At 72.1% G+C, this 57,195-nt stretch carries 55 protein-coding genes (1 of these 55 only partly in view); 44 read left to right on the top strand and 11 right to left on the bottom strand.

The features are described from left to right. The 3 genes from ABZ805_RS08500 to ABZ805_RS08490 form a co-directional block, all read left to right on the top strand. A protein-coding gene (locus ABZ805_RS08500) for an EAL domain-containing protein (RefSeq protein ID WP_358436326.1) crosses the window boundary here: on the top strand, nt 1-612 show its end. The gene continues 1,539 nt to the left of window position 1, outside the view; only the last 612 of its 2,151 coding nucleotides appear in the window; the start codon falls outside the window, past its left edge; it ends in the stop codon at nt 610-612. 163 nt (nt 613-775) lie between these two features. Then, nucleotides 776-2,818, top strand: coding sequence for a threonine--tRNA ligase (thrS, locus tag ABZ805_RS08495; RefSeq protein ID WP_358436444.1), 2,043 nt, complete (start codon nt 776-778; stop codon nt 2,816-2,818). Between the two features lie 86 nt (nt 2,819-2,904). Next, the gene (locus ABZ805_RS08490) at nt 2,905-3,378 is read left to right on the top strand and encodes an HIT domain-containing protein (protein ID WP_358436442.1); all 474 of its coding nucleotides are present in this window, start codon (nt 2,905-2,907) and stop codon (nt 3,376-3,378) included. Between the two features lie 54 nt (nt 3,379-3,432). Here ABZ805_RS08490 and ABZ805_RS08485 read toward each other — a convergent pair whose 3' ends face one another. Both ABZ805_RS08485 and ABZ805_RS08480 read right to left on the bottom strand, forming a co-directional pair. Next, complete coding sequence (locus ABZ805_RS08485; RefSeq protein WP_358436324.1) at nt 3,433-4,158, bottom strand: PASTA domain-containing protein; 726 nt, start codon at nt 4,156-4,158, stop codon at nt 3,433-3,435. A gap of 273 nt (nt 4,159-4,431) precedes the next feature. Further along, nucleotides 4,432-4,974, bottom strand: coding sequence for a YceI family protein (locus ABZ805_RS08480; RefSeq protein ID WP_224956204.1), 543 nt, complete (start codon nt 4,972-4,974; stop codon nt 4,432-4,434). A gap of 203 nt (nt 4,975-5,177) precedes the next feature. On the opposite strand from ABZ805_RS08480, the gene pgsA reads away from it, so the two are divergent. Then, the gene (gene pgsA, locus ABZ805_RS08475; protein WP_358436322.1) at nt 5,178-5,795 is read left to right on the top strand and encodes a phosphatidylinositol phosphate synthase; all 618 of its coding nucleotides are present in this window, start codon (nt 5,178-5,180) and stop codon (nt 5,793-5,795) included. Here pgsA and ABZ805_RS08470 read toward each other — a convergent pair. Then, nucleotides 5,771-6,082: a hypothetical protein gene (locus tag ABZ805_RS08470; RefSeq protein WP_358436319.1), complete on the bottom strand. Its 312-nt coding sequence runs from the start codon at nt 6,080-6,082 to the stop codon at nt 5,771-5,773. The genes pgsA and ABZ805_RS08470 overlap by 25 nt on opposite strands. 171 nt (nt 6,083-6,253) lie before the next feature. On the opposite strand from ABZ805_RS08470, the gene ABZ805_RS08465 reads away from it, so the two are divergent. The 3 genes from ABZ805_RS08465 (at nt 6,254) to ABZ805_RS08455 (ending at nt 7,880) form a co-directional block, all read left to right on the top strand. Then, nucleotides 6,254-7,138 carry a helix-turn-helix transcriptional regulator gene (locus ABZ805_RS08465; protein ID WP_358436316.1) on the top strand — a complete coding sequence of 295 codons (885 nt, stop codon included), beginning with the start codon at nt 6,254-6,256 and terminating at the stop codon, nt 7,136-7,138. A gap of 38 nt (nt 7,139-7,176) precedes the next feature. Further along, the gene (locus ABZ805_RS08460; protein ID WP_358436313.1) at nt 7,177-7,338 is read left to right on the top strand and encodes a DUF397 domain-containing protein; all 162 of its coding nucleotides are present in this window, start codon (nt 7,177-7,179) and stop codon (nt 7,336-7,338) included. Nucleotides 7,339-7,424: 86 nt separating this feature from the next. Continuing rightward, nucleotides 7,425-7,880: a hypothetical protein gene (locus ABZ805_RS08455; RefSeq protein ID WP_358436310.1), complete on the top strand. Its 456-nt coding sequence runs from the start codon at nt 7,425-7,427 to the stop codon at nt 7,878-7,880. Nucleotides 7,881-7,914: 34 nt separating this feature from the next. On the opposite strand, the gene ABZ805_RS08450 is transcribed toward ABZ805_RS08455, so the two are convergent. Then, nucleotides 7,915-9,984 (bottom strand): elongation factor G-like protein EF-G2, encoded by a 2,070-nt coding sequence (locus ABZ805_RS08450; RefSeq protein WP_358436308.1) that lies wholly within the window; start codon nt 9,982-9,984, stop codon nt 7,915-7,917. Nucleotides 9,985-10,183: 199 nt separating this feature from the next. Between ABZ805_RS08450 and pdxS the strand changes: the two genes are divergently transcribed. The 12 genes from pdxS to ABZ805_RS08390 all read left to right on the top strand — a co-directional run bounded on the left by pdxS (nt 10,184) and on the right by ABZ805_RS08390 (nt 22,728). Continuing rightward, nucleotides 10,184-11,089 carry a pyridoxal 5'-phosphate synthase lyase subunit PdxS gene (gene pdxS, locus ABZ805_RS08445; RefSeq protein WP_358436305.1) on the top strand — a complete coding sequence of 302 codons (906 nt, stop codon included), beginning with the start codon at nt 10,184-10,186 and terminating at the stop codon, nt 11,087-11,089. A gap of 92 nt (nt 11,090-11,181) precedes the next feature. Then, complete coding sequence (pdxT, locus tag ABZ805_RS08440; protein WP_358436303.1) at nt 11,182-11,814, top strand: pyridoxal 5'-phosphate synthase glutaminase subunit PdxT; 633 nt, start codon at nt 11,182-11,184, stop codon at nt 11,812-11,814. A gap of 46 nt (nt 11,815-11,860) precedes the next feature. Next, a complete protein-coding gene (locus ABZ805_RS08435) occupies nt 11,861-12,613 on the top strand; it encodes a YebC/PmpR family DNA-binding transcriptional regulator (RefSeq protein WP_358436301.1) in 753 nt (250 codons plus the stop codon). An 80-nt stretch (nt 12,614-12,693) separates the two neighbouring features. After that, nucleotides 12,694-13,200: a DUF4262 domain-containing protein gene (locus ABZ805_RS08430; protein WP_358436298.1), complete on the top strand. Its 507-nt coding sequence runs from the start codon at nt 12,694-12,696 to the stop codon at nt 13,198-13,200. Nucleotides 13,201-13,332: 132 nt separating this feature from the next. After that, entirely contained in the window at nt 13,333-13,920 is a 588-nt protein-coding gene (gene ruvC, locus ABZ805_RS08425; RefSeq protein WP_358436296.1) for a crossover junction endodeoxyribonuclease RuvC, read from the top strand. Beyond that, nucleotides 13,917-14,519 (top strand): Holliday junction branch migration protein RuvA, encoded by a 603-nt coding sequence (gene ruvA, locus ABZ805_RS08420; RefSeq protein WP_358436294.1) that lies wholly within the window; start codon nt 13,917-13,919, stop codon nt 14,517-14,519. The genes ruvC and ruvA overlap by 4 nt, the downstream gene beginning before the upstream one ends. After that, the gene (ruvB, locus tag ABZ805_RS08415; RefSeq protein WP_358436292.1) at nt 14,516-15,625 is read left to right on the top strand and encodes a Holliday junction branch migration DNA helicase RuvB; all 1,110 of its coding nucleotides are present in this window, start codon (nt 14,516-14,518) and stop codon (nt 15,623-15,625) included. The genes ruvA and ruvB overlap by 4 nt, the downstream gene beginning before the upstream one ends. A 242-nt stretch (nt 15,626-15,867) precedes the next feature. Continuing rightward, nucleotides 15,868-16,293 (top strand): preprotein translocase subunit YajC, encoded by a 426-nt coding sequence (yajC, locus tag ABZ805_RS08410; protein WP_358436290.1) that lies wholly within the window; start codon nt 15,868-15,870, stop codon nt 16,291-16,293. 581 nt (nt 16,294-16,874) lie between these two features. Continuing rightward, on the top strand, nt 16,875-18,461 hold the full coding sequence (gene secD, locus ABZ805_RS08405; protein WP_358436288.1) for a protein translocase subunit SecD: 1,587 nt from the start codon (nt 16,875-16,877) through the stop codon (nt 18,459-18,461). A 2-nt stretch (nt 18,462-18,463) separates the two neighbouring features. Next, entirely contained in the window at nt 18,464-19,678 is a 1,215-nt protein-coding gene (secF, locus tag ABZ805_RS08400) for a protein translocase subunit SecF (protein WP_358436286.1), read from the top strand. Beyond that, complete coding sequence (locus tag ABZ805_RS08395; protein WP_358436284.1) at nt 19,678-20,220, top strand: adenine phosphoribosyltransferase; 543 nt, start codon at nt 19,678-19,680, stop codon at nt 20,218-20,220. The genes secF and ABZ805_RS08395 overlap by 1 nt, the downstream gene beginning before the upstream one ends. A gap of 195 nt (nt 20,221-20,415) precedes the next feature. Then, entirely contained in the window at nt 20,416-22,728 is a 2,313-nt protein-coding gene (locus ABZ805_RS08390; protein ID WP_358436282.1) for a bifunctional (p)ppGpp synthetase/guanosine-3',5'-bis(diphosphate) 3'-pyrophosphohydrolase, read from the top strand. Nucleotides 22,729-22,731: 3 nt separating this feature from the next. Here the strand turns inward: ABZ805_RS08390 and ABZ805_RS08385 are convergent, their stop codons facing one another. Together ABZ805_RS08385 and ABZ805_RS08380 are read right to left on the bottom strand one after the other, a co-directional pair. Then, nucleotides 22,732-23,916 (bottom strand): cytochrome P450, encoded by a 1,185-nt coding sequence (locus ABZ805_RS08385; RefSeq protein ID WP_358436280.1) that lies wholly within the window; start codon nt 23,914-23,916, stop codon nt 22,732-22,734. A gap of 117 nt (nt 23,917-24,033) precedes the next feature. Beyond that, nucleotides 24,034-24,780: a peptidylprolyl isomerase gene (locus ABZ805_RS08380; protein WP_358436278.1), complete on the bottom strand. Its 747-nt coding sequence runs from the start codon at nt 24,778-24,780 to the stop codon at nt 24,034-24,036. 171 nt (nt 24,781-24,951) lie between these two features. Between ABZ805_RS08380 and ABZ805_RS08375 the strand changes: the two genes are divergently transcribed. From ABZ805_RS08375 to ABZ805_RS08365, 3 genes are read left to right on the top strand one after another with little or no spacing between them, the layout of a single operon-like run. Then, nucleotides 24,952-25,629: an MBL fold metallo-hydrolase gene (locus tag ABZ805_RS08375; protein WP_358436276.1), complete on the top strand. Its 678-nt coding sequence runs from the start codon at nt 24,952-24,954 to the stop codon at nt 25,627-25,629. Nucleotides 25,630-25,662: 33 nt separating this feature from the next. Next, complete coding sequence (gene hisS / locus ABZ805_RS08370) at nt 25,663-26,928, top strand: histidine--tRNA ligase (RefSeq protein ID WP_358436274.1); 1,266 nt, start codon at nt 25,663-25,665, stop codon at nt 26,926-26,928. After that, a complete protein-coding gene (locus ABZ805_RS08365; RefSeq protein ID WP_358436272.1) occupies nt 26,925-27,575 on the top strand; it encodes a hypothetical protein in 651 nt (216 codons plus the stop codon). The genes hisS and ABZ805_RS08365 overlap by 4 nt, the downstream gene beginning before the upstream one ends. 44 nt (nt 27,576-27,619) lie before the next feature. Here the strand turns inward: ABZ805_RS08365 and ABZ805_RS08360 are convergent, their stop codons facing one another. Beyond that, nucleotides 27,620-28,732, bottom strand: coding sequence for a YibE/F family protein (locus tag ABZ805_RS08360; RefSeq protein ID WP_358436270.1), 1,113 nt, complete (start codon nt 28,730-28,732; stop codon nt 27,620-27,622). 780 nt (nt 28,733-29,512) lie between these two features. Here ABZ805_RS08360 and ABZ805_RS08355 point away from each other — a divergent pair. Continuing rightward, nucleotides 29,513-30,574 (top strand): Rv2578c family radical SAM protein, encoded by a 1,062-nt coding sequence (locus ABZ805_RS08355; RefSeq protein WP_358436268.1) that lies wholly within the window; start codon nt 29,513-29,515, stop codon nt 30,572-30,574. Nucleotides 30,575-31,193: 619 nt separating this feature from the next. Here the strand turns inward: ABZ805_RS08355 and ABZ805_RS08350 are convergent. Then, nucleotides 31,194-32,213 carry a hypothetical protein gene (locus ABZ805_RS08350; RefSeq protein ID WP_358436265.1) on the bottom strand — a complete coding sequence of 340 codons (1,020 nt, stop codon included), beginning with the start codon at nt 32,211-32,213 and terminating at the stop codon, nt 31,194-31,196. A gap of 456 nt (nt 32,214-32,669) precedes the next feature. On the opposite strand from ABZ805_RS08350, the gene aspS reads away from it, so the two are divergent. The 14 genes from aspS (at nt 32,670) to ABZ805_RS08280 (ending at nt 49,317) form a co-directional block, all read left to right on the top strand. Continuing rightward, the gene (gene aspS, locus ABZ805_RS08345) at nt 32,670-34,478 is read left to right on the top strand and encodes an aspartate--tRNA ligase (protein ID WP_358436262.1); all 1,809 of its coding nucleotides are present in this window, start codon (nt 32,670-32,672) and stop codon (nt 34,476-34,478) included. A 306-nt stretch (nt 34,479-34,784) separates the two neighbouring features. Next, entirely contained in the window at nt 34,785-36,002 is a 1,218-nt protein-coding gene (locus ABZ805_RS08340) for a hypothetical protein (RefSeq protein WP_358436259.1), read from the top strand. Between the two features lie 494 nt (nt 36,003-36,496). Continuing rightward, nucleotides 36,497-36,862 carry a hypothetical protein gene (locus tag ABZ805_RS08335; protein ID WP_358436256.1) on the top strand — a complete coding sequence of 122 codons (366 nt, stop codon included), beginning with the start codon at nt 36,497-36,499 and terminating at the stop codon, nt 36,860-36,862. A gap of 64 nt (nt 36,863-36,926) precedes the next feature. After that, nucleotides 36,927-37,541, top strand: coding sequence for a carbonic anhydrase (locus tag ABZ805_RS08330; protein ID WP_358436254.1), 615 nt, complete (start codon nt 36,927-36,929; stop codon nt 37,539-37,541). 312 nt (nt 37,542-37,853) lie between these two features. Next, nucleotides 37,854-39,371, top strand: a complete 1,518-nt coding sequence (locus tag ABZ805_RS08325; protein ID WP_358436251.1) for a SulP family inorganic anion transporter — start codon at nt 37,854-37,856, stop codon at nt 39,369-39,371. A gap of 88 nt (nt 39,372-39,459) precedes the next feature. Further along, nucleotides 39,460-40,812 carry a replication-associated recombination protein A gene (locus ABZ805_RS08320; protein ID WP_358436248.1) on the top strand — a complete coding sequence of 451 codons (1,353 nt, stop codon included), beginning with the start codon at nt 39,460-39,462 and terminating at the stop codon, nt 40,810-40,812. A 389-nt stretch (nt 40,813-41,201) separates the two neighbouring features. Then, entirely contained in the window at nt 41,202-42,161 is a 960-nt protein-coding gene (locus ABZ805_RS08315; RefSeq protein WP_358436246.1) for a D-glycerate dehydrogenase, read from the top strand. Between the two features lie 124 nt (nt 42,162-42,285). Next, on the top strand, nt 42,286-42,687 hold the full coding sequence (locus tag ABZ805_RS08310; RefSeq protein WP_224962481.1) for a DUF948 domain-containing protein: 402 nt from the start codon (nt 42,286-42,288) through the stop codon (nt 42,685-42,687). After that, a complete protein-coding gene (locus ABZ805_RS08305; RefSeq protein ID WP_358436243.1) occupies nt 42,684-43,025 on the top strand; it encodes a hypothetical protein in 342 nt (113 codons plus the stop codon). The genes ABZ805_RS08310 and ABZ805_RS08305 overlap by 4 nt, the downstream gene beginning before the upstream one ends. Before the next feature lie 140 nt (nt 43,026-43,165). Beyond that, nucleotides 43,166-45,841, top strand: coding sequence for an alanine--tRNA ligase (alaS, locus tag ABZ805_RS08300; protein ID WP_358436240.1), 2,676 nt, complete (start codon nt 43,166-43,168; stop codon nt 45,839-45,841). 68 nt (nt 45,842-45,909) lie between these two features. Then, entirely contained in the window at nt 45,910-46,320 is a 411-nt protein-coding gene (ruvX, locus tag ABZ805_RS08295) for a Holliday junction resolvase RuvX (RefSeq protein WP_358436238.1), read from the top strand. 11 nt (nt 46,321-46,331) lie between these two features. Next, nucleotides 46,332-47,549, top strand: a complete 1,218-nt coding sequence (gene mltG / locus ABZ805_RS08290) for an endolytic transglycosylase MltG (protein ID WP_358436235.1) — start codon at nt 46,332-46,334, stop codon at nt 47,547-47,549. Next, nucleotides 47,536-48,396: a shikimate dehydrogenase gene (locus tag ABZ805_RS08285; RefSeq protein WP_358436232.1), complete on the top strand. Its 861-nt coding sequence runs from the start codon at nt 47,536-47,538 to the stop codon at nt 48,394-48,396. Before mltG ends, ABZ805_RS08285 begins: the two co-directional genes overlap by 14 nt. 117 nt (nt 48,397-48,513) lie before the next feature. Beyond that, complete coding sequence (locus ABZ805_RS08280; protein WP_358436229.1) at nt 48,514-49,317, top strand: serine protease; 804 nt, start codon at nt 48,514-48,516, stop codon at nt 49,315-49,317. A gap of 66 nt (nt 49,318-49,383) precedes the next feature. On the opposite strand, the gene ABZ805_RS08275 is transcribed toward ABZ805_RS08280, so the two are convergent. The 3 genes from ABZ805_RS08275 to ABZ805_RS08265 are packed head-to-tail and all read right to left on the bottom strand — an operon-like array spanning nt 49,384 to nt 51,847. Further along, nucleotides 49,384-49,653 carry an HPr family phosphocarrier protein gene (locus ABZ805_RS08275; RefSeq protein WP_224956596.1) on the bottom strand — a complete coding sequence of 90 codons (270 nt, stop codon included), beginning with the start codon at nt 49,651-49,653 and terminating at the stop codon, nt 49,384-49,386. A 44-nt stretch (nt 49,654-49,697) separates the two neighbouring features. Then, a complete protein-coding gene (locus ABZ805_RS08270; protein WP_358436225.1) occupies nt 49,698-51,074 on the bottom strand; it encodes a PTS transporter subunit EIIC in 1,377 nt (458 codons plus the stop codon). Further along, nucleotides 51,071-51,847, bottom strand: coding sequence for a GntR family transcriptional regulator (locus tag ABZ805_RS08265; RefSeq protein ID WP_358436223.1), 777 nt, complete (start codon nt 51,845-51,847; stop codon nt 51,071-51,073). Before ABZ805_RS08265 ends, ABZ805_RS08270 begins: the two co-directional genes overlap by 4 nt. 289 nt (nt 51,848-52,136) lie before the next feature. Here ABZ805_RS08265 and ABZ805_RS08260 point away from each other — a divergent pair, with 289 nt between their 5' ends. The 7 genes from ABZ805_RS08260 to aroQ all read left to right on the top strand — a co-directional run bounded on the left by ABZ805_RS08260 (nt 52,137) and on the right by aroQ (nt 57,039). Then, a complete protein-coding gene (locus ABZ805_RS08260; protein WP_224956593.1) occupies nt 52,137-52,373 on the top strand; it encodes a glucose PTS transporter subunit EIIB in 237 nt (78 codons plus the stop codon). Further along, the gene (locus ABZ805_RS08255) at nt 52,370-52,825 is read left to right on the top strand and encodes a PTS glucose transporter subunit IIA (RefSeq protein ID WP_358436220.1); all 456 of its coding nucleotides are present in this window, start codon (nt 52,370-52,372) and stop codon (nt 52,823-52,825) included. Before ABZ805_RS08260 ends, ABZ805_RS08255 begins: the two co-directional genes overlap by 4 nt. Before the next feature lie 128 nt (nt 52,826-52,953). After that, nucleotides 52,954-53,607 (top strand): prepilin peptidase, encoded by a 654-nt coding sequence (locus tag ABZ805_RS08250; RefSeq protein ID WP_358436218.1) that lies wholly within the window; start codon nt 52,954-52,956, stop codon nt 53,605-53,607. A 53-nt stretch (nt 53,608-53,660) separates the two neighbouring features. Next, nucleotides 53,661-54,866, top strand: a complete 1,206-nt coding sequence (gene aroC / locus ABZ805_RS08245) for a chorismate synthase (RefSeq protein WP_258341943.1) — start codon at nt 53,661-53,663, stop codon at nt 54,864-54,866. Beyond that, on the top strand, nt 54,866-55,411 hold the full coding sequence (locus tag ABZ805_RS08240; RefSeq protein WP_358436216.1) for a shikimate kinase: 546 nt from the start codon (nt 54,866-54,868) through the stop codon (nt 55,409-55,411). The genes aroC and ABZ805_RS08240 overlap by 1 nt, the downstream gene beginning before the upstream one ends. Nucleotides 55,412-55,489: 78 nt before the next feature. After that, entirely contained in the window at nt 55,490-56,602 is a 1,113-nt protein-coding gene (aroB, locus tag ABZ805_RS08235) for a 3-dehydroquinate synthase (protein WP_358436214.1), read from the top strand. Next, complete coding sequence (aroQ, locus tag ABZ805_RS08230; RefSeq protein WP_358436211.1) at nt 56,599-57,039, top strand: type II 3-dehydroquinate dehydratase; 441 nt, start codon at nt 56,599-56,601, stop codon at nt 57,037-57,039. The genes aroB and aroQ overlap by 4 nt, the downstream gene beginning before the upstream one ends. Nucleotides 57,040-57,195: the final 156 nt, after the last annotated feature.

Below are 57,195 nucleotides of genomic sequence, written 5' to 3'. Positions count from 1 at the left end.
GAGACCGGCCTGATCACCCGGCTCGGCACCTGGATGCTGGAGCAGGTGTGCGCGCACGCCGTGCACTGGCAGGAGCGGTTCGGCGACCGCGGGCCGGTGGCGGCCGTGGACCTGTCGGCGCGCCAGCTGCGGGACCCGGAGCTGGTCGCGGACATGCGCCGCATCCTCGCCGACAGCGGCCTGTCCGCCAGCAAGCTGATCATCGGAGTGCCGGAGACGGCGTTGTTCGACCAGCACGGCGATCCGATCGACGCGCTGGAGATCTTCGCCGAGATGGGCCTGACGCTGGGCGTGCACGACTTCGGCCACGACCACCGGGAGGTGTCCCGGCTGCGCGGGCTGCCGCTGTGCGCGGTGCGGCTCACCGGCGGCTACCTGGACTCGTTCGCCGATCCGGGCGGGCCGGACCCGCTGGACGAGCACCTGGTGTCCAGCCTGGTCGGTTCGGCGCGGCTGCTGGGCCTGCACGTCGTCGGCAGCGGGGTGCGCACCCTCGAGCAGGCGAACCGGCTGCGCGCGCTCGGCGTGGGCGGTGTGATCGGGCCGTGCGCGGGCGGGCTCGCCTCCGCGATGGAGATCGAGGCGATGATCGCGGAAGGTGATCTCGGCTGAACCCGTCCGCGCCGGGCAGGGGCGGAAAACGGCTGGCGTGCGGCCGATAGCATCGAAAGGGCAAGTGCCAGCCGGTTCATCCGCGGGTCGCCCCTCCGGCGACCGCTCTTCACGAGGAGTCATCGTGTCCGTTCAGCCGCCCGAAGCCCAGCAGGTCACCAGGGTGAAGGTGCCGGCGGGCACTACCGCTGCCGCCGCCGTCGCCGAAGCGGGCCTGCCCGGCCAGGGGCCGCAGGCGATCGTCGTGGTCCGCGACGAGGACGGCGAGCTGCGCGACCTCGCGTGGGCGCCGGAGTCCGACGTGGAGGTCGAGCCGGTCGCCGCCGACACCGAGGCCGGGCGCAGCGTCATCCGCCACTCGGCCGCGCACGTGCTGGCGCAGGCGGTGCAGCAGCAGTTCCCGGACGCGAAGCTCGGCATCGGCCCGCCCGTCAAGGACGGCTTCTACTACGACTTCGACGTGGACCGCCCGTTCACCCCGGAGGACCTGCAGGCGCTGGAGAAGCGCATGAAGCAGCTCATCAAGTCCGGGCAGAAGTTCTCCCGCCGCCGCCTCGACTCGCTGGAGGCCGCCCGCGAGGAGCTGGCGAACGAGCCGTACAAGCTGGAGCTGGTCGACCTCAAGTCCGGTGCGGACGAGGTGGACACCAGCGAGGTGATGGAGGTCGGCGCCGGTGAGCTCACCGTCTACGACAACATCGACCGGCACGGCGAGGTCGTCTGGGGCGACCTGTGCCGCGGCCCGCACGTGCCGCACACCAAGTTCATCCCCGCGTTCAAGCTGACCCGGGTGGCCGCCGCCTACTGGCGCGGCGACCAGAACAACCAGCAGCTGCAGCGCGTCTACGGCACCGCGTGGGAGTCGAAGGAGGCGCTGGCCGAGCACCTGGAGTGGCTGGCCGAGGCCGAGCGCCGCGACCACCGCAGGCTGGGCGCCGAGCTGGACCTGTTCTCGTTCCCGGAGGAGGTCGGTTCCGGGCTGCCGGTGTTCCACCCGAAGGGCGGCATCATCCGGCGCGAGCTGGAGGACTACTCGCGCCGCCGCCACGAGGCCGCCGGCTACGAGTTCGTGAACACCCCGCACATCACCAAGGGCACCTTGTTCGAGACCTCCGGGCACCTCGACTGGTACAAGGACGGCATGTTCCCGGCGATGCACCTCGACGAGGAGCGCGACGAGAACGGCGTGCTGCGCAAGGCGGGCCAGGACTACTACTTGAAGCCGATGAACTGCCCGTTCCACAACCTGATCTTCCGGTCCCGCGGGCGGTCCTACCGGGAGCTGCCGCTGCGGCTGTTCGAGTTCGGCTCGGTGTACCGGTACGAGAAGTCCGGCGTGGTGCACGGCCTGACCCGGGTGCGCGGCATGACCCAGGACGACGCGCACATCTACTGCATGCCGGAGCAGCTGCAGGACGAGCTGAAGTCGTTGCTGTCGTTCGTGCTGGACCTGCTGCGCGACTACGGCCTGGAGGACTTCTACCTGGAGCTGTCGACCCGCAACGACGAGAAGTACGTCGGCGACGACGAGAGCTGGCGGGTGGCCACCGACGCGCTGCGCGAGGCGGCGGAGTCCTCCGGCCTGGAGCTGGTGCCGGACCCGGGTGGCGCCGCGTTCTACGGGCCGAAGATCTCCGTGCAGGCGCGGGACGCGCTGGGCCGCAGCTGGCAGATGTCCACGATCCAGGTGGACTACCACCTGCCGGACCGGTTCGACCTGGAGTACACCGGCAAGGACGGCGCCAAGCAGCGCCCCATCAAGATCCACCGGGCGCTGTTCGGCTCCATCGAGCGGTTCTTCGGCGTGCTCACCGAGCACTACGCGGGCGCGTTCCCGGCCTGGTTGTCCCCGGTGCAGGTGGTGGGCATCCCGATCGCCGACGAGCACGCCGACCACCTCGTCGACGTGGTGAAGTCGTTGCGCGCCAAGGGGATTCGCGCGGAGGTCGACCACGGCGACGACCGGATGCAGAAGAAGATCCGCAACCACACCACGCAGAAGGTGCCGTTCCTGCTGCTGGCGGGCGGCAAGGACGTGGAGGCCGGTGCGGTGTCGTTCCGGTTCCGCGACGGCACCCAGATCAACGGGGTGCCGGTGGCGGAGGCGGTGGCCGCCATCGGCCGCTGGGTGGAGCGCCGCGAGAACGCCTCGCCGACCGCGGACGTCTTCCAGCCGGAGCTGGCGACCGGGGCGGAGGCCGAGTGACGTCCGACGACAGCGGGGTCCAGTACTCCGAGCAGCGCGGCATCGGCGTGCCGGACGCGCTGCAACGGCTGTGGACCCCGCACCGGATGGCCTACATCCAGGGCGAGAACAAGCCGGAGGGCGAGGCCAGCGAGGGCTGCCCGTTCTGCCGGTTGCTGGAGTCGGGCCTGCCGGACGAGGACACGCTGATCGTGGCCCGGGACGAGCTGGTCTTCGCGATCCTCAACCTCTACCCGTACAACCCGGGGCACCTGATGGTGCTGCCGTACCGGCACGTTGCGGACTACACGGAGCTCTCCGACGAGGAGACGACGGCGGTCGCGGTGTTCACGAAGCGCGCGATGCGGGTGATCCGCGAGGTGTCGGCGCCGCACGGGTTCAACATCGGCCTCAACCAGGGGCCGGTGGCGGGCGCGGGCATCGCCGCGCACCTGCACCAGCACGTGGTGCCGCGCTGGGGCGGGGACGCGAACTTCATGCCGGTCATCGGCCACACGAAGGTCCTGCCCCAACTCCTCGGCGACACCCGCCGCCTCCTCGCCGAAGCCTGGCACGCCTGACCGGGTCGTCCTCGCCTCGCCCGCTGAGAATGGGCGAGGCGAGGAACGACGAACTCAGCCGGTCTTCTCGAAAGGCTTGCAACCGCGGATCTCGAACGCCCCGTCGCCGTCCTGGATGGTGACGGTGGCGGGTCCTTCGCCGACGTTGTTCGCGATGATCGAGTCGAATTCACCCGAAGTGTCCTTCAGGCGTGCCCAGTAGCACATGGGAACGACGGAACTGGACGGGCCGGCGGACCTGTAAGTCCCGGGTTCGATGTCGGTGCCGACCACGTAGGTCCCGTCGCCGATGCCGGAATTCGTCGATTCTCGCGCGTCGTTCCCAGCCCCGTCGGTGGCGGCGTTCTGACCGTTCTTGGTCATGGTCACGACGACGGTGGAATCGGATTTCACGACGGTGCCCGGCGCAGGCTCGATCTTCACGACGGTCCAATTCGCAGGCAGCACGACCATGCTCCCGCCGTGGTCCTGACCGGCGGGCGTCACGGCGGTCAGGCCGAGCGCGGCCAACTCGTCGAGCGCGATCTGGCCGTTCTTCCCCGCGAGGTCGGGAAGCGTGACGTCGACGACGGCCGTCGCGGGCGCGGGGCTGTTCGGCAGCGCTGCGGGTGCGGTCGGTTCCGTCGAACCGCCTGAGCTGATCGCGCCGATCAGGGCCAGAACCGCGATGCCGCCGACGATCCACGGCCATTTCTTGACCTTCTGCTTCGGCGGTGTCCCCGGTGGCATTCCCTGCGGGGACTGCGGTGGAGTGGCCGAAGTGTTGAACGACTGACTCATGTCCATTTTCTCATTTCCGCCCGAACTCCGGGCGCTGCGTGCGCACCCCATGTGCGCGCTCCGTAACACGATGTCGATCGATCACGGAGGGTTGTTACCGTTCGGGGAGAAAATGGTCTTAGCGGGGCAATTTCGCCGCGTCGTCGTAACGTTCCGATGTTCTTGCTCGATGTGAATCGCCGGTGCCGGCCCTCTCGGCGCAAGAACGGACCCCGGACACGACGAAGGCCGAGGACATCGCGTCCTCGGCCTTTCGTCGTGTCCGAGGGGTGCTCACTCGGCGCGGAGGTTGGCCTCGATCTCCAGGGTGATCTTGACCTTCTCGCCCAGCATGGCGCCGCCCTCGGGGCCGACGCCGAAGTCGGTGCGGTTGATCGTGGTGGAGGCGGAGATGCCGAGCAGGGTGCCGCCCTGGCCGTTGTCGGTGAAGCCGCCGAGCTCGGCCGCCAGCGACACCGGCTTGGTCACGCCGTGCAGGGTGAACTCGCCGTCGATGACGTAGTCGCTGCCGTCCTGGCGGATGCCGGTGGAGCGGAAGCCCGCCTTCGGGAACTTCTCCACGTCCAGGAAGTCGCTGTTGCGCACGTGCGCGTCGCGGTCGCCGTTGCCGGTGTTGATCGTGGCCGGGTCGATGTCCGCGGTCACCGAGGAGTCGAGGGGGTTCTCGGCGGTGACGATCTCGCCGCTGAAGCCGTCGAAGCGGCCGCGGGAGCGACCGACGCCCAGGTGGCGCAGGGTGAACTCGATGTCGGAGTGCACGCTGTCGATGTCCCAGGTGCCGACGACGTAACCGGGGATCGTGGTGGCAGTGCTCATGTGGCCTTCTCCTGAAACGGTGGTGCGGGTGGTTGCTGCACCGTGCAACGGTGTTGAACGTTCAACCATTCCGGCTGTGATGCGGTTCACCGGCGGTGTGGCGACTCGCCTGCCGTCCGATCAGCGCCTCGGCTACGGATACGCTGCCAGGTGAACAACAGGCACCGTGGATTCGGTGCGCTAGGCGGCTGGCGGAACAGGCGATGCTCAACATCTTCGCGCGGGCTTCGATCTCCCGCTGGACGCACCCGATCGGCGCAGCGCTGGTCCGGGCGGGGCTCACGCCGAACGCCGTCACCGTCATCGGCACGGTCGCCGGCGTCGCGTCCGCGCTCTGGTTCTTCCCGCGCGGCGAGCTGTTCACCGGCACCGTCGTGGTCACCGTGTTCCTGCTGTTCGACCTGCTCGACGGGGCGATGGCCCGCGCCGGCGGCGGGTCCTCCGCGTTCGGCGGCGTGCTCGACGCCGGGTGCGACCGCATCGCCGACGGCGCCCTGTTCGGGGCGCTGGTGTGGTGGGCGCTGGTCGTGGAGGGGGATCGGCCGCTCGGCGTCGGGCTGCTGCTGTGCCTGGTGGGCGCGCAGGTCACCTCGTACGTGAAGGCCCGTGCCGAGGCGAACGGGCTCAGCGCCGACGGCGGCCTCGCCGAGCGGGCCGAGCGGTTCGTGCTCGTGCTGGTCGGCACCGGGCTGCACGGGCTCGGCGTGCCCTACGTGCTGGACGTGGCGGTGTGGTTGCTCGCGGCGCTCTCCGCGCTCACCGTCCTGCAGCGCCTGCGCGCGGCGGCCCGCTCCGCTCAGGCCGGGACAAGTTCCTCGTAGCCGGACCACGCGAAGTGCCGCTCCGCCGGCGGCACGTCCTGCTCCAGCAGCAGGTCCGCGGCCGCGTCGTCGGGGGCACCCTCCTCGTCAAGCGGCAGCACCGCCGCGAAGTACCGGCCGAAGCGGCAGTCGTGCGCGCGCAGCTGGGCCAGGCCCCACGCGGTGAGGCAGTCCCGCCACACGGCGGGCTGGTCGTCGCCGGGGAGCTCGCCGAGGCAGATCAGCTGCTCGTAGGCGCAGCGCGAATCGGGGTTGCGGATCTCGTAGAGGGCGATGCCGCAGCGCATGGGGGACCTCCTGGTGATGTCGGGGCGAAGCCGCCGGGTACGTTGTGTGCTCGAATGATCACGGAGCGCTGTGTAAAGATTACTTAGTGAATCTTGCTCGCATAGATCACCGTCGGGTGATCTTCGCGCCCGGATCGGCGACCGCACCGGAACGGCAGGGGAGAGCACCCGATGCACGAGCAAGCCGGCCACGACCCGGTCGGTCCGCAGCCGATCAGCCCGACCGTGGGGCGCCGCTGGCTGGCCCAGGAGATCCGCCGGTTGCGCGAATCCGCGGGCCTGAAGCAGAGCGACATCGCGGCCAGGCTCCGCTGCGGCCAGGGCAAGATCGCGCACATGGAGAGCATGCGGAACGCGATCAGCGGACCGGACCTGGAGATCATGCTCCCGTTCCTCGGCGTGCCCGCCGAGCGCATCGACTGGTACCTCCGGCTGGCCGACGTCGCCAAGCAGAAGGGCTGGTGGGACGGCAACCAGGCCATCCCCGAGTGGTTCTCCCTCTACGTCGGCCTCGAATGGGGAGCCAGCGAGATCCGCGAGTGGGACCTCGGCTTCGTCCCGGGGATCTTGCAGACGCGGAGGTACGCGGACGCGGTTCTCCGCGATGGTTCGTCAGCCTCGAAGTCTCATTTGGAGGAGCAGGCAGCGGCCCGACTGAGGCGAAGAGACGCATTGACCAGGGACGGTGAGCAGCTGACCCTGCACGCGATCATCGATGAGTCTGCGCTCCGCCGGGAGATCGGCTCCCAGGAAGTGATGTTCGAGCAGATCGAGAGACTGGCGACGTTCTGCACGAACCCGCAAGTGACCTTGCAGGTCATGGCTTTGGGTGGCGGTCCTCATCGAGGGCAGCTCGGCTCGTTTCACCTGGTTGACTTCGCGAACGCCGATGATCCTGGGGTCGTTTACGTGGAGAACCAGTCGGGCGGTAGTTGCCTCGAAGAACCCGATGTCGTGGAGGTCTTCCGCCAGGTGTTCGACGAGCTGACAATGAAGGCGTTGTCGATCAGCGAGACCGAAGCGTTCTTACGGAGACTGACGAAGGACTTCGCATGACATCGTGGCACCTTTCGACCGCATCGAGCGTGGGTGGCGTGGTCTGGCGGAAGAGCAGCCGCAGCGGTCAGGGCGGAGGTGCGTGCGTCGAAGTGGCCGCATTGAGCTCGGCGGTCGGTGTACGCGACTCGAAGGACCCCGATGGTCCCGCGCTGCTGTTCGGGCGCTCGGCGTGGGCGGTGTTCGTGCGGGGCCTGTGATGGCCGCCGACGCGGGTACGGGCACCGTCGGTGCCGCTGGTTAGGCTGCTCGCCGCGAGTGCTCGATCAAGCGGAGGTGCGGCGTGGTGGCTTCGACGGACGACGCGGTCTACGACGTCCGCATCCGAGCCTGGGCGGGCGGGCAGTTCGACTGGTTCCCGCTGGCCTCGGCGGTTCCGGCGGAGACCGTCGCCGTGCTGCGCGACACCGCCGCCTGGGACGTCGAGGCGGTCGAAGCGGAGTCCGCCGCCGACCCGGTCCCGCCGGTCACGCACCCGATCACCGAGGCCGACGAGTACGCGGTGTGGATGCGCTACCCGTCCTCCGGCGGCAAGGTGCCGTGGGGACTGATCGCCGACCACCTCACCCCGGAGCAGGCCGCCGCCTACGTCCGGAACCCGCAGATCCAGCTCAACGTCCAGCCGGTCGCCGACCGCACCGAACCGGCCCCGATCGAGGACGGCGGGATCGAGGACGGCGGGATCGAGGACGGCGGGATCGAGGACGGCGGCGGGCCCGACCCGGAACCCGCCGCGGACTGAACCGGAACTCCGGGCCCGCGCGGCCGGGCCCCCGTCAGGTGGGCATCGGTTCGTAGCGCTCGAAGTGGCGGGTGAAGGTGGCGCTGCCCGAGCTCAGCGAGCGCACGTTGATCGAATAGCGGGCCAGTTCGCTCGCGGGCACGTGCGCGCGCACCACCGTCCAGCCGGAGTCCTCCGGTTCGGTGCCGACGACCTTGCCGCGACGGCTGGACAGGTCGCCGAGGATCACGCCCAGGTGCTCGTCCGGGATGGACACCGCGACCGCGTCCACCGGTTCCAGCGTGACCAGCCCGGCCTGCTCGGCGGCCGCGCGCAGCGCCAGGGCGCCCGCGGTCTGGAAGGCGGCGTCCGAGGAATCGACGCTGTGCGCCTTGCCGTCCACCAGCGTCACCTTCAGGTCCACCAGCGGCAGGCCCTCCTCCAGGCCGCGCTCCACCTGCGCCCGGACGCCCTTCTCGACGCTGGCGATGAACTGCTTCGGGATCGCGCCGCCCACCACCCGGTCGGCGAACTCGACGCCGGAACCGCGCGGCGCGGGCTCCACCTCGACGTCGCACACCGCGAACTGGCCGTGCCCGCCGGACTGCTTCTTGTGGCTGCCGTGCCCCTTCGCCGCCTGCCGGAACGTCTGGCGCAGCGGTACCCGCAACGGCTCGGTGTCGATCTCCGCGCCACCGTCGCGGAGGCGTTGCAGCACCACGTCGGCGTGCGCCTCGCCGGTGCACCACAGCACCAGCTGGTGGGTCTCGCCGTCCCGCTGCAACCGCAGGCTCGGGTCGGCGGCGACGAGCCGGTTCAGGTTCCGCGCCAGCGCGTCCTCGTCGCTGCGAGTGCGCGCGACGACCGCGACCGGCAGCAGCGGCTCCGGCATCGGCCACGGCGACAGCAGCAGCGGGCCCGCCGGATCGGACAGGGTGTCGCCGGTCTCGGCCGAGCCGAGCTTCGTCAGCGCGCAGAGGTCGCCCGCGACGCAGCGCGGCACCTCGCGCAGCCCCGACCCCAGCGGTGAGTACAGGTGCGCGACCCGCTCGTCCTCGTCGTGGTCCGGGTGCCCGCGCTCGGCCATGCCGTGCCCGGAGACGTGCACCGCCCGCTCCGGCAGCACCGTCCCCGAGAACACCCTGGCCAGTGACACCCGTCCGACGTAGGAATCGACCGAGGTGTGCACGACCTCCGCGACCAGCGGGCCCGCCGGGTCCGCAGGCAGTTCCCGCGGGTTCCCGCCGCGCGGATCGGTGACCTGGACCGGCGGGTGCTCCCGCGGGGAGGGGAAACCGCGCACCAGGCCGTCCAGCAGCTCCGGCAGCCCCACCTCGGTCGCCGCGCACACCGGCAGCACCGGGTGCAGGCCGCCACGGGACACCGCCGTCTCCAGGTCGCGGATCAGCACCGGCTCCTCGATCCGCTCACCGGCCACGTAGCGGTCCATCAGCGACTCGTCCTCGCTCTCGGCGATGATCGCCTCGATCAGCTCGGCGCGTTCCCGCTCGCAGTCCCGCGCCGCGCCGGTGCCCGAGACGGTGCCGGTGAGCACCCCGACCAGGCCGGTGGTGCCGCCGCCGGACCCGCGCAGCGGCAGGTGCAGCGGCAGCACCCCGGCCCCGAACGCTTCCCGGCACGACTCCAGCGCGGCCGCCGGATCGGCCCGGTGCTGGTCCAGCCGGGACAGCACCACCGCGCGCGGCATCGACACCCGGGCGCACTCCTGCCAGATCGCGCGCGTCGCCGCGTCCACGCCCTCCTCGGCGGACACCACGAACAGCGCCGCGTCCGCCGCGCGCAGGCCCGCGCGCAGCTCCCCGACGAAATCGGCGTAGCCGGGCGTGTCGATCAGGTTGATCTTGTGGCCGTCGTGGTCCAGCGGCGCCACCGACAGCGCCACCGAGCGCTGCTGGTCGACGGCCGCGCTGTCGTGGTCGCACACCGTCGTCCCGTCCACCACGGAACCCGTCCGCGGGATGGTGCCGGTCGCCGCCAGCAGCGCCTCCACCAGCGTGGTCTTGCCCGCGGCGGACGGGCCGACCAGGACCACGTTGCGGATGTCGCTCGGATCGGTGGGAGCGGGCGCCGCCTGCGCTCCCGGAACGTTCTGCTTGCTGCCCATCGCAGCCCCCTCGGACGTCGTCGTGCCCTCGATCGCACACCCGGGTGACGTCGCGTGCAATGCCGTTCACCGGCGCCGATCGCGAAGTGGACTACCGAAAACGGGGGTAAGTGGACCGTGGAAGTGGTCCAGTTCCGGCCTAGCGTCGGAGGGGAGCGCGGCGCACCGCCGCACCGGAACCCCCGAGGGAAGGCAGACCGTGACCGACACCGCAGCCACCGCCCAGGCCACCGGCACCGACGGAGTGAAGCGCGGCATGGCGGAGATGCTCAAAGGCGGGGTGATCATGGACGTGGTGACCCCCGACCAGGCGAAGATCGCCGAAGCCGCGGGCGCCGTCGCCGTGATGGCCCTCGAACGGGTCCCGGCCGACATCCGCGCCCAGGGCGGCGTGGCCCGCATGTCCGACCCGGACATGATCGAGGGCATCGTCGACGCCGTCTCCATCCCCGTGATGGCCAAGGCCCGCATCGGACACTTCGTCGAAGCCCAGGTGCTGCAGTCCCTCGGCGTCGACTACATCGACGAGTCCGAGGTGCTCACCCCCGCTGACGAGGCGCTGCACATCGACAAGTGGAACTTCACCGTGCCGTTCGTCTGCGGCGCCACCAACCTCGGCGAGGCCCTGCGCCGCATCGCCGAAGGCGCCGCCATGATCCGCTCCAAGGGCGAGGCGGGCACCGGCAACGTCGTCGAGGCCACCCGGCACATGCGCTCCATCCGCGCCGAGATCCGGCGGCTCACCCGGCTGGACGGGGAGGAGCTGTACGCGGCGGCCAAGGAGCTGCGCGCCCCGGTCGCCCTGGTCAAGGAGGTCGCGGCCGCCGGGAAGCTCCCGGTCGTGCTGTTCACCGCGGGCGGGCTGGCCACCCCGGCCGACGCGGCGATGATGCGCCAGCTGGGCGCCGAAGGCGTGTTCGTCGGCTCCGGCATCTTCAAGTCCGGCGACCCGGCCAAGCGTGCCGAGGCGATCGTGAAGGCGACGACCTTCTACGACGACCCGGACGTGATCGCGAAGGTGTCCCGCGGGCTCGGCGAGGCGATGGTCGGCCTCAACGTCGACTCCCTCCCGGCGGACCAGCGCTACGCCCAGCGCGGCTGGTGACCCCACTTCTCACCAGGTGAATGGCCCATTGGACCGAGCACATCGGTCGAATGGGCCATTCACCCGTCGGAACGGATGAACGGAGAACTCGCGTGTCGGACGGTGTCGCGTCCCCCGTCATCGGCGTGCTCGCCCTGCAAGGCGGCGTCGCCGAGCACCTCGGCGCCCTGGACCGCAGCGGTGCGATCGCCAAACCCGTGCGCAGGCCGGAAGAGCTCGCGGACCTGCACGGCATCGTGCTGCCCGGCGGGGAATCGACGACCACGAGCCGGTTGTTGCACTCCTTCGAGCTGTTCGAACCGCTGCGGCAGCGGCTCGCCGACGGCCTGCCCGCCTACGGCTCGTGCGCGGGCATGGTGCTGCTGGCCGGCGAGGTGCTGGGCGGCGCGGAAGCGGGCATCACCCCGCTCGGCGCGCTCGACATGACCGTGCGGCGCAACGCGTTCGGCAGGCAGGTCGATTCGTTCGAGGCCGACCTCGACTTCACCGGGGTCGACGGCCCGGTGCACGCGGTGTTCATCCGTGCCCCCTGGGTCGAGCGCATCGGGCCGCAGGTGCGGGTGCTGGCCGAGGTCACCCCGCGCGGATCAGGCGACGAGGCCGCCGCCGGTAGGATCGTCGCGGTTCAGCAGGGGCGCGTGCTCGCCACCAGCTTCCACCCGGAACTGGTCCACGGCGACGAGCGCGTGCACCGGCAATTCGTGCAGACCGTTCGCGCAGGCTGAAGGCCCCGGGGTCTCGCCTGCGACGGCGTGGAAAGACGGAGGAAAGATGAGCGGCCACTCCAAGTGGGCCACCACCAAGCACAAGAAGGCCGCCGTCGACGCCAAGCGCGGCAAGCTCTTCGCGAAGCTCATCAAGAACGTGGAGGTCGCGGCGCGCACCGGCGGAGGAGACCCCGACGGCAACCCGACGCTCTACGACGCCATGCAGAAGGCGCGCAAGAACTCGGTGCCCGTCGACAACATCGAGCGCGCCCGCAAGCGCGGCGGTGGCGAAGAGGCCGGCGGCGCCGACTGGCAGACCCTGATGTACGAGGGCTACGGCCCGAACGGCGTCGCGGTCCTGGTCGAGTGCCTCACCGACAACAAGAACCGCGCCGCGGGCGAGGTCCGCACCGCGATGACCCGCAACGGCGGTTCGATGGCCGACGCCGGTTCGGTGTCGTACATGTTCTCCCGGCGCGGCGTGCTGATCGTGCCGAAGAACGGGCTGACCGAGGACGACGTGCTCGGCGCGGTGCTGGAGGCGGGCGCCGAAGAGGTCAACGACCTCGGCGAGAGCTTCGAGGTGCTGTGCGAGCCGACCGACCTGGTCGAGGTCCGCAAGGCGGTGCAGGCGGCCGAGATCGAGTACGACTCCTCGGAGCTGAGCTTCATGGCCTCGGTGAACGTCCCGCTGGACGCGGACGGCGCGCGCAAGATCTTCAAGCTGATCGACGTGCTGGAGGACTGCGACGACGTGCAGAACGTCTACGCCAACTTCGACGTCTCCGATGAAGTGATGGCGGAACTGGACGCCTGATCGGCGCACGGGGCGCGCCGGGGCGGGCGCGGCGCGCCCGAGCCCCCGAAGGCTCCCCCGATCGGATGAGAATCGGCAGAATGGGCCTCGTGGCGGAGACGGAAGAACAGCTGCGGCAGTGGTTGGTGGACACCGCGGAGCGCCACGGCGCGGCCGTGGTGCACGTGGCGGAGGACGAAGGCGGGGCCGCCCACGCGTTCTCCGTAGGGGCGTGGCGGCGCTTCGGCAAGCCCGAGGTCGTGGTGATCGGATTGCCGAAGGACGTGGCGCAGGCGGTGGTGGACACCTACGTCGCGCGCGTCTCCGGCGGCGAGCGGTTCAGCCCCGGGCAGCTGTACGCGGGATTCCTGGCGAACTGCCCGGTCACCTTCGAACGGATCGCGAAGCAGCACTACCCGGAATACCTGGGCAGCGCGTTCACCGTGTACAAGGGCGCCGACTTCCCGGCGGTGCAGCTGATCGTCGCCGCACCGGACGGCACCTTCCCGTGGCAGCCGGACGCGCCCGGCGGGTTCGCCGAATACCAGCCGGTGCTGACCGACAGCGGAGCCCCCGAGCGCTGGACGCCCGGCGTCGACGGTCCGTGACCGCGGGGCCGGTGCGGCGCGCACCGCGCGGACGGGTGATCATCGGGTGTGTCGTGCGGGAGCGGGACGCCCCGCAGGCGCTAGAGTGTCGAACGGGTGTTCCCGGGTGAGCTGAAGGCCGAGGAGGAAGTCGTGCGCGTGCTGGGAGTCGACCCCGGGCTGACCCGCTGCGGGATCGGCGTGGTGGACGGCGGCCGGAACCGGCACATCTCCTGCGTCGCCGTCGGTGTCGTGCGCACCCCGCCCGCCGACGAGCTGCCGATGCGGCTCAAGGCGGTCGCGGACGCCGTCGAGCAGTGGATGGACGCGCACCAGCCCGAGGTGGTGGCCATCGAGCGGGTGTTCAGCCAGCACAACGTGCGCTCGGTGATGGGCACCGCGCAGGCCTCCGGGGTGGTGGCGCTGGCCGCCGCCCGCCGCGGGCTGCCGGTCGCGTTCCACACGCCGAGCGAGGTCAAGGCCGCCATCAGCGGCTCCGGCCGTGCCGACAAGCGGCAGGTCACGCTCATGGTCACCAAGGTCCTCGGGCTCAGCGAAGCACCCCGGCCGGCCGACGCCGCCGACGCGCTCGCCCTCGCCGTCTGCCACCTGTGGCGGGCGCCGATGAGCTCGCGGCTGGCCGCGGCGGAGGCGAAGGCCGCGGAACTGGCCAAGGCGCACCGGCAACGGCTGCGGGACGCGCGGCGTCCCCCGGCAGGCAGAGGAGACCTCACAGGATGATCGCTTCGGTACGCGGGCCGGTGCTCTCGATCGGGCTGGACCACGCCGTGATCGACGTGGGCGGGCTCGGGCACGCCGTGCACGCCACCCCCGCCACCCTCGCCGGGCTGCGCCGCGGCGAAGAGGCGCTGCTGGCCACGACGCTCGTCGTGCGGGAGGACTCGCTCACCCTGTACGGCTTCGCCGATCCGGAGGCGCGCGACCTGTTCGGGCTGCTGCAGACCGCGTCCGGAGTGGGGCCGCGGCTGGCGCTGGCGACGCTGGCGGTGCTCTCGCCGGACCAGCTGTGCCACGCGCTCGCGGACGGCAACCTCACCACGCTCACCCAGGTGCCCGGCATCGGGAAGAAGAGCGCCGAGCGGCTGATCCTGGAGCTGCGGGACAAGGTCGGCACCCTCGCCGGCAACGGTTCCGGCGAGCTGCCCGGCGCCCCGGACCGCGGCCGGGTCCGCACCGAGGTCGCCGAGGCGCTGGTGGGCCTCGGGTTCTCCGCGAAGCAGGCCGAGCAGAGCGTGGAAGCCGTGCTCGCCGCCGACGGCGCACCCGCCGACACCTCCGCGGTGCTGCGCAAGGCGCTGGCCGCGCTGGGCCCGCGATGAGCGCTCCGCACGAGGACGAGGACCCGCCCGCGGACCTGCTGCCCGGCCAGCTCCCGGCGCGGCAGGCGCTGCCCGGCGAAGCCCCGCTGGATCCGGAGCAGGAACCGGCCGAGCAGGACGTGGAGAGCACGCTGCGCCCGCGCAGGCTCAGCGAGTTCGTCGGCCAGCCGCGGGTGCGCGAACAGCTGCAACTGGTGCTGCACGGCGCGCTCAACCGCCGCGAACAGCCCGACCACGTGCTGTTCTCCGGCCCGCCCGGGCTCGGCAAGACCAGCCTCGCGATGATCATGGCGGCGGAGCTGGGCTCCGCGATCCGGGTGACCTCGGGGCCCGCGCTGGAACGGCCCGGCGACCTGGCGGCGATGCTGTCCAACCTCGCCGAGGGCGACGTGCTGTTCATCGACGAGATCCACCGCATCGCCCGGCCCGCCGAGGAGATGCTGTACCTGGCGATGGAGGACTACCGGGTCGACGTCGTCGTCGGCAAGGGCCCGGGCGCCACCAGCATCCCGCTGGAGATCGCGCCGTTCACGCTGGTCGGCGCCACCACTCGCTCGGGGACGCTCACCGGCCCGCTGCGGGACCGGTTCGGGTTCACCGCGCACATGGAGTTCTACTCGCCCGCCGAGCTGGAGCTGGTGGTGCGCCGCTCCGCGGGCATCCTCGGCGTGGACCTGCGTCCCGACGGCGCCGTCGAGATCGCCCGCCGCTCCCGGGGGACGCCGCGCATCGCGAACCGGCTGCTGCGCCGGGTCCGCGACTACGCGGAGGTGCGCGCCGACGGCGCGGTCACCCTGGACGTGGCGCGGTCGGCGCTGGCGGTCTACGACGTCGACGAGTTCGGCCTGGACCGGCTGGACCGCGCGGTGCTCTCGGCGCTGGTGCGGTCCTTCCACGGCGGGCCGGTCGGGATCACCACCATCGCGGTCGCGGTGGGGGAGGAACCGAGCACGGTCGAGGAGGTCTGCGAGCCTTACCTGGTGCGCGCGGGCATGCTCGCCCGCACCTCGCGCGGCCGGGTCGCGACCGTCGCCGCCTGGCAGCACGTGGGTCTCACCCCGCCGCCGCACGCGCCCGGCGAATCGCAGGCCGTCCTGTTCGAGTAGCCGCCGTTCGAGCCCGTTCCGGCGGCGGGTGGGCTGTGAGTCCGGCCACCTCGCGGGCGATAGGCTGCGCGGCGTTGACGGCCCCGATGGCGCCGCCGGACACCGGTTCGGCCCGCGCGGCCCGACGGGTGGCGGCACGCCCATCGACACGGCTGGCACACTGGAAGCGCTACATCCGAACAATTCGGGCGCCCCGGCAGGTGGTCGGGCGATCCCCGCGGCGTCCGCCGAAACGGAGCATGATGTCTCTCGAATCCTTGTTTCTGCCCCTGCTGATCGTGCTGCTGGCCGTGCCGATGTTCCTCCAGGCGCGCAAGCAGAAGCGTGCCGTGCAGGAGCAGCAGAAGCTGCAGAACTCGCTGACCACGGGTGACCGGGTGATGACGACCTCCGGGCTGTTCGGCACCGTGGTGTCGAGCTCGGACGACAGCATCGACCTGGAGATCGCGCCGGGCGTCGTCACCACCTGGGTGCGCGCCGCCGTCCGCGAGAAGGTCACCACCGAGGAGGCCGCCGAGGTCACCGAGGCCACCGCGACCGAGCAGGACGAGGCCGCCCCCGCGGCCGAGGCGAAGGACGCCGAGGGCGAGCAGCAGGAGGCCACCGCGACCTCCACCGAGTCCTCCGCGCAGGTCGCCGAGCCGATCGAGAAGCAGAAGACCAGCTGAGCCGGAACGGCCGGTGATCAGCACCGGCCGTCCGCCGCGTTCCCGGACCGGCCCGAACGCGGGCCGTCCGGCAGAGCCGTCGAGTCGCCGCCTCGGAGGCGGCGGCTCCGGCCCGCAGCGCGCCCGGCGTCCCGCGCCGTTCGCTCCGCCGCAGCGGAGTATCGCGGCCCGGTCGATGCCCGCCTCCCGCCCTGCGGTGCCGACGCCCCGCCATCCGGCCGACGGGCGGCCGCCGACCGGCGGAGGGAGCTCCCCGCGACCGCCGCCGTGGCGGGTTTACGAATCCCGCACCGCGCCACCGGGCCGCTCCACCCGCGTCCGCCTTGGGCGATTTCCCCAGTTCGCGGGCCCGCGAAGCCGCCCCTCGCGTCTTCCCGCGCCACCCGCCTGGCAGACTGGCGACGGGCCTTCCCAGATCGTGCGGCGTGCTCGTGCTGTTCGGGCGCGTACTGTGATCAACGGCCGTTCCGGGGGTACCTGGAACGGCCGATCATTCGGGGCATCGGATCGCGGGCGCTCCGCCCTGCGCGGCCGATGTCCCGCCCACATTCCGTAGACCGTGGACAGGAGACCGACGCACCGTGGCACCTCCGGCCGGGCAGATCCGCCCAGGGCGTTACCTCGCGATCTTCGCGCTGATCGTCGTGGCGTTGTACGGATTGGTATTCCTCACCGGCGACAAGAAACCCGATCCGAAGCTGGGCATCGATCTCCAGGGCGGCACCCGGGTGACGCTCACCGCGCGCACCCCGGACGGTCGGCCGCCGACGCAGGAATCGCTGACCCAGGCGCGGCAGATCATCGAGACCCGCGTCAACGGCATGGGCATCAGCGGCTCCGAGGTGAACCTCGACGGCTCCAACCTGGTGATCACCGTGCCCGGCGAGGGCGGTGACCAGGCCAAGCAGCTCGGCCAGACCGCGGAGCTGAGCTTCCGCAAGGTGGTGCCGAACATGGTGGCGCCCGCGCAGGCCCCGCCGCCGCAGCCGGGCCAGCCCTCCGGGACCGCGCCGCAGGCCGCCCACGCCCAGCAGCCCGCCGACCCGGAAGCCCAGCAGGCGGCGATCGACGAGGCGAAGAAGACCCGGCAGAGCACCGACCCGAACGTGCAGATGCAGGCGCTCTCCGCGCTGGACTGCAACGCCGAGGACCCGCTGCGCGGCAACGCCGACCCGAAGCTCCCGCTGGTCGCCTGCGACCAGCAGAAGGCGCAGAAGTACGTGCTGGAGCCGGTGTTCATGGAAGGCACCGACATCGCCAACGCGGCGGCGCAGCCGCCGAACCAGCAGGAGCCGAACTGGACGGTGAGCCTGGACTTCACCGCTGACGGCGGCAAGCGCTGGGCGGACTTCACCTCCGCCAACGTCGGCCAGCAGGCCGCGTTCGTGCTCGACGGCGAGGTCGTCTCCGCACCGACGATCAACCAGGCGCTGCTCGGCGGCAACGCCTCCATCAGCGGCAGCTTCAACCAGCAGTCCGCGACGGACCTGGCCGACGTGCTCAAGTACGGCTCGCTGCCGCTGGCGTTCGACCAGTCCGAGGCCGAGACGGTGTCGGCGACGATGGGCGTGGCCGCGCTGGAGGCCGGTCTGATCGCGGGCGGCATCGGCCTGTTCCTGGTCGCGGTGTACTGCCTCGCCTACTACCGGCTGCTCGGCGTGCTCACGGTGCTGTCGCTGGTGCTCTCCGGCGGCATCGTCTACGGCGTGCTGGTGCTGCTCGGGCGGTGGATCGGCTTCACCCTCGACCTGGCGGGCATCGCCGGGTTCATCGTCGCGATCGGCATCACCGCGGACTCGTTCATCGTGTTCTTCGAACGGCTCAAGGATGAGATCCGCGAGGGCCGGACGTTCCGCTCCGCGGTGCCCCGGGCGTGGATCCGGGCGCGGCGCACGATCCTGTCCGCCGACGCGGTGAGCTTCCTGGCCGCGGCCGTGCTCTACGTGCTCGCGGTCGGCCAGGTGAAGGGCTTCGCGTTCACCCTCGGCATGTCGACGGTGCTCGACCTCGTCGTGGTGTTCCTGGTGACGCACCCGCTGGTGGCGCTGGCGTCGAAGAACAAGTTCCTGTCCAAGTCCTCGGTGTCCGGCCTCGGCGCGACGCAGCGCTACGCCGCCGAGCAGCGCGCCGCGCGCTCCCGGGGTGCTTCCAGCGCGAAGGAGGCCTGACGGTGGTCACCCACAGCACCGCCGGCGACGGCGGAAACCGGCGCGCGAGCGTCTTCGAACGCCTCTACATCGGCAACGGCGCCTTCGACATCGTCGGCAAGCGCATGCGCTGGTACGTGTCCCTCGGACTGCTGGTGCTGGTGTGCATCGGCGCGATGGGCATCAAGGGCTTCAACCTGGGCATCGACTTCGAGGGCGGCACCAAGCTGCAGGTCCCCGCCGTCGGCGCGCAGGGCCCGATCAGCGAGGACCAGGTGCAGGAGGCGTTCACCGAAGCGCTCGGGCACCCGGCCGAAACGGTGCAGCTGGTGGGCACCGCGAGCAGCCAGACCATCCAGGTCCGCACCGAGTCGCTGAACACCGCGCAGGTCGCCGAGGTCAAGGAGACGATGTTCCAGCGGCTCCAGCCGCTGGGCACCGACGGCAGGCCGAGCCCGGCCGCGGTCAGCGACAGCGCGGTCAGCGGCACCTGGGGTGGCGAGATCACCCAGCAGGCGCTGCTGGCGCTGGGCGTGTTCCTGGTGCTGGTGACCGTGTTCCTCGCGTTCTACTTCGAGCGCTGGATGGCGGTGGCGGCGCTGATCGCGCTGCTGCACGACGTGGTGGTCACGGCGGGCATCTACGCGCTCACCGGCTTCGAGGTCACGCCGAGCACGGTGATCGGTCTGCTGACGATCCTCGGGTTCTCGCTGTACGACACGGTCGTGGTGTTCGACAAGGTGAAGGAGAACACCCGCGGGCTGCTCGGCCTGACCCGTCGCACCTACCCGGAGGCCGCGAACCTCGCGGTGAACCAGACGCTGATGCGCTCCATCAACACCTCGGTGATCGCGCTGCTGCCGGTGGCCGGCCTGCTCGTGGTCGGCGCCTGGCTGCTGGGCGTGGGCGTGCTGCGGGACCTGGCACTGGTGCAGCTGGTCGGCATGATCGCCGGTGTGATCTCGTCGATCTTCCTGGCGACGCCGCTGCTGGTGGACTTCAAGATGCGCGACCGCAAGTACCGGCAGCAGGCGGCGAAGGTCGTCCAGCGCCGGGAGCGGGGCGCGGCGAAGGAGGCCGACGAACCGGCGGACGAGCAGGCCGAGGCGCGTCCGGAACGGCCGCTGGCCGGCGCGTCCAGCGCTGCGGGCAGGCGCACCGCGCGCTCCGACGCCCCGCAGAACCGGCGGCGGCCCGCGGGCAAGTCCAGCCGCCCGACCGGGAAGAAGCGGCGCTGATGGCGGAGCCGGACGCGGTGCGGGTGCTGCACCCCGCACTGGAGCAGGCGGCGCGGCTGATCCGCGAGGTCCCGGACTTCCCGGAGCCCGGGATCCTGTTCCGCGACATCAGCCCGCTGCTGGCCGACGGGGAGGCGTTCGCGGCGGTCGTGCGCGCGCTCGGTGACGGCCTGGAGTTCGACGTGGTGGCCGGGGTGGAGGCCCGCGGCTTCCTGCTCGGCGCCGCCGTCGCGCACGCGCGCGGCACCGGCGTCGTGGGCCTGCGGAAGCCGGGCAAGCTGCCGGAGGTCGCGGACCGCGTCGACTACCAGCTGGAGTACGGCTCGGCGAGCCTGGAGCTCCCGGCGGCGACCATCAGCCCTGGGCAGCGGGTGCTGGTGGTGGACGACGTGCTCGCCACCGGCGGCACGCTGCGCGCCGCCTGCGAGCTGCTGGGCCGGGCGGGTGCGAAGGTCGTGGCCTCGTCGGTGGTGCTCGAACTGACCGCCCTGGGCGGCCGGGACCGGATGGATTCGGACGTGCAGGCACTGCTGGCGGTGTGAGGATTTTCGGCCCGGGTGATCGGTCCTGGTGAAGTTTTCCCGTCGGCTCGCAGCTGAGAGTGACCGTTCAACGTTTCGGGGGACGGCCGGGGAAGGGCGATAGCCCGAACGGCGTTATTCTCGATGCCCGGGTCGTGACCGCTTCACCGCATCAAGACCCGGGTGCAACGTCCCCTCCATGCCCGGGAGCGCGCGGTGAGCCAAGACGTCGAGTCTCCTGCCCCAGCAGCAACCGAGCAGGCACGCCCCGCCTCGGCGACCAGGCGGGTGCGCGCCCGCTTGGCCAGACGGATCACGGCGCAGCGCGCCGCGGAGGTCAAGCAAGTGCTCGAACCGCTGGCCGCGGTGCACCGCGAGCTGCACCCGCACGCGGACCTGGCGCTGCTGCAGCGGGCCTACGACGTGGCCGAGGACAAGCACAGCCACCAGCGCCGCAAATCGGGCGATCCCTACATCACCCATCCGCTGGCCGTCGCCACCATTCTGGGTGAGCTGGGCATGGACACCACGACGTTGGTGGCGGCGCTGCTGCACGACACGGTCGAGGACACCGACTACTCGGTGGAGCGCCTCAGCGAGGACTTCGGCGACGAAGTGGCGCACCTGGTGGACGGCGTCACCAAGCTGGACAAGGTGAAGCTCGGCGCGGCCGCCGAGGCCGAGACCATCCGCAAGATGATCATCGCGATGGCCCGCGACCCGCGCGTCCTCGTGATCAAGCTGGCGGACCGGCTGCACAACATGCGCACCATGCGCTTCCTGCCGCCGGAGAAGCAGGCCCGCAAGGCCCGCGAAACCCTCGAAGTGCTCGCCCCGCTCGCGCACCGGCTCGGCATGGCCACCATCAAGTGGGAGCTGGAGGACCTGGCGTTCGCCATCCTCCAGCCCAAGAAGTACGACGAGATCGTGCGCCTGGTCGCCAACCGCGCCCCCTCCCGGGACACCTACCTGCGCACCGTCACCGACGAGCTGTCCGGCCAGCTGGAGGCCGCGCGGCTGGCCGCCAAGGTCGAGGGCCGCCCGAAGCACTACTACTCGATCCACCAGAAGATGATCGTCCGCGGCCGCGACTTCGACGACATCCACGACCTGGTGGGCGTGCGCATCCTCGTCGACGAGGTGCGCGACTGCTACGCCGCGATGGGCGTGGTGCACGCGCTGTGGCAGCCGATGCCCGGCCGGTTCAAGGACTACATCGCCCAGCCCCGCTTCGGCGTCTACCAGTCGTTGCACACCACGGTCATCGGTCCCGAGGGCAAACCGCTGGAAGTGCAGATCCGCACCAGCGAGATGCACCGCACCGCCGAGTACGGCATCGCCGCGCACTGGCGCTACAAGGAGACCAAGGGCCGCAACGGCGGCGGTGGCCAGGCGGGCGTCGAAGTCGACGACATGGCCTGGATGCGCCAGCTGCTGGACTGGCAGCGGGAGGCCGCCGACCCCGGCGAGTTCCTCGAATCGCTGCGCTACGACCTCGCCACCCGCGAGATCTTCGTGTTCACCCCCAAGGGCGATGTGATCACGCTGCCGTCCGGGTCGACCCCGGTGGACTTCGCGTACGCGGTGCACACCGAGGTCGGGCACCGGTGCATCGGCTCCCGCGTCAACGGCCGCCTGGTCGCCCTCGAGCGCAAGCTCGAGAACGGCGAGGTCGTCGAGATCTTCACCTCCAAAGCCGAAGGCTCCGGGCCGAGCCGGGACTGGCTGTCGTTCGTGGCCTCCCCGCGGGCCAAGGCGAAGATCAAGCAGTGGTTCGCGAAGGAACGCCGCGAAGAAGCCATCGAGCACGGCAAGGATGCGATCACCAAGGAGATCCGCCGGCTCGGCCTCCCGGTGCAGCGCCTCGTCACCGCCGACTCCATCGCCGCGGTCGCCCGCGAGCTGCACTACGTGGACGTCACCGCGCTGTACGCGGCCGTGGGGGAGCGGCAGGTCTCCGCGCACCACCTGGTGCAGCGGCTCGTCGCGCTGATCGGCGGTGTGGAGCAGGCCGAGGACGAGATCGCCGAGCGCTCCACCCCGTCCACCGTGCAGCAGCGCCGCCGCAGCACCGGCGACTCCGGGGTCGTGGTCAAGGACGCCGGGGACGTGTGGTCCAAGCTCGCCCGCTGCTGCACCCCGGTGCCCGGCGACGAGATCCTCGGCTTCGTCACCCGCGGCGGCGGGGTCAGCGTGCACCGCACCGACTGCACCAACGCCGACGACCTGCGCAAATCGCCGGAACGGCTGGTCGAGGTCTACTGGGCGCCGTCCTCGTCGTCGGTGTTCCTGGTCGCCATCCAGGTGGAGGCGCTGGACCGGCACCGGCTGCTCTCGGACGTGACGAAGGTGCTCGCCGACGAGCGGGTGAACATCCTGTCCGCCTCGGTCACCACCTCGAAGGACCGGGTCGCGGTGAGCCGCTTCTCCTTCGAGATGGGCGACCCGAAGCACCTGGGGCACGTGCTCAAGGCGGTCCGCAACATCGAAGGCGTCTACGACGTCTACCGCGTGACCTCGGCGGCGTGAGGGTCAGGCCGTGATGTCGATCCGCTGGTAGCCGCGGATCGCGAAGGCGGCCGCGCGGCGGGGGCGCTCCAGCAGGGCGTAATCGGGGAAGCGGGCGGCGAACTCGGCCAGCACGACGCCGATCTCCAGGCGGGCCAGCGGTGCCCCCAGGCAGTAGTGCATGCCGAGGCCGAGCGCCAGGTGCGGGTTCGGGGCCCGGGTCAGGTCCAGCTCGTCCGGGGCGGTGAACGCGGCCGGGTCCCGGTTCGCCGCGCCCAGCAGCACCACCACCTTCTCGCCCGCCTCGACCCGGGTCCCGGCCAGCTCCACCGGGTGCACCGCGGTGCGCTCGAACAGCTGGTTCGGGGTGTCGTGGCGCAGCAGCTCGTCCACGGCGGTGCCCACCGCGTCCGGGCCGAGCCCGCGGAACAGGCGCCACTGCGCGGGCCGGTCGTGCAGCGCGACGACGGCGTTGCCGATGCCGTTCACGCTGGCCTCGTGCCCGGCCATCAGCAGCAGCGCGCAGGTCGCCACCAGCTCGTCGCGGTCCAGCGCGCCGGTGCCGACGAGCGCGCTCAGCGGATCGTCACCGGGGTGCGCGCGGCGGTGTTCGACGTGCCCGGCGACGTGCTCGCGGAACTCGCCCGCGGCCAGCTCCGCGTCCCGGCGGCCCGCGTCGTCGAGCTCCGGCTCGTACATCCGCACGATCCGGTTCGACCAGTCCCGCAGCAGCGGGCCGTCGGCGAGCGGGAAGCCGAGCAGCGCGGCGATCACGTCCACCGGCAGCGGCCCGGCCAGCGCGGACATCAGGTCGGCGCGGCCGTGCTCGTCGATCTCGGCGCGCAGCCGGTCCAGGCGCGGGCGGACGAGCTCGGTGGTGGTGGCGCGCATCGCGGCGACGGCGCGGCGGTGGAACAGCGGGGCGACGGCCGCGCGCAACCTGCCGTGCAGCCGCTCGTTCTCCAGCATGCTGAGCCGGTGCAGCGCGTTGAACGCCGCGAACTCCCGCTGCGGAACCCGGTCCACCCACACCCGCCGCAGGTCGCGGTGCCGCAGCACCGCCGAGCACAGCTCGTGCGAGACGGCGACGTGCGCGCCCCACGCCTCGTGCCGGTGCAGCGGTCCCCGCTCGCGCAGCGCGCGGAAGACCGGGTAGGGGTCCGCGACGAAACCGGGATCGGCCGGGTCCAGCGCCGCCACGTCGATCACCTGCGCACCTCCGATCGGTCCGAGCCTAGGCCTCCCGGACGCACCCGAATAGGCCCCGGACGGCGAAGGGCCGCGGAACCGTCCGGTCCCGCGGCCCTCGGCCGAGTCGCGATCGGGTCAGGCGACCTGCGCGGTGTCGATGTGCACCGGCAGCTTCGGCTTCCCGTCGCCCTGACCGGTGTCGTCACCGGCGGCGGCGACCTTGTCCACGACCTGCAGGCCGGGCTCGCCGACGGTGCCGAACACCGTGTACTTCGGCGGCAGCTGCGAGTCGCCGTAGACGATGAAGAACTGGCTGCCGTTGGTGTTCGGCCCCGAGTTCGCCATCGCCAGCGTGCCCCGCGGGTACGTCGGCTGGGAGTCGACCTCGTCGGCGAACGAGTAGCCGGGACCGCCGGAACCGGTGCCGGTCGGGTCACCGCACTGCAGGACCTTCAGGCCTTCGGTGGTCGTCAGCCGGTGGCAGTCGGTGCCGTCGAAGTACTTCGACTGCGCGAGGTGCGCGAAGTTGTTCGCCGCGCACGGCGCCTTGGCGTAGTCCAGCGTGACCGGGATGGCGCCCTGGCCGGTGCTCAGCGTCACCTGCTGGGTCTTCGGCGCATCCGCGCCAGGGGACTCCGGGAGGTCGACCGGCTTCGCCGCGGGCTCACCCGGGGTCGGCTGGTAGACGCAGCTCGGTGCCGCCGCCTCCGACTCACCGCTGCTGTTGATGAAGTACACGACGCCCGCCACGGCCAGGATGACCACCAGCACCGTGGCGCCGAGAGTCATCATCCGACGTCGCTTCGCCTGCTCCGCACGCTGCTCCAACTGCCGTTCGAGCTTGCGCTTGGCGTTCTGGCGACGTTGTTCGTTGCTCGGCACCTGCTCCCTCCCCGGGGGCTCCGACACGATCAGGACACCGTGAGTTTATGGGCCGCCCGGTTCCACGGAACCGGCAGACCGTGCGGGACGATGTTCTAGGCTGAACAGGCCACGGCCCGCCCGTCCGCGGCGGTCGATGATCTCTCGTGTTGGACGACGAAAGGCGCACGCGTGCTGGTGCTCGGGTTCCCCGCCGGACCTCTGCAGGCGAACTGCTACCTGCTCGCCGCGGGCGACGGCGCGGACTGCGTCATCGTCGACCCCGGCCAGGAGGCGACCGAGGCGCTGGAGGAGCAGCTGCGCGAACACCGGCTCGACCCGGTGGCGGTGCTGCTCACCCACGGGCACTTCGACCACGTCTTCTCCGCGGGCGAGGTGTGCCGCGCGCACGACGTGCCCGCCTGGATCCACCCGGCCGACCGGTACATGCTCACCGATCCCGCCGCCTCGATGGGCCCGCAGGGCGCCGAGCTGTTCGAGGCGCTGCCGCCGCTGGTCGCGCCCGGCGACGTCCGGGACCTCGGCGACGGCGACGTGCTGGAGCTCGCCGGGCTCGAACTCGGCGTCACGCACAGCCCCGGCCATACCGGCGGGTCGGTGCTGTTCGGCGTCGGCACGGAGGAGGGCGGTCGGCTGCTGCTGGCCGGGGACACCCTGTTCGCCGGCGCCATCGGACGCACCGACCTGCCGGGCGGCGACCACGGGACGATGCTGCACACGCTGCGCACGCGCATCCTGCCGCTCGTCGACGACACGGTCGTCCTGCCCGGCCACGGACCCACCACCACCATCGGCCGCGAGCGCGCGAGCAACCCGTTCCTGCAGGACCTGGCTCCCGCCGACCGGTGACCCACCCAGCTTGAGGACAGCGAAGCACCCCTGATGAGCACCTTCACCGCCCCCAAGGGCATTCCCGAGTACTACCCGCCGGAATCCGCCGGGTTCCTCGCCGTGCGCGACACGCTCGCCGCCGCGGCCCGCCGCGCCGGGTACGGCTACGTCGAACTGCCCCTGTTCGAGGACACCACCCTGTTCGCGCGCGGCGTCGGCGAATCCACCGACGTGGTCAGCAAGGAGATGTACACCTTCGCCGACCGCGGCGGCCGCTCGGTGACGCTGCGCCCCGAGGGCACCGCGGGCGTGATCCGCTCGGTCATCGAGCACGGCCTCGACCGCGGGCAGCTCCCGGTGAAGCTGCAGTACAGCGGCGCGTTCTTCCGCTACGAGCGGCCGCAGGCCGGGCGCTACCGGCAGCTGCAGCAGGTCGGGGTGGAGGCGATCGGCGTGGACGACCCGGCGCTGGACGCCGAGGTGATCGCCATCGCCGACGAGGGCTACAAGCGGCTCGGCCTCACCGGCTACCGCATCGAGCTCAGCTCCCTCGGCGACGCCGCCTGCCGGCCGGACTACCGCGCGAAGCTGCAGGAATTCCTCGGCGGGCTGCCGCTGGACGAGGCGACCCGGCAGCGCGCCGAGCTGAACCCGCTGCGGGTGCTGGACGACAAGCGGCCCGAGGTGCGCGAGCTGGTGGCCGACGCCCCGCTGATGGTGGACCATCTGTCGGCGGAGTCGAAGGAGCACTACGAGCAGGTCAAGCAGCACCTGACCGACCTGGGCGTCGCGTTCGTGGAGAACCCGCGGCTGGTGCGCGGCCTGGACTACTACACCAAGACCACCTTCGAGTTCGTGCACGACGGGCTCGGCGCCCAGTCCGGCATCGGCGGCGGTGGCCGCTACGACGGGCTGATGGCGGAGCTCGGCGGCGCGGAGCTGTCCGGCATCGGCTTCGGCCTCGGCGTGGACCGCACCCTGCTGGCCTGCCAGGCCGAGGGCATCGAGGTCGGGGATCGGACCCGGTGCGAGGTGTACTGCGTGCCGCTGGGCGAGGCCGCGAAGCGGCGCCTCGTCACCGTCGCGGCGGGCCTGCGCGACGCCGGGGTGCGCACCGACGTCGCCTACGGCGGCAAGGGACTCAAGGGTGCGATGAAGGCCGCCGACCGCTCCGGCGCCCGGTTCGCGCTGGTGCTCGGCGAGCGCGACGTCGAAGCGGGCAGCGCGCAGCTCAAGGACCTCGGCACCGGCGAACAGCGGGCGGTGCCGCTGGACGAGCTGGTCACCCAGGTCGCCGCGGCCGTGGCCGAGCTATGACCGAACCCGCGGACGCGCCCGTCGAGACCGTCGGGCTGGACCTGCTGGACCGCGCCACCGTGCGCAAGCGCGCCCGCAACGTGGTGATCGCCGCGCTGGTGGTGGCCGCCGCGTTCGGCGGGATCGTCGGGCTCGTCGCGGGCCCGGTCGGGTTCGCGGTGGGCACGGCGGTGGTGGCGGTGCCGCTGCTGCTGCTCGCGCTCAGCGAATCCCGCAAGACGACCTGGCTGCACGGCGGCTCGGTCTCGGTGCGGGCGTTGGGCACCCGGACGGTGGACCTGCGGACGGCGGACCGGCTCGACCTGGTGATCACCGACGTGCGCGGGATGCGGACGGTGAGCCTGCTGGTCGGTGGACCGCCGAAGGGCAAGGCCGTGTCGGTGGCGCTGGCGATGTACGCGGGCACCGGCGGGCGCGAGCTCGGCGTGCTGGCGCTGCGGCGCATCGCCGACGCGTTGGCGTCCATCGGGGACACGCACGCGCTGGTGCTCTCCGAACTGGTCGTGGCCCAGCTGAAGTCCGAAGCGAGGGGCGACGGCGCGGCGGCCCGCCCGCTGTACCGGCTCGCCTCGCTGGCCCCGCAGGGGCGGATGGCGCAGAAGCTGAACCCGCAGGCCGTCGCCGGTTTCGTCACCACCCTCGACTGATCGGGTGCGCGGCCCGCTCGCCGGGCGGGCCGTGCACCCGGGTGCTACGCGCGGGTCCCGCCCGTTTCGCGGGACGCGACCAGCGCCGCGATCAGCGTGGTGATCGGCACCGCGGCGACCAGGCCGATGCTGCCCACCAAGGTGCGCACCACCTCCTGGGCGACCGCCTGGGTGCTGATGACCTCGCCGAAGCCGCGGCCCGACAGCGAGTACGCCAGCAGCAGCGGCAGCGACGCACCCGCGTACGCCAGCACCAGCGTGTTCACCGCCGACGCCACGTGGTCCCGCCCGATGCGCAGCCCCGCCTGGTAGAGCTTCCGCCAGCCCATCGTCGGATCGGCCCGCCGCAGCTCCCACACCGCGCTCGTCTGGGTGACCGTCACGTCGTCGAGCACGCCCAGCGCGCCGATCACGATGCCCGCCAGCAGCAGCCCCCGCGCGTCGATCGGCGTGCCCAGCGCGGCGATGAGGGTCGAGGTGTCGTCGTCGAGCCCGGTCAGCTGCGTCGTCGCCGAGAACAGCACGCTGAGCCCGCCGATCAGCGCCAGGCTCAGCAGCGTGCCGAGCACCGCCGTCGAGGTGCGCGCGGAGAACCCGTGCGTCAGGTACAGCACCACGAACATGATCAAGCCGGAGCCGACGACGGACACCAGCAGCGGGTTCTCCCCGGCCAGGATCGCGGGCAGCACGAACCCGATCAGCACCACGAAGCTCAGCACCAGCGCGCCCAGCGCCGCCAGGCCCTGCCAGCGGCCCAGCAGCAGCACCGCCACCGCGAACACCAGGCCGAGCACCAGCAGCGGACTGCCCCGCTGGAAGTCCACCACCTGGTAGGACGACTCCTCCTCCGGGTTGGCGCCCGCGTACGACAGCACCACCCGGTCGCCGACCGCGAACCGCGGCGTGCCGGGCTCGACGGGCATCACCTGGGCGATGGTCCGGCCCGGGGTCGGCCCGTCCGACATCCGCACTTGGAGGGTGACGCAGCCGCCCGAGTCACCGCAGCCGCCCGCCGCGGAGGCCACCACCTCGCCGTTCACCGGGTACTGGCCGAGGCCCAGGTCGGCGCCGGTGCGCTGCTGGTGGCCGAACGGGTAGAGCAGCAGGGTGCCGATGATCGCGGCGAGCGCGAACGGCACCAGGGCGACGGCGAGCACGCGCTTGACGGTGCGGGAGGCGGGAGGACCGTCGTGTCCGTGTCCGTGTCCGTGTCCGTGTCCGTGTCCGTGTCCGATGGCGGTGGCGCCGGTGCTCGGGCCGGGGTCGGCGGGCGGTGCCTCGGCGCGCGTGCCGTCGTCCGGTCCGGCCGCCGCGCGGGCCCCGGTCCGCTCGGTGCGGTCGCCCGGTGGACGCCGACGTGCGCGTGCGCGCCCGGGATCTCCGGGGCCCTCGTCCGGGTTCCGCCTCGGGTCGCGGCGGCGCCCGGGATCCGCGGGAGTGCCGGGGCCGCTGCGCCTGCGTTCGCCGCCGGGCGCGGGTTCGCGGGGGCCGGGCTCCTCGCTGCGCCTGCGCCTGCCCGGTTCGGGGCCGCCGGTGTCGCCGCTCGGTTCGTCCGGGCGTCGCCGCCTGCCGCGGGGCCCGGTCGCGTCGGGATCGGCCGGGCGGCCCGGTTGCGCGGGATGCGGTCCGGTCCGCGGCTCGCCGGGTTCTCCCCGGGGCGGGGGCTGGGCTCGGGGGCCGGGCGGCGGTCCGCCTTCCTCCGGTCCGGGGCGGCGCGGGGGCCGGGGTCGGCCGGGGCGAGGTCGGCGATGCTCTCCGCCGCCGGGAGACCCTGCTGGAGGCACGTCGGTCACCCGCCAATCGTATGGGGTGGCGCCGGGGCCGCATCGACTCTCCGCCGTCGCACGATCACCGCAGCGCACCGGCCGTCGGATGCAGCTCGATCGAGTGAGGTGCGACCCCTGGACACCGAATCGAATGTGTGTTCGACTCGAATCATGCGGTGGGAGAAGCAGCGAACGGCGGGGGCGGACCAGCGGTTGCCGCTGGACCTGGACGAAGGTCGCGGCGGCGGCCGGGCCGGGCTCGCGGAGCCGGGACCGGGCCCGGTGGCCGCGGGGACGGACGAGGCGATCGCGATCGAGGTGCAGGCGAAGACGATCATCAACCGGGTGCCGGGGGAGTCCGGTGTGCCGTTCCGCTGGACGATCAACCCGTACCGGGGCTGCTCGCACGCCTGCCGGTACTGCTTCGCGCGCCGGACGCACACCTACCTGGACCTCGACTCGGGTCGTGACTTCGACAGCAAGATCGTGGTGAAGGTGAACGCGGGCGCCCTGGTGCGGCGGGAGCTGGCCCACCCGCGCTGGGCCGGTGATCCGATCGCGATGGGCACCAACACCGATCCGTACCAGCGCGCGGAGGGGCGGTACCGGCTGATGCCGGAGATCATCGCCGCGCTGCGGGACCGGGCGAACCCGTTCTCGGTGCTGACGAAGGGCACGTTGATCCTGCGGGACCTGGAGCTGCTGCGGCAGGCGGCCCGGGTCGCGCCGGTCTCGGTGGCGGTGTCCCTCGGCTCGCTGCACGAGGGGGTGTGGCGGGAGGTCGAACCGGGTGCTCCGGCGCCGGCGCGGCGACTGGACGTGGTGCGCAGGCTGACCGAGGCGGGCGTGGGCTGCTCGGTGATGATGGCGCCGATCCTGCCGGGCCTCAGCGACGCGCCGGAGCAGCTGGAGGAGACGGTCGCCGCGCTGGTGGCGGCGGGCGCCACGAGCATCACGCCGCTGGTGCTGCACCTGCGCCCCGGCGCGCGGGAGTGGTACCACGCCTGGTTGAGCGAGCGGCGTCCCGATCTGCTGCCGCTGTACGAGCGGCTGTACCGCCACGGCGCCCATCCGCCGAAGTCCTACCGGGACGGCGTGGTCGAGCGGGTGCGGGCCGCGCAGCGGCGGCACGGGATGTGCACCGACCGGCCGGACGACGGGTTCCGCCTGGTGGCGGGGAGTGCGGCGCCGGCCGGGGGAGGCGGTGGTGCCGATCAGCTCACGCTGTTGTGAGCCGGGGCCGCCTCGGGGCAGAGGTCTGGTCCAACTTCGGCGGAATCGGCGCCGCCGGTGAATCCGCGGTCGGGGGACTCGTGGTTTCCCGGTTCGGCCCGGTGATTTCCGGACTCGCGATCCGGCGCTGAAAATCGTTGTCGAAATACCTACTAAAGTAGGTCGGATGCACTGAGTTCTTCTGCGTGAACTAATCCTGCCCCTGGCTGAAATCCCTGGTCGATGATTCATTTCGAAGGGAAGATGACTACTCTGAGTGTCGGAAGCTGATCCGCTGAACGAGTGACCGAGTCAGGTGATTGCGGCGGCACGAACACCGGCAGGCGCGGTTCGGGCGCCGGGAGCTGCCGTCGCCGACCCGTCCGGCGGAGTCGTGCCCGTGCGGCCGCCCGTCCGAACGCTCGGCGTCCGCTCGGGTTAGCCAGGCCGCCCGTCGCGGCTGCCCGTGCCCCGTCGCGGCCCGTCGGCTCGGTCCGCTGCGGCCGCCCGTGCCGCGGCTCGGCTCGGCCCGCAGCGCCTGCCGCGACAGCCGTCCCGGGCTGCCCCGGCGGGGCCCGTACATGCTTCGACGGCCCCCGGTGGAACCGGAGGCCGTCGGGAAGCGGGGGTGCGCGGAGGCTCAGCGCCCGTCGAGCAGGGCGCGGCGCGACGGTTGCCAGCGGACGCCGAACACGCCCATGCCGAAGTCCAGCGTCACCGCGTGCGTGCGGGCGTGCCGGTCCAGCGACAACGGCTTCGGCGGTGCCACCTCGTTCGCGGCCGAATCGCCGACGAAGCTCTCCACGTGGTCGGGCGGGCAGGCCGGGTCGAACTCCAGCTCCACCACGTACTGCCGCACCGGCAGCCGGAACAACCGGCAGAACGTGTACTCCGGCTCGTTCGCGCCGGTCGGCATGTCCGAGATCTCGTACTCGAGCAGCATCGTCTCGCCGCGCTCGAGCGGCCGGTCGAACAGCAGCTCCGCCACGATCACGTCCCGGGCGTGGTCGGTGAGCACCTGCCCGATGCGGCAGGACCGCAGCGGCCGGATCGTCGGTGATACCGGGCTGGTCGACGCGCCGTCGAACATCACCACCCAGCGGTCCGCCCCGTTCGCCTCGGCGCGCACCAGCTTGCTGGCGCGCACCATGCGCTGATCGCCGTAGGCGTCGATGTGCACCACGTCGTGCTGCGACAGCCGGGTCAGCTTGCTGTCGTGCGTGGTGTCGATCCTGGTCAGCAGCTCCACCGCGGACTCGTTCTCGGACCACAGCTCGCTCAGCGGCGGCGCGTCGTGCGCGGCCTGCCGGGTGCGGCCCCGTGGTCGCGGCGGGCCGAGCAGGGCCGACAGCGCGCCGTCCGGGATGCCCAGCACGTTCTCCAGCTGTTGCAGCGCGAGCAGCGAGTCGGGGCGTTCGGGCCGCCTGCGGCCGGATTGCCAGTAGCTCAGCGCGGTGATGCTCACCGGCGTGCCGCGGGTCTGGAGGCGGTGCTGGATGCGTTCCAGGCTCAGCCTGCTGGCGCGGATCGCCGCGCGCAGCGCCACCTCGAACGGTCCGGTTCGCAGGAGATCAGCGAGCTCGGGCGATACCTGTGGGGCGGGCTCGCTGCGGACGGCTGTGCGCGACGTGGAACGGATGTCGGTCTTCGGACCGGTCATGGTTACTCCTCGTGTCCGCCGAACTCGCGAACTTACGCTAATGAGTGAGACTCAGCCACGCAACGATCAAGTTTCGGTTCCACCCACCTACTAAAGTGTGAGGCGAATTCGCGCGCTTTGTGTTCAGCCGAGCGTCCTTTGCTCCGCCCGGCCCTCTCCACTTCGCCGAGTGCGCGAACCGGAACTCCCGGTGCCGTTCTCGGACCGCGGTTCGCGGATCGAGCGGATCGGCCGGAACGCGAATGCCGGAAACCCGGCGCCGCGCACCACGTCGGGGGTGGTCCGCCGAAACCGGCACCGGCGCGCGGAAACCTGCTGGACGGCGCGCCTGCCACGTTGGATAGCCTGATGACTCTCACGTCCGCGGTCGCCACCGAGCCGTGCCGCGCCCGGACGTCGCAGCACCGCCGCAGGGCGGTTGTCGCATTCGTCGACCTGAAGAGGAGCTCAGTACCCGTGATGCGCACGCACGAGGCCGGATCGCTTCGCGCCGGTCATGCCGGGCAGTCCGTCACCTTGGCAGGCTGGGTTGCGCGCCGCCGCGATCACGGTGGAGTGATCTTCATCGATCTCCGCGACGCTTCGGGCGTCGCCCAGGTGGTCTTCCGCGAAGGCGAGATGGCCGAGCGCGCCCACCGGCTGCGCGCCGAGTTCTGCGTCCGGATCACCGGTGACGTGGTGCGCAGGCCCGAGGGCAACGAGAACACCGAGATCGGCACCGGCGAGATCGAGGTCTACGCCACCGAGCTCGAAGTGCTCTCCGAGTCCGCGCCGCTGCCGTTCCCGCTGGACGAGCACCTCGAGGTCGGCGAGGAGATCCGCCTCAAGCACCGCTACCTGGACCTGCGCCGCTCCGGCCCCGCCCGGATCATGCGGCTGCGCAGCGACATCAACCGGGTCGCCCGCGAGGTGCTGCACGAGCGGGACTTCGTCGAGATCGAGACGCCGACGATGACCCGCTCCACCCCGGAGGGCGCCCGCGACTTCCTGGTGCCCGCGCGCCTGCAGCCCGGTTCCTGGTACGCGCTGCCCCAGTCGCCGCAGCTGTTCAAGCAGCTGCTCATGGTCGGCGGCATGGAGCGCTACTTCCAGATCGCGCGCTGCTACCGCGACGAGGACTTCCGCGCCGACCGGCAGCCGGAGTTCACCCAGCTCGACATCGAGATGAGCTTCGTCGAGCAGGACGACGTCATCGAGCTCGGCGAGCGGATCGTCGCCGGCCTGTGGAAGCTGATCGGGCACGAGATCCCGCTGCCGATCCCGCGGATGACCTACGCGGACGCGATGGCCCGCTACGGCAGCGACAAGCCGGACCTGCGCTTCGGGCTGGAGCTCACCGAGCTCACCGAGTACTTCGCCGACACCCCGTTCCGGGTGTTCCGCGCGCCCTACGTTGGTGCGGTCGTCATGCCGGGCGGCGGCAGCCAGCCGCGGCGGCAGCTCGACGCCTGGCAGGACTGGGCGAAGCAGCGCGGCGCAAAGGGCCTGGCCTACGTGCTGGTCGGCGAGGACGGCACCCTGTCCGGCCCGGTCGCCAAGAACCTGTCCGACGCCGAGCGCGACGGCCTGGTCGCGGCGGTCGGCGCCAACCCCGGTGACTGCGTGTTCTTCGCCGCGGGCGAGCGGTCCCCCTCGCGCGCGCTGCTGGGCGCCGCGCGGCTGGAGATCGGCGAGCGCTGCGGGCTGATCGACCACGACGCCTGGTCGTTCGTGTGGGTGGTGGACGCGCCGATGTTCGCGCTGATCGCCGACAGCGACGACGTCGCGGTGGGCAGCGGCCGCTGGACCGCGGTGCACCACCCGTTCACCGCGCCGAACGCGGACTGGGCGGAGACGTTCGACGAGGACCCGGAGCACGCGCTGGCCTGGGCCTACGACATCGTCTGCAACGGCAACGAGATCGGTGGCGGCTCCATCCGCGTGCACCGCGCGGACGTGCAGGAGCGGGTGTTCTCGGTGCTGGGCATCTCCGAGGAGCAGGCGCAGGAGAAGTTCGGCTTCCTGCTCGACGCGTTCAAGTTCGGCCCGCCGCCGCACGGCGGCATCGCCCTCGGCTGGGACCGGATCTGCATGCTGCTGGCCGGGGCCGACTCGCTGCGCGAGGTCATCGCCTTCCCGAAGAGCGGCGGCGGTTTCGACCCGCTGACCTCCGCGCCCGCCCCGATCACGGCGGAGCAGCGCAAGGAGGCCGGGGTGGACGCCAAGCCGGCCGCGAAGGGCACCGACCCGGTGCCGACCGAGCAGCTCACCGAGAAGCAGAGCTGACCCGGCGGCCGCCGGGCCGACAGCAGGTGCGGGGCCGCGCTGCACGAGCAGCGCGGCCCCGTTCGTCGCCCGGAGCCGGTTCGCGCGCGAAACGATGCAACGCGAGCGCGGCTCGGTTCCGTCGGGATGACGTGGGAGCGCCGGACCGGTGCGCGACGGTCTCGCGGGCCCGGTTCCGGGTACCCGCCGGCGCAGGTGGGGTTCAGCCGAGCGAGCACGTGCGGTGCGCGCGCCGCTACCAGCGGTGGCGTACTTGACCGGTCTTGCCCGTTCGGGTTCAGGTTGTGGGGGTAGTGTCTGGAGACGATGAGCGTGGAGATCACTTCCGGCCCTCCGGAGGTCCGTGTGCCCGCCAGCACCACGGTGACCGACACCGTCGGCACCGCCGAAGCCGTGCTCAGCAAGCGCATGGGAGCCCCGGTCCGGCTCGCCGACGCCGAGGACCTCGGTGGCAGCGAGCGCTCCGTCGTGCTCCGCGTGCGCGTAGCCGAGACGCCGTACGAGCTGCCGCGCACCCTGGTGCTTAAGCACTACGGGGAATGCCCGGAGGAAGCCCGCTCCGATCCGTTCGCGCACGAGGCGGCGAGCTGCCAGCTGGCGACCGCGCTGCCCCCGGAGATCCGCGTCGGTCCCGAGCTGATCGCGCACGACGCCGAACGCCGGCTGCTCGTGCTGGAGGACCTGGGCCGCGGTTCCACGCTAGAGGACGTGCTGTTCGGCGAGGACCCGCGGGCCGCCGAGCGGGCGCTGCTGGCGTGGGCGCGGGCGCTGGGCAGGCTGCACACGACGCTGGCCGGCCGAGAGGCCGACTTCGAAGCGCTGATGCGCCGGGTGGGCGCCAAGTCCTGCGCGGACCCGGTGGCCGAGGACATCGTGCGGTCGCTGGAGGACCTGCCGGAGCTGATCGAGCAGTCCCTCGGCGTGCGCACCCCGCCGGAGGTGTCGGCCCGGCTGCAGTCGGCGGCGGAGCTGCTCGACCAGAGCCGCTACCGCTCGTTCAGCCCCTCGGACATCTGCCCGGACAACAGCCTGGTGACCGGTACCGGGGTGCGGTTCCTGGACTTCGAGTGGGGCTGCGTGCGGGACGTCGCGCTGGACGCGGCGTACCTGCAGTACCCGTTCCCGTCGTCCTGGTGCTCGTACTCGCTGCCGGAGAACCTGTCGGACGGGATGCTGGCGACCTGGCGCTCGGAGATCGCCGAGGTGTGGCCGGAGCTCGACGACGACGAGGTGCTGCTGCCCCGCCTGTTCGACGCGCAGGTGCTGTGGGTGTGGGTCTCGACGTGGTGGTTCCTGCCGCGCACGGGTGAGTCGGACCGGCCGATCGACCTGCACATGCCCTCGCCGCGGCGGAGCACCGCGCTGGTGGACCGCTGGCGCAAGCTGCGGGACGACGCCGTGGAGTGCGGTGAACCGGGGCTGGCCGGCTACGCCTCCTCGATGGTCGACGCCCTGGTGGAGCGGTTCGGGGCGGGCGCGCTGCAGCTGCTGCGCTACCCGGCGTTCCGCGACGAGGAGAAGTAGCGCTCTTCCTTCCCGGACCTCGGCCACCCAACCGTGCGCGGGGCCGTTCACGTCGACGTGATCCCGGCGTCACGGGCTGGACATCCGGATTTCGTTGAGATCTCATCGAGATGAATCGTGCCGCCCCCGATGTACTCGAACGGGTTCAAGTTTCGGTTTCTGGTCCAGCACAGGTAGCGAAACGTGCATGTGGAGCGCTGTTCGAGTGCCTCGCTTGCGCCCTCCGGGTGGAGGTCCGATTGTGCGCATTAATCTTTCTTCATCTTTAGGGCGATGATCACCCTTGCATTTACACTGGGTGAGTCGGATACGTTGTGTCGAGCAACCGGAAGGCGCCTTCCCGCAGTGGAGTCGCCTCGGATGCGGACAGCGGAGCGAATCCCGCCGCACTCGTGCGGGAACCTCCGAGTCACGGGACGTATCGGCCGGGCACCGTCGCCCCCGACATCCCCATCGGCCGCAGGCCACCAGTGCACGTCGCCCCAGGAGGCACCATGCGTATCAGGATCGTGAGGGCGGGACTGTTCCTGCTGTTCACGGTTCTGCTCGCCGTGGTCGTGCCGTTCCAGTCGACGCTGTGCGCGGAACTGGCGGTCCGCAACACCTCCGAGATCAAGACCAACGAGATCAAGGAGCACAGCGAGAAGGTCCGCCAGCGCCCGGCGGCGACCTCGCCGTCCCGGCGCGAGACCCGCACGCCCGACCCGCGGGAACCGCTGCCGCGGTCCTTCCGCGAGGACCTCGCCGCGCGGCACGCCCCGCTCGGCTCCCGCCTCGGCGGCCACCCCTGCTCGCAGCGCGACGCGCACTGCGTACGGGAGAGACACGCTCCGGCAGTGCTGCAGGTCTACCGGCACTGATCGGTGTTCCGCGAACGGACACCGAAACACCGTGATCTCCCTCGACGCTCAGTGAGGCGGCGCAATGAATTTCGAACACCTGGTGGACCACGCGCGTCGGCACCCGCGCACGATCTCGGAAGCACACCGTCGGGAACTCGCTTCCGGGCAGCAGCCCGTCGCGCTGTTCATCACCTGTTCGGATTCGCGAGTGATGCCCTCCCGCATCACCGGGGCCGAACCGGGAAAGCTCTTCGAATTGCGCACCGCGGGCAACGTGGTGCCGCACTACGTCCCGGATTCCGCATCGAGCGAAATGGCGACGATCGAGTACGCCGTGCTCCAATTGCGCATTCCGGAGATCGTGGTCTGCGGGCATTCGCACTGCGGTGCCGTGACCGCGAAGTGCGTGGCCGGGTGCGGCCTGGAGCAGCTGCCCGCGCTGCGGACCTGGCTGGGCACCGGCGAACCGCCGCAGACCGCGCCGGTCGGGCCCGACCCGGCGGTGCGCTCCGAGAGCAAGGCCCACGTCCGGGAACAGCTGGACACGCTGTTCGAATACCCGTTCATCCGGGACCGGGTGGCGCAGGGCGACCTGCGGGTGCACGGGTGGTTCTACGAGATCGACACCGGTCTCGTGTTCCGCAGCCCGGACCGCACTCCGGATTCGCCCGCCGACGTGGATTTCCTGCCGCTGTGATCACGGCCGCGCACCGACGCGCGGTATGTGCGGCATTCGGCGCAATTCGCTGAACCGAACACCTCAATGCGGATCCGTCGGGGTGCGCGCTCGGAAAGGGGCGCGCACCGGCGGTTCCGATCTCGGCGTCCCGCGATCGCGCGGAACGCCGGTCCTCCCGAGCGGAACGGGCGCGGCCGCCTGCCGCGCGCGACCGACCTGCGGCGCTCCCGCGGGCTCGCGCGCCACGGCCGTGGCCCGCCGCTCAGCGCCCGACCGCGTGCGAACGCGGCCGCGGGCGTCTACCCCTCAGACATCAACGGAGAGTGCATCGTGACCACTCAGACCAACGCGTCCGCCGAGCGGCGCACCGGTTCCGGAGTCCCGCAGTGGCCCAAGGGGACCTTCGGCGCCGACTTCGGCGCATCCCTGGTGGTGTTCCTGGTGGCGCTGCCGCTGTGCGTCGGCGTCGCCGTCGCCTCCGGCGTGCCCGCCGAGCTGGGCATCATCACCGGCGTCATCGGCGGCATCGTGGTGGGCCTGCTGCCCGGCAGCACCATGCAGGTCAGCGGTCCCGCCGCGGGCCTGACCGTGCTGGTCGCCTCGGCGGTGTCCGAGCACGGCCTCGGCACGCTCGGGGTGATCGTGCTCGGTGCCGGGCTGATGCAGATCGTGATGGGCATCGGCCGCATCGGGACCTGGTTCCGGGCGATCTCGCCCTCGGTCGTGCAGGGCATGCTGGCCGGCATCGGCCTCGTGATCATGCTCGGGCAGCTGTACCCGGTGGGCGGGCTGGAGCAGCCCGCGCACACCGCGGAGAAGTTCGCCGGCCTGCCCGGCCTGGTCGTCGCCATGTTCACCACCCCGCAGGGGCTCGCCGGGCTCGGCGTCACCGTCGTCACCCTGGTGATCCTGTTCGGCTGGCAGAAGATGCCGGAGAAGGTGCGCGGCATCCCCGCCGCGCTCGTCGCCGTCGTCGTGGCCAGCGCCGGGGTGTGGGCGCTGGGCCTGCCGCTGAAGATGACCGAGGTCGGCTCGCTGCTGGAGACCATCAACATCCCCACCGGCGAGGCCTGGGCCGCCGCGGTCACCCCCGCGGTGATCGGCTCCATGATCACGTTCGCGTTGATCGCCTCCGCGGAGAGCCTGTTCAGCGCGGCAGCCGTGGACCGCATGCACGACGGGCCGAAGACGCAGTACAACAAGGAGCTCATCGCCCAGGGCGCGGGCAACGCGGCGTGCGGCCTGCTGGGCGCGCTGCCGATGACCGCGGTGATCGTCCGGTCCGGCGCGAACGTGCGCGCCGGGGCGAAGACGAAGGCGTCCCGCGTGCTGCACGGCGTGTGGCTGCTGCTGTTCGTGATGGCGCTGCCCGGAGTCCTCGGCTTCATCCCGACCGCCGTGCTGGCGGCGCTGCTGATCCAAGCGGGCTGGAAGCTGCTGGAGCTGAACAAGGTCGTCGAGATGCTGCGGACGAACCGGCCCGAGGCGCTTGTGCTGGTGCTGACCGCGGTGATGATCGTGTCCACCGACCTGCTCATCGGCACCCTGATCGGCCTCGGCGCCGCGGTGATCAAGACCGCGTTCGACGTGTCGCGGCTGTCGGTCAAGGAAGAGGAGGGCGACGACGGGTACCTGCGCCTGGAGTTCGGCGGCAACGCCACCTTCCTGCGGCTGCCCAGGCTGCTGGAGCGGCTGGAGAACGTGCCCGCGGACCAGAGCGTGCACCTGGACCTGAGCACGGTGCGGCACCTGGACCAGGCGTGCCACCAGGCGGTGCAGAACTGGGTCGCGCAGCGCGAGCGGGACAACGCCCGCACCGAGGTGGCCATGCCCGCGGGCGTGCGCTGACCGCGGCCGTGCGCGAGCCGCGCCGGAGGAGCCCCCAGCGGGCACCTCTGGCGCGGCCGCGTCGGGGCTCCCGGGTAGCGTCGACGGGGTGAGCGACGGGCTGTTCGACGAGGGGTTGTTCGGCGCCGAGACCGAGGACCGCGCCGGGGAGAAGCTGGCCGAGAACGCGCCGCTGGCGGTGCGGATGCGGCCCCGGTCGCTGGACGAGGTCCTCGGCCAAGGCCACCTGCTGGGCGCAGGGGCGCCGCTGCGCAGGCTGGTGGAGGGCGCGGCCCCCGCGTCGATCCTGCTGTACGGCCCGCCCGGGACCGGGAAGACGACGCTGGCGAACCTGGTATCGCGGGCGACGGGCCGCCGGTTCGTGGCGCTCTCGGCGTTGTCGTCGGGGGTGAAGGAGGTGCGCGCCGTCATCGAGGAGGCGCGCCGCCGCCTCGGCCGCTCCGGCGAGGCGACGGTGCTGTTCATCGACGAGGTGCACCGGTTCTCCAAGACCCAGCAGGACGCGCTGCTGGGCGCGGTCGAGGACCGCACGGTGCTGCTGGTGGCCGCGACCACCGAGAACCCGTACTTCTCCGTAGTGGCACCGCTGCTGTCCCGCTCGCTGGTGCTGCAGCTGCGCAGCCTCGACGAGGACGACGTGCGGGAGCTGGTGCGGCGCGCGGTGACCGAGGAGCGCGGGCTGGCCGGGGAGCTGGAGCTCGCCGACGACGCGCTGGAGCACCTGGTGGCGCTGGCCGGCGGGGACGCGCGCCGCGCGCTGACCGCGCTGGAGGCGGCCGCCGAGTCCGCCGCGTCCACCGGTTCCGGCCGGATCGACCTGGCCACCGTGGAGGCCACGGTGAACCGGGCCGCGGTGCTCTACGACCGGGGCGGGGACCAGCACTACGACGTGGTGAGCGCGTTCATCAAGTCCATCCGCGGGTCTGATGTGGACGCCGCGCTGCACTACCTGGCCCGCATGGTGGAGGCGGGGGAGGACCCGCGGTTCATCGCGCGCCGCCTGGTGGTGCACGCCAGCGAGGACGTCGGCATGGCCGATCCGACGGCGCTGCAGGCCGCGGTGGCCGCTTCGCAGGCCGTGCAGTTCATCGGGATGCCGGAGGGCAGGCTGGCGCTGGCGCAGGCCACCATCCACCTGGCGACCGCGCCGAAGTCGAACGCGGTGATCACGGCGATCGACGCGGCGATGGGCGACGTGCGCGCCGGGAAGTCCGGGACGGTGCCGCCGCACCTGCGCGACGGGCACTACGCGGGCGCGCAGAAGCTCGGCAACGCGAAGGGCTACCGCTACCCGCACGACCGCGCCGAGGGCGTGCTGGAGCAGCAGTACGCGCCGGACGAGCTGGTCGGCACCGACTACTACGAGCCGACGGTGCGCGGCGCCGAGCGGGTGCTGGCCGAGCGGGTCCCGAAGCTGCGCGGCATCGTCCGCGGGGAGTGAACCGCGGGGCGACCGGGCACGGGCGGCCGAGCGTCCGGGGAACGGGCGTCCCGCGGCCGGGCGTCCGGGTGCCGAGCGTCCGAGAACCGGGCGTCCCGCAGCCGGGCGACCGGGGAACCGAGCAGCCGCAGCCGGGTGTCCGGGAACCGGGCGACCCGCAGCCGGGCACCCGGCCACCGAGTGCCCGGCGGCCGAGCGAGCCGCGGCCGGAACGGCAGTGACCTGGCGACCCGCACTCCGCCGACCGCACCTTGAAGACACCCCACTCCGCCGACCCCCACTCCGCCCACCCGCAGCACCGCCCACCCGCAGCACCACCTATCCCCAGCCCCCGGCCGGCGGCGACCGGCCGAGCAGCACCCGCCCGACACAGCACCGAAGGAGCCACCGTGCGGATCGTCGTGACCCGGAACCTCCCCGAAGCGGCCGTGGCGCTGCTGCGCACCGCGGGCGAGGTGCACGTCTGCGAACGGGACAGCGCGCTGGACCCGGCGGACCTGCGCCGCGAAGTGGCCGGGGCCGACGCGGTCGTCGCGATGCTCGGCGACCGGGTGGACGCCGCGGTCGCCGACGCCGCGGGCCCGCAGCTCAAGGTCGTGGCGAACGTGGCCGTCGGCTACGACAACCTGGACGTGCCCGCGCTGACCGGCCGTGGCGTCACCGTGACGAACACGCCCGGAGTGCTGACCGACGCCACCGCCGATCTCGCGTTCGCGCTGGTGCTGATGGCGACCCGCAGGCTCGGCGAGGGGGAGCGGCTGATCCGCTCCGGCACGCCGTGGTTCTTCCACCTCGGGTTCATGCTTGGCACGGGCTTGCAGGGCAAGACGCTGGGGATCATCGGCCTCGGCGGGATCGGGCAGGCCGTGGCCCGCCGGGCGCGCGCGTTCGGCATGCGCATCGCCTACTCCGGGCGTCGCCGGGCCACCGACGCGGTGGAGTCCGAGCTCGACGCCCGGTTCCTGCCGCAGGAGGAGCTGCTGCGCGAGTCCGACGTGGTCTCGCTGCACTGCCCGCTGACCGACGGGACCCGGCACCTGATCGACGCCGCCGCGCTGGCCGCGATGAAACCGTCCGCGGTGCTGGTGAACACCAGCCGCGGCCCGGTGGTGGACGAGGCGGCGCTGGCCGCGGCGCTGCGCGCGGGCCGGATCGCCGCGGCCGGGCTGGACGTGTTCGAGGAGGAACCGGCCGTGCACCCGGAGCTGCTGGAGCTGGACAACGCGGTGCTCGTCCCGCACCTGGGCTCGGCGACCGAGGAGACGCGCACGGCGATGGCCGAGCTCGCCGCGCGCAACGTGGTCGGCGTGCTGACCGGGAACGGCCCGGTCACCCCGGTGGCGGCTTGACCGTCGGACGCGCCGACGAACCGGAAGCGCTCGCCCGGGGGTGGCACGGTAACGTGACGCGCGATCAAGACACCGGCGAATCCTCGTCGGTGGCAGGAAAACCACGTGGAAACCGGGAGGGCACGTGACGCCCACGCAGATCGCCGCGCTGATCGTCGCGGGCGCGTTCGTGCTGCTGGTCGTGCTGCTGGCGATCCCGCTGGTCAAGCTCGGCCGAACGCTGGACGAGGCGACCGTCGCGATCCGCAAGGCGCACGAGAACACCGACCCGCTGTTCACCGGGGCCAACTCGACCCTGACGCACGTCAACACCCAGCTGGAGCGGGTGGACGGCATCACGGCCAACGCCAAGACGGTCAGCGGCAACGTCTCGGCGTTGTCGTCGCTGTTCACGGCTACACTGGGTGGCCCGTTGGTGAAGACCGCGGCCTTCTCGTACGGGGTGAGCAAGGCTCTCCGAGCTCGCCGCAAGCGCAAGGAAGAGCCGTGGGGCAAGCACTCCCGTCGCAAGGGAGGACGCAAGTGAGGCGGATGTTCTGGTTCGGGGCCGGTATCGCCGCAGGCGTGTTCGTGACCCGCAAGGTCAACGAGACCGCCCGCAAAGCGACCCCGAGCGGCGTCGCCGAGCAGCTCGGTGGCGCCATGCGCGAACTCGCGGGGGCCGTCGGCTCGTTCGGCGCGGACGTGCGCGCCGGGATGAGCGAACGGGAGCAGGAGCTGCAGGACGTCGTCGACGGCACCTCGGTGCCGCGGTGGCAGTCCGAGCCCCGCGCGATCGACGCTCGACCGGCGGAAGGCCGGGTTCGCCCGGCCGCTGATGGTGTGCGCGCACCGGCTCGGCGAGCTCGCCGGGCGGAACGCTGAACGGCGGGCGTTCCGGGGAACCGGTGCGGCCCGATCCGGCTCACCGGTAGCGGACCGCCCCCGGTTCCCCGAACGCCCCGCCCACGCGTCCCGCCGCGACCCCGAACCCCGACCCCGCAGCACCCTCCGAAGGAACCACCGTGCAGACCCACGAGATCAACCACCGCTTCACCGAGCACTTCCGCGGCACCGGCCACACCGTGGTGCCCAGCGCCTCCCTGATCCTGGACGACCCCACCCTGCTGTTCGTGAACGCGGGAATGGTGCAGTTCAAGCCGTACTTCCTCGGTGACGCCCCGGCGCCGTACCCGCGTGCGACGAGCATCCAGAAGTGCGTGCGCACCGGCGACATCGACGAGGTCGGCAAGACGACCCGGCACAACACGTTCTTCCAGATGGCGGGCAACTTCTCCTTCGGCGACTACTTCAAAGAAGGCGCCATGGAGCACGCGTGGAAGCTGCTGACCTCCTCGGTCGCCGACGGCGGTTACGGCATCGACCCGGAACGCCTGTGGGTCACCGTCTACGAGCACGACACCGAGTCGGCGGCGCTGTGGCGCAACACGACCGGCATCGACCCGGCCCGCATCCAGGTGCGCGGCGCGGAGGACAACTACTGGGACATGGGCGTGCCCGGCCCCGGCGGCCCCTGCTCGGAGATCTACTACGACCGCGGCCCGGACTACGGCCGCGAGGGCGGCCCGAACGTCGACGAGGACCGCTACATCGAGATCTGGAACCTGGTGTTCATGCAGGACATCCGGGGTGAGGAGAGCCCGAAGAAGGGTGCTCCGCTGCTCGGTGAGCTGCCGACGAAGAACATCGACACCGGCATGGGCGTCGAGCGGGTCGCGTGCCTGCTGCAGGGCGTGGAGAACGTCTACGAGACCGACCTGGTGCGCCCGGTGATCGCGAAGGCCGAGGAGCTCTCCGGCCGCCGCTACGGCGCGAACGCCGAGGACGACGTGCGGTTCCGCGTCATCGCCGACCACGCCCGCTCCGGCGTGATGCTCGTCGGCGACGGCGTCACCCCCGGCAACGAGGCCCGCGGCTACGTGCTGCGCCGGTTGCTGCGCCGCATCGTGCGCTCCACCCGCCTGCTGGGCGTGCAGGAGCCGGTGCTGGGCGAGTTCACCCAGGTCGTGCGGGACGCGATGGCGCCGTCCTACCCCGAGCTCAAGACCGAGTTCGAGCGGATCGATTCGGTGATCCGGAACGAGGAAGAGGCGTTCCTGACCACCCTCACCGCCGGCTCGAAGATCTTCGACGTGGCGGTCGCCGACACCAAGAAGGCCGGTGGGCAGCAGCTCGCGGGCGCCAAGGCGTTCCAGCTGCACGACACCTACGGCTTCCCGATCGACCTGACCCTGGAGATGGCCGCCGAGCAGGGCCTGGCCGTGGACGAGGTGGGCTTCCGCGAGTTGATGGGCGAGCAGCGCCGCCGCGCCAAGGAGGACGCGAAGGCCCGCAAGACCGGCCACGGCGACCTGTCCACCTACCGCACGCTGCTGGACCAGCACGGCACCACCGAGTTCATCGGCTACACCGACCTGGAGTCGCAGAGCCGGGTGCTCGGCCTGCTCGTCGACGGCGTCCCCGCCAAGTCGGCGGCCGCGGGCACCGAGGTGGAGCTGGTGCTCGACCGCACCCCGTTCTACGCGGAGGGTGGTGGCCAGATCGCCGACACCGGCACCCTGGTCGGCCCGGGCGTCGAGGTGCGCGTGTCCGACGTGCAGCGCTCCGTCCCCGGCCTGTTCGTGCACCGCGCGAAGGTCGTCTCCGGTGAGCTGGGCGTGGACACCGAGCTCGAGACCGCGGTGGACCGGGACCGCAGGCGCGCCATCGAGCGCTCGCACTCGGCGACGCACCTGGTGCACGCGGCGGTCCGCGGCGCCTACGGCAAGCGGGCCGCGCAGGCCGGGTCGCTGAACTCGCCGGGGCGGATGCGGTTCGACTTCACCGCGCCCAGCTCGGTGTCGGCCTCGGTGCTCAGCGGCGTGGAGGAAGAGGTCAACTCCTACCTGCAGAACGACGTCGAGGTCTCGTCGTACACCACGACGATGGACAAGGCGATGGAGCTCGGCGCGATGGCGCTGTTCGGCGAGAAGTACGGCGACCAGGTGCGGGTGGTCGACATGGGTGACTACTCGCGGGAGCTGTGCGGTGGCACGCACGTGGGCCGGATCGGCCAGCTCGGCGTGGTGAAGCTCGTCGCGGACTCCTCGGTGGGGTCCGGCGTGCACCGGGTCGAGGCGCTCGTCGGCATGGACGCGATGCGCCACATCAGCAAGGAGCACCTGCTGGTCACCCAGCTCGCCGAGCAGTTCAAGGTGCCCGCCGAGGAACTCCCGGAGCGCATCGAGGGCGTCGTCGCCCGGCTGCGCGGTGCCGAGAAGGAGCTGCAGCAGCTGCGCGTGCAGCAGGTGCTGTCCTCCGCCGGTGACCTCGCCGGACGCGCCGCCGACGTGCGCGGCGTGAGCCTGGTCGCCGAGCAGGTCCCGGACGGCGTCGACGGCGGTGCGCTGCGCGCGCTGGCCGGCGAGGTCCGCGGCAGGCTCGCCGGGCGCCCCGCGGTGGTGGCGCTGTTCGCCGCCGACCCGGCCGAGGGCAAGGTGTCCTTCGTGGTCGGCATCAACGACGCCGCGCGGGACCTCGGTCTCGCCGCGGGCAAGCTGGTCCCGTCGTTCGCCGCCGAGGTCGGCGGTCGCGGTGGCGGCAAGCCGGACATGGCGCAGGGCGGTGGCTCGAACCCGGCCGGAGTGCCCGCCGCGATCGAGGCGCTGCGCCGCGCGCTGGACGGGTCGGTCCAGGGGTGACCTCAGGACAGCGGGGCGTCGGCCCGGCGGCCGACGCCCCTGACCCGGGAGCGGGACGCCGGATCGGGGTGGACGTCGGCGCGGTGCGTGTCGGGATCGCGCTCAGCGACCCGGCACCGATGCTGGCGACCCCGCTCGTCACGCTCCGGCGAGATGTGGACGCGGAGAGCGACCTGGTGGAATTGACCCGCTTGGTCGCCGAGCACGAGGCGGTCGAAGTCGTGGTCGGCCTGCCGAAGACGCTCGCGGGCAGGCACGGCAGTGCCGCCGAGTCCGCCCACGCGTACGCCGAAGCACTGGCCACCAGGATCGATCCGATCCCGGTGCGCTTTCACGACGAACGGTTGACCACGGTCACGGCGAGCCGCATGCTCTCCCAACGGGGGGTTCGCGGCAAGCGACAACGCGCCGTGGTCGACCAGGCCGCCGCAGTGGAGATCTTGCAGGCATGGCTTGACGCCCGGTCGCAGACCACCTGAGAGGACCTTTCGTGAGCGACGATCTCGGCCTGTTCGCGGACGACGCGGGCGAGCCGCCACGGCGCAGCCGCAGGGAGGTCCGCGAGCAGCGGGCCGAACTGCGCCGCCGGAAGCGACGCGGTTCGGTGACCGCCCTGGCCGGACTCCTCGTCCTGCTGCTGGTGGGCGGGGGCGTGGTGTACGGCGCCATGCAGATACTCCAGATCGGGTCCTACGACGACTACCAGGGCGAGGGCACCGGTGAGGTGATCGTGGAGGTCTCCTCCGGCGACACCGTCAGCGCCATCGGCCAGACCCTGGCCAAGGCGGACGTGGTGGCCTCCTCCACCGCGTTCACCAAGGCGGCGCAGGACAACAACCAGATCAACAGCATCCAGCCGGGCTTCTACCTGATGAAGTCGAAGATGTCCGGCGCGTCCGCGGTCAGCTACATCCTGTCGCCGGAGGCCAAGACCGGCCGCATCGAGGTGCGCGGCGGACAGCGGCTGGAGGACCAGCAGAGCCCCGACGGCGGCAAGACGCCGGGCATCCTCACCAAGCTCGCCGAAGCGACCTGCACCGGTGACGAGAGCAAGTGCACCACCTCCGAGCAGATGCACGAGGCCGCGGGCACCGCCGACCTCGCCACGCTGGGCGTGCCGGACTGGGCGATCGAAGGCGCGTCGAAGGCAGAGCCGGAACGGCGGCTCGAAGGGCTGATCATGCCCGGCATCTACGACGTGAAGCCCGGCGAGCCGCCCCAGGAGGTGCTGCGCCAGGTGGTGACGAAGTCCGCGGCGCTGCTGGAGGCCGCGGGTCTGCCGCAGGCCGCCGACGGCACCGGGCGTTCCCCGTACGAGCTGCTCACGATCGCCTCGCTGGTGCAGAGCGAAGGCATCGAGCGGGACTTCGACAAGGTCTCCCGGGTGATCTACAACCGCACCACCGATCCGCAGATGCGGCTGCAGTTCGACTCGACGATCAACTACCCGCTGGACAAGCCGACGCTGCTGACCAAGCCGGAGGACCGCCAGCGGGAAGGGCCGTACAACAGCTACCAGAACTACGGCCTGCCGCCGACGCCGATCTCCACGGTGAGCACGGCCGCCGTGGCCGCGGCGGAGAAGCCGGCCGACGGCACCTGGGTGTACTTCGTGAAGTGCTTCCCGGACGGCACGTCCTGCTTCGCCACCACGATGGCCGAGCACGACCGCTACATCGTCGAGGCGCAGCAACGTGGCGCGTTCTGATCCTGCGGGGCGCAAGGCCGCCGTGGTCGGTTCGCCGATCGGGCACTCCTTGTCGCCGGTGCTGCACACCGCGGCCTACCGCGAGCTGGGACTGACCGGCTGGAGCTACGAGCGGTTCGACCGGGACGCCGACGGGCTCGTCGAGCTCGTCGGGTCCCTCGGACCGGAGTGGGCGGGCCTGTCGGTGACCATGCCGGGCAAGCGCGCCGCGCTGCGCCTGGCGAAGGAGGTCACCGACCGGGCCGCCGCGGTGGGCGTGGCGAACACCCTGACCCGGCTCGGATCGGGGGAGTGGGCGGCGGACTGCACCGACGTGGACGGCGTGACCGGCGCGCTGCGGGCCGCGGGTGGCTTCACCGGCGGCCACCGGGCGCTGCTGCTCGGCGCGGGCGGCACGGCCGCCGCCGCGGTCGCCGCGTTCGCGGAGCTGGGCCTCGCGGAGCTGACCGTGGCGGTGCGCGAGCCCGCCCGGGCGCGGGACGTGGTGCTGACCGCGGAGCAGGTGGGGCTGCGGGTCTCGGTCGAACGGCTGGACGCGCTGGACCTGGGCGCTGCGGCGTCCGAAGTGGACGTCCTGGTGTCCACGTTGCCCGCGGGTGCCGCCGACGCGCACGCCCCGGAGCTGGCGCGGGCGGCCTGCGTGCTCGACGTGATCTACCACCCGTGGCCGACTCCGCTGGCCGACGCGGTGTCCGCCGCGGGCGGGCGGCTGGCGACCGGGCTGGACATGCTGCTGCACCAGGCGTTCGGCCAGGTCGAGCAGTTCACCGGCAGGCCTGCTCCGCGTGCGGCGATGCGCGACGCGTTGCTGGCGGCCACCGGCGGAGAACTGGCCCTCCCGCTCTGATCCCGTCGCCTCCCTTGGCTGGAAGGACGAGATCGTCCTGTCCGTTCGGCTGATCCGCGGGTGCGGGGATTTCCCTAGCCTCGCTCTCGCAGGAGATCACCGAACGAGGAGCGAGCGATGACCCGATCCACCCGCCGGACCCGGGACGGACGAGCAGTGCTGCTGGGGGTGCTGGGGGCGATCACGCTCGCGGCGGCGCCGGTGGCCTCGGCCGCGGCCCAACCCGAGATGGAACCGATGATCGTCGGCGGGCACGACGCCACCGAGCAGTACCCGTTCATGGTGTCGCTGCAGTTCACCGGGAACGGCGGCCACTTCTGCGGCGGTTCGCTGATCCGCCCGGACTGGGTGGTGACCGCCGCGCACTGCGCCGCCGGCCAGCAGCCGGGCGACGTCCAGGCCCGGGTCGGCAGCGCGGACAACACCACGGGTGGGACCGTCGCGGGCGTCTCGGAGCTGATCGTGCACCCCGGCTACGACGGGGAGCAGCCCACGAACGACGTGGCGCTGGTGAAGCTGGATCGGGCCGTGGAGCAGCAGCCGATCGCGCTGGCCGCCGACTCCGGCGCGCCCGGCGACGCGACCCGGATCATCGGCTGGGGCGTCACCTGCGACGACCGCGAGCAGTGCCCCGAACTGCCGACGCAGCTGCAGGAGCTGGACACCGAGATCGTCCCGGGCGACCGGTGCTCCAACGGTTTCGACGACGCCACCGAGCTGTGCACCGACAGCCCCACCGAAGGCGCCCAGGGCTGCAACGGCGACTCCGGCGGGCCGCAGCTGACCGGTGAGCCGGGGCGCTGGGAGCTGATCGGGGCGACCAGCCGCGACGGCGACGAGAGCCCGATTTGCGGCACCGGCACCGGGATCTGGACCGACCTGACCGCGCACGCGGACTGGATCGAGCAGAACGCGGTCTGATCGCCGCGAGCCGGAACGACGGCGGGGGTGGTGCCGGACCGGCACCACCCCCGCTTCAGCACGGCGTCACTGCGCGTCGAGATCCGATCCGACGAGCTCCGCGAGCTGGTCCAGAGCCGCGTCCGCCCCATCGCCCTCGGCGGCGAGGACGACCTCGTCGCCGTGACCGGCACCGAGCGTCATCAGCCCGAGGATGCTGCCCGCCTGGACGGGCTCGGTGTCGGACTTGCGGATGGTGATCTGCACGGTCTGGGCCGCGGCCGCCTTGGCGACCAGCGCGGCGGGGCGCGCGTGCAGGCCGACCTTGCTGGCCACGGTCACCCGTCGCTCGGGCATGGGGTTCCCCTTTCCTGGTGGAGGTGCTGGAGCCGGGTCGCGGCTCAGGACTTGCCGGTGTCCTCGCCGCCGGCGGACGTCGCGTCGGCGCCGCCCTCGGCCGGGGTGTCAGTGGACATGGTCGTCGTGGTGGTGCTGGTGTTCTCCCCGGATTCCGCGGTTCCGGCTCCGGCCGCTGGGGCCGTCGGAGCCGCTGCGGGCTTCTCGGTGCCGCCCTGGCCTTCGTCCAGCAGCGCCGAACCTTCGCCCGCATCCTCCCGTCCCGGGGTCCGCAGGTTCCACTTCGTGATCACGAACCGGAACACGAAGTAGTAGATCACCGCGTAGACCAGGCCGATCGGGATCAGCCACAGCGACCGCTGCGAGATGCCGAAGTTCAGCACGTAGTCGATCGCGCCCGCCGAGAACCCGAACCCGGAGTGGATGTCCAGGTAGTTCACCAGCATGTGCGAGGTACCGGTGAGCACGGCGTGGATCAGCAGCAGCGGCCAGGCCACGAAGATGAACGAGAACTCCAGCGGCTCGGTGATGCCGGTGAGGAACGAGGTGAGCCCCACCGAGAGCATCACGCCGCCGACGACCTTGCGCTGCGCGGGCGGCGCGCTGCGCCAGATCGCCAGCGCGGCGGCGGGCAGCGCGAACATGAAGATCGGGAAGAAGCCGGTCTGGAAGGTGCCCGCGGTCGGGTCGCCCTCGAAGAACCGGGCGATGTCGCCCTTCTGGCCGTGGTAGTCGCCGAACAGGAACCACACCACGTTGTTCGGGATGTGGTGCAGCCCGAACGGCAGCAGCAGCCGGTTGATCAGGCCGTAGATGCCGCCGCCGAGCACGGCGTTCGCGGTCACCACGTCGCTGAACGCGGTCAGCCCCGCGTCGAACAGCGGGTACAGCAGACCCAGCACGGTGCCGATCACCAGCATGGACACCGCGGTCACGATCGGCACGAACCGGCGTCCGCCGAAGAACCCGAGGTAGTCGGGCAGCTTGATCCGGTGGTAGCGCTGCCACAGCCAGGCCGCGACGAGACCGGCGATGATGCCGCCGAGCACGCCGTACGGGCCCTTGTTGTACGAGGTCCCGGCCTCCTGCCCGGTGATCTCCCACATCACGCCGGCCAGCACCAGGTAGCCGACGGCCGCCGACAGCGCGGTGGTGCCGTCCGCCTTGCGGGCGAAGCCGATCGCGACACCGATCGCGAACAGCAGCGGCAGGTTGTCGAACAGCGCACCGCCGGCCGCGCCGATCACTCCGGCGGCGGTCTGCAGGCCGGGGACGCTGCCCAGCAGGTCCTCCTGGCCGAGCCGCTGCAGCAGCGCCGCGGCGGGCAGCACCGCGATCGGCAGCATCAGGCTCCGGCCGAGCCGTTGCAGCAGCGCGAAGCCCTTCGAGCTCGCGCCGCCGCTCGCTGAGCCGACGGTCATGGGGCTACCTCCTCGGGTGGACGGCCGGTGCTTCCGGCCTGAGTTCGCAGGGGCATCGTCACTTGGTACGCGTCCCCTCGGTACCAGGAACGCATGTCCTCGACCGGGGCTTCGCGGGAAGTCGAGATCCGGCGGAACACGAGCAGCGGGCTGCCGGGCTGCACCCGCAACAGCCGGGCGGTCTCCGCGTCGGCGCTCTCGGCCAGCACCGTCTGCATCGCGTGCTCCAGCCGGACGCCGTAGTGCCGCTCCAGCAGCGAGTACATCGATTCGGTGAGGTCGCGGCCGAGCAGGCCCGGCGCCGCCGCCGGGTGGAACCAGCCGCGCTCCACGGCCAGCGGCGCCCCGTCGGCCTTGCGCAGCCGGGTCAGCCAGTAGGCGGGGGCGCCCGGTTCGAGGCCGAGCGCTTCGGCGGTGTCCGGGGGCGGCGGCAGTTCGGCGTGGCCGAGCACCTCGGTCTCCGCCCGCAGGCCGCGGCGGCGCATGTCCTCGGTGAACGAGGCCAGGTCCAGCCGGACGTCGACGCGGGGCCGCGCGGTGAAGGTGCCCTTGCCGCGGACCCGCACCAGCAGGCCTTCGGACACGAGCTGGCCGATGGCCTCGCGCACCGTCAGCCGGGAGACGCCGTAGCTCAGCGTGAGGTCCCGTTCGGAGGGCAGCGCGGCGCCCGGCGGCAGCTGCGCGGTGGCCAGTTCGCGGAGGATCTCGCGCAGCTGGGCGTGCTTGGGCGTGGGTCCGTCGAGCAGCGCGTCCGCTGTGCTGCGCTGGGCCACGACGCCCTCCCTGATCAGGGCCTTCTCGGCCGGATCGCGGTGTCGGCCGGATCGATCCGGATCGATCCGGCGGGAACCGCTCCGCCGTGATCGGGATCATTGGTACTGTCCGGTCTAAACCAGTTGCTGCGGAAGAATGCTGTCTCACACGGATGGGTGTCAAGACGGGGCTGTTTTTGTTGCCGCTTCGACACTCGGTAACGCAAGATCGACCAAGTGCGGGACCCTTCCCGGACGACGAACGCGCACCGGACGGACGTAGACCGCCGGGAGACGAAGGGAGCTTCGGGTGGCTCAGAACAAGGCCGCCGCGATCCTGGCCGCGCTGGGCGGCGGGGACAACGTGGTGGAGATCGAACCGTGCATCACGCGCCTGCGCTGCGAGGTCGGCGACGAGTCGCGCGTGGACGAGGCCGCGCTGAAGGCGGCGGGCGCGCACGGGGTGCTGCGGCAGGGCACCGTCGTCCAGGTCGTCGTCGGACCGGAGGCGGACACGCTGGCCGGGGACATCGAGGACCTGCTGTGAGCGTCGAGGTGCGGAGCCCCGTGACCGGGTTGGCCGCCGCGCTCACCGACGTGCCGGACCCGGTGTTCTCGCAGGCCATGGTCGGTCCCGGCGTGGCGGTCAAGCCCGCGGCCGGGCCCGCGGACGCGGTCGCGCCGATCGCCGGGACGGTCGCCACGCTGCACCCGCACGCGTTCGTGGTCGCCTCCCCGGGCGGCACCGCGGTGCTGGTGCACCTGGGCATCGACACGGTCCAGCTCAAGGGCGAGGGGTTCACCCTGCACGTCGCCAAGGGCGACACCGTCGAAGCGGGCGCGCCCGTCGTGTCCTGGGACCCGTCGGTGGTGGAGGCGGCCGGGTACTCCGCGGTGTGCCCGGTGATCGCGCTGGACCTCACCGCCGAGGCGCTGCACGACCTCCGCGAGGACGGCGAGGTCGCCGCGGGGGACCCGTTGTTCACCGTCGAAGGCTGACGTCCGCGTCGGAGAGCGGCCCGCGAGCGGTGCGGCGGGCCGCTCTTTCGTGTCCGGTCGTGGGGGACGCCGACACGCCGGGGAATGTCGGCACGGGACTCTCCGCGTCCGGGCGCGACGCTGGGCGCATGGATCTGACGAGCGGGATCGCCCACCTCATCGGCACCGCCTTCGCGGCCGGGGCGCTCGGCGCGGTGGCCGGCCGGGCCGGCCGCGCGCTGCTGCGCACCGCGCGCATCGGGATAGCGGTGCCGCGCTGGTGCTGCGCCGCGGGCACCGCGCTGCTGTGGGCGCCGGTCGCCGTCCGGGCGGTGGCCGGGGCGTTACCGGTGTGGTGGGCACCGGTGCCGTTGCTGCTGGGCTGGGCCGGAGTGCTGCTCGCGGCCTGCGACCTGCGCGCGCACCGGCTCCCGGACGCGCTCACCCTGCCCGCCTGGCCGCTGGCGTTCGCCGCGGTGGCCGGGGCCGCCGGTGCCGCGGCGGATGCCGTGATGCTGGTCTCGAGTTTCCTCGGCGCCGCGCTGTTCGCCGGCTGCTACGGGCTGGTGCGGATGCTCTCGCCGCCCGCGCTGGGACCGGGCGACGTGAAGCTGGCCGGGCCGCTCGGCGCGCTGGTCGGCGCGGTGTCGGTGCCCGCTGTCCTCGGATGCGTGCTGGTGAGCGCGGTGCTCACCGTGCTGCACGCGTGCGCGGCGCGGCGGCGCGCGGTGCCGCACGGCCCGGCGATGCTGCTGCCCGCCTGGCTGGTCACGGCGGTGGGACCGGTTCCCGGAAGCGGTTGACCGATCCGCACCCGGCCCGCCCGGCCTGCGGCGTTGCGTGGCAGGATTTCGGTGTGTTGCGTTGGATGACAGCCGGAGAATCGCACGGTCCCGCCCTGGTGGCGGTGCTGGAAGGCATGGTCGCCGGAGTGGAGGTGACCACCGCCGACATCGCGACCCAGCTGGAGCGGCGCAAGCTCGGCTTCGGCCGCAGCCCGCGGATGAACTTCGAATCCGACGAGCTGGAGATCATCGGCGGGGTCCGCCACGGGCGCACCCAGGGCGGCCCCGTCGCCGTCCGCATCGGCAACACCGAATGGCCCAAGTGGGAACAGGTGATGTCCGCCGACCCGGTCGACGAGGACGTGCTCTCCGGGCTCGCCCGGAACGAGCCGCTGACCCGGCCGCGGCCCGGCCACGCCGACCTGCCCGGCATGCAGAAGTACGGCTTCGAGGAATCGCGGCCCGTGCTCGAGCGCGCCAGCGCCCGCGAGACCGCGGCCCGCGTCGCCGCGGGCACCGTCGCGCGCCGGTTCCTGCAGCAGCTGCTCGGCGTCGAGATCGTCAGCCACGTGGTGAGCCTCGGCTCCGTCAGCGTCGCGGGCGAAGCGCTGCCCGGCCCGGACGACCTCGCCGCCATCGACGAGAACCCGGTGCGAGCCTTCGGCGACGACGCGACCGAGCGGATGATGGCCGAGGTCGACGCGGCCAAGGCCGACGGCGACACCCTCGGCGGCGTCGTCGAGGTCATCGCCTACGGCCTGCCCGCGGGCATCGGCTCGCACGTGCACTGGGACCGCAAGCTCGACGCCCGGCTCGCCGGTGCGCTGATGAGCATCCAGGCGGTCAAGGGCGTCGAGATCGGCGAGGCGTTCGCCAACGCCACCCGCCGGGGCAGCGCCGCGCACGACGAGATCTACCCGGCCGACGGCGCCCGCTGGGTCAGCCGCGGCAGCAACCGCGCGGGCGGTCTCGAAGGCGGCATCACCAACGGCGAACCGCTCGTGGTGCGCGCCGCGAAGAAGCCGATCTCCAGCCTGCCCCGCGCGCTGGCGACCGTGGACACCGACACCGGCGAACCGGCGCAGGCCATGCACCAGCGCTCCGACATCACCGCCGTGCCCCGGGCCGCCGTCGTCGCCGAGACGATGGTCGCGCTGGTGCTCGCCGAAGCGGTGCTGGAGAAGTTCGGCGGCGACTCGCTGCCGGAGACCCGCCGCAACGTCGAGGGCTACCTCGCCGCCCTGGCCGAACGCGCCGAGAAGCGGCAGGTGCGCTGATGTCGCCGCGCGCCGTCGTGATCGGCCCGCCCGGGTCGGGCAAGACGACGGTGGGCAGGCTGCTCGCCGACCACCTCGGCGTGGCGTTCCGCGACACAGACGACGACGTGGTTCGGCTGGCGGCCAAACCGATCCCGGACATCTTCACCACCGACGGCGAACCGGCATTCCGCGCGCTGGAGGAGCAGGCCGTGGCCACCGCGCTCGACGAGCACCCCGGCGTGCTCTCGCTCGGCGGCGGTGCGGTGATCTCCGAGCGCACCCGGAAGCTGCTCGCCGACCACCCGGTGGTGTTCCTGACCGTGGGCCTCGCCGAAGGCGCCCGCCGCACCGGCCTGGCCCAGACCTCCCGTCCGCTGCTGGCCGGGGTGAACCCGCGCGCCACGTTCAAGGCGCTGCTGGACGCGCGGCTCCCGCTGTACCGGGAGGCCGCCGACGTGGAGCAGCCCACCGACGGCCTCGAACCGTGGCGCCTGGTCGAACTGGTCGCCGGGAAGCTGGCCGAGATCCGCCCCGGCGGCACCACCCCCGTCGCCGATGCGTGAATAATCGTGGGAGAACGCCGCGGGGCGCTCGACGTCCCGGCGGCGGTTGCCGAGCCCCGACTGAATGAGTGGAGAACGATGCCCGAGCCGGTGCGCATCACGGTCGGATCCGAGCAGCCCTACGACGTGGTCGTCGGCCGGGGCCTGCTCGGCGACCTCGTCGAGCTGCTGAGCGGGACCTCGGTGGTGGCGCTGCTGCACCAGCCGAGCATCACCACGACCGTCGAAGCCGTGCGCGAGGAGCTCGCCGACGCGGGCATCGACGCGCACCGGGTCGAGATCCCCGACGCCGAAGAGGGCAAGAGCCTCGCCGTGGCCGGGTTCTGCTGGGAGGTCCTCGGCAAGATCGGCATGGACCGCGGCGGCGTCGTCGTGTCCTTCGGCGGCGGTGCCGTCACCGACGTGGCCGGCTTCATCGCCGCCACCTGGATGCGCGGCGTGCGCGTGGTGCACGTGCCGACGACGCTGCTCGGCATGGTCGACGCCGCGGTCGGCGGCAAGACCGGCATCAACACCGAAGCGGGCAAGAACCTCGTCGGCCTGTTCCACGAACCGACCGCGGTGCTGGTGGACCTGGCGACGCTGGAGAGCCTGCCGCGCAACGAACTCATCGCGGGCATGGCGGAGGTCGTCAAGACCGGCTTCATCGCCGACCCGCGCATCCTCGAACTGATCGAGCAGGACCCGGACGCGGCGCTGGACCCGACGGGCGACGTGCTCGGCGAACTGGTGCGCCGCAGCATCCAGGTGAAGGCCGACGTGGTCGCCGCGGACCTCCGCGAGTCGCACCAGCGGGAGATCCTCAACTACGGCCACACGCTGGCGCACGCCATCGAGCGCCGGGAGCGCTACCGGTGGCGCCACGGCGCCGCGGTCAGCGTGGGCCTCGTGTTCGCCGCCGAGTTGTCCCGGCTGGCGGGCCGCCTCGACGACGAGACCGCGGACCGGCACAAGCGGGTGCTGGACCTGCTCGGCCTGCCCACCTCCTACGACCCGGACGCGCTGGGCCAGCTGCTGGACTCGATGAAGCTGGACAAGAAGACCCGCTCGGGGATGCTGCGGTTCGTGGTGCTCGACGGCCTCGCCAAGCCCGGCAGGCTGGAAGGGCCGGACCCGTCGCTGGTGGCCGCCGCCTACTCGGCGCTGACCGGGGGCGAGCGCAAGCAGGCCGGGTCGGAGGTGTTCCTGTGAAGGTCCTGGTGCTCAACGGCCCGAACCTGGGGCGGCTGGGGACGCGGGAGCCGTCGATCTACGGATCCACCACCTACCCGGATCTGGTCGCGCTGTGCGAGCGCACCGGCGCCGAGCTGGGCCTGGACGTCGAGGTGCGGCAGACCGACCACGAAGGCGAGATGCTCGGCTGGCTGCACGAGGCCGCCGACGGGGGCACCCCGGTGGTGCTGAACGCGGCGGCGTGGACGCACTACTCGATCGCGGTGCGCGACGCGTGCGCGCAGCTGACCGCCCCGCTGCTGGAAGTGCACATCTCGAACGTGCACAAGCGGGAGTCGTTCCGCGGGCACAGCTACCTGTCGGACATCGCGACCGGAGTCCTCGTCGGGCTGGGGGTCCGCGGGTATGCCCTGGCCCTCCGATGGATAGCCGACGAGAACACGGCGCACGCCTGAGATCTTTCGGGTTCTTCTGCGCAGGTGAGCGGATGGCGGAACCTCAGCGCTTTCCTCGCTGCGGGATCGTTTTCACCTTGGAGACCGCCGACGTGGTGATCGTGCGGGACGAGCTCGCCGCCGTCGGCAAGCTCGTCGACCTGTCCCGCCGGGCCC

It is taken from the genome of Saccharopolyspora sp. NPDC047091 (assembly GCF_040643635.1).
Classification (GTDB): domain Bacteria; phylum Actinomycetota; class Actinomycetes; order Mycobacteriales; family Pseudonocardiaceae; genus Saccharopolyspora_C.
Note: the sequence above shows the minus strand (reverse complement) of the source record. Positions and strands in the feature narration are given on the sequence as shown.

Bases quoted from the DNA above. Each gene is read 5' to 3' on its own strand.
- ABZ805_RS08250 (WP_358436218.1), top strand. From the start codon at position 52,954: ATGGATCTGACGAGCGGGATCGCCCACCTCATCGGCACCGCCTTCGCG.
- ABZ805_RS08485 (WP_358436324.1), bottom strand. From the start codon at position 4,158: ATGAGTCAGTCGTTCAACACTTCGGCCACTCCACCGCAGTCCCCGCAG.
- ABZ805_RS08450 (WP_358436308.1), bottom strand. From the start codon at position 9,984: ATGGGCAGCAAGCAGAACGTTCCGGGAGCGCAGGCGGCGCCCGCTCCC.
- ABZ805_RS08480 (WP_224956204.1), bottom strand. From the start codon at position 4,974: ATGAGCACTGCCACCACGATCCCCGGTTACGTCGTCGGCACCTGGGAC.
- aroB (WP_358436214.1), top strand. From the start codon at position 55,490: ATGCCCGAGCCGGTGCGCATCACGGTCGGATCCGAGCAGCCCTACGAC.
- ABZ805_RS08435 (WP_358436301.1), top strand. From the start codon at position 11,861: ATGAGCGGCCACTCCAAGTGGGCCACCACCAAGCACAAGAAGGCCGCC.
- ABZ805_RS08240 (WP_358436216.1), top strand. From the start codon at position 54,866: ATGTCGCCGCGCGCCGTCGTGATCGGCCCGCCCGGGTCGGGCAAGACG.
- ABZ805_RS08355 (WP_358436268.1), top strand. From the start codon at position 29,513: ATGCGGTGGGAGAAGCAGCGAACGGCGGGGGCGGACCAGCGGTTGCCG.
- ABZ805_RS08280 (WP_358436229.1), top strand. From the start codon at position 48,514: ATGACCCGATCCACCCGCCGGACCCGGGACGGACGAGCAGTGCTGCTG.
- ABZ805_RS08350 (WP_358436265.1), bottom strand. From the start codon at position 32,213: ATGACCGGTCCGAAGACCGACATCCGTTCCACGTCGCGCACAGCCGTC.
- ABZ805_RS08335 (WP_358436256.1), top strand. From the start codon at position 36,497: ATGCGTATCAGGATCGTGAGGGCGGGACTGTTCCTGCTGTTCACGGTT.
- yajC (WP_358436290.1), top strand. From the start codon at position 15,868: ATGTCTCTCGAATCCTTGTTTCTGCCCCTGCTGATCGTGCTGCTGGCC.
- pgsA (WP_358436322.1), top strand. From the start codon at position 5,178: ATGCTCAACATCTTCGCGCGGGCTTCGATCTCCCGCTGGACGCACCCG.
- ABZ805_RS08395 (WP_358436284.1), top strand. From the start codon at position 19,678: ATGGCGGAGCCGGACGCGGTGCGGGTGCTGCACCCCGCACTGGAGCAG.
- ABZ805_RS08365 (WP_358436272.1), top strand. From the start codon at position 26,925: ATGACCGAACCCGCGGACGCGCCCGTCGAGACCGTCGGGCTGGACCTG.
- ABZ805_RS08465 (WP_358436316.1), top strand. From the start codon at position 6,254: ATGCACGAGCAAGCCGGCCACGACCCGGTCGGTCCGCAGCCGATCAGC.
- ABZ805_RS08490 (WP_358436442.1), top strand. From the start codon at position 2,905: ATGGCCTACATCCAGGGCGAGAACAAGCCGGAGGGCGAGGCCAGCGAG.
- ABZ805_RS08470 (WP_358436319.1), bottom strand. From the start codon at position 6,082: ATGCGCTGCGGCATCGCCCTCTACGAGATCCGCAACCCCGATTCGCGC.
- ABZ805_RS08430 (WP_358436298.1), top strand. From the start codon at position 12,694: ATGGGCCTCGTGGCGGAGACGGAAGAACAGCTGCGGCAGTGGTTGGTG.
- ruvA (WP_358436294.1), top strand. From the start codon at position 13,917: ATGATCGCTTCGGTACGCGGGCCGGTGCTCTCGATCGGGCTGGACCAC.
- hisS (WP_358436274.1), top strand. From the start codon at position 25,663: ATGAGCACCTTCACCGCCCCCAAGGGCATTCCCGAGTACTACCCGCCG.
- ABZ805_RS08340 (WP_358436259.1), top strand. From the start codon at position 34,785: ATGAGCGTGGAGATCACTTCCGGCCCTCCGGAGGTCCGTGTGCCCGCC.
- ABZ805_RS08330 (WP_358436254.1), top strand. From the start codon at position 36,927: ATGAATTTCGAACACCTGGTGGACCACGCGCGTCGGCACCCGCGCACG.
- ABZ805_RS08270 (WP_358436225.1), bottom strand. From the start codon at position 51,074: ATGACCGTCGGCTCAGCGAGCGGCGGCGCGAGCTCGAAGGGCTTCGCG.
- ABZ805_RS08275 (WP_224956596.1), bottom strand. From the start codon at position 49,653: ATGCCCGAGCGACGGGTGACCGTGGCCAGCAAGGTCGGCCTGCACGCG.
- ruvB (WP_358436292.1), top strand. From the start codon at position 14,516: ATGAGCGCTCCGCACGAGGACGAGGACCCGCCCGCGGACCTGCTGCCC.